This window comes from Streptomyces parvulus (assembly GCF_014648855.1).
Taxonomy (GTDB): Bacteria; Actinomycetota; Actinomycetes; order Streptomycetales; family Streptomycetaceae; genus Streptomyces; species Streptomyces parvulus.
This window is the reverse complement of the sequence record NZ_BMRX01000011.1, coordinates 1-57,671: the sequence shown is the minus strand read 5'-3', so window position 1 is coordinate 57,671 and position 57,671 is coordinate 1. Positions and strand designations below refer to the sequence as shown.

General features: G+C 73.3%; 50 protein-coding genes (1 of these 50 running past the window's edge). 28 read left to right on the top strand and 22 right to left on the bottom strand.

Going from position 1 to position 57,671, the window contains the following annotated elements; genetic code table 11:
* Positions 1-185 carry the 5' portion of a response regulator transcription factor gene (locus tag IE108_RS22505; RefSeq protein ID WP_064732013.1) on the bottom strand. It extends 505 nt beyond the left edge of the window, so only the first 185 of its 690 coding nucleotides appear in the window; it begins with the start codon at positions 183-185; its stop codon lies off the left edge, out of view.
* A 251-nt stretch (positions 186-436) separates the two neighbouring features.
* Positions 437-1,267: a class I SAM-dependent methyltransferase gene (locus IE108_RS22500; RefSeq protein ID WP_064730356.1), complete on the bottom strand. Its 831-nt coding sequence runs from the start codon at positions 1,265-1,267 to the stop codon at positions 437-439.
* Positions 1,268-1,445: 178 nt separating this feature from the next.
* On the opposite strand from IE108_RS22500, the gene IE108_RS22495 reads away from it, so the two are divergent.
* Together IE108_RS22495 and IE108_RS22490 are read left to right on the top strand one after the other, a co-directional pair.
* Positions 1,446-2,141 carry a type 1 glutamine amidotransferase domain-containing protein gene (locus IE108_RS22495; protein WP_189397739.1) on the top strand — a complete coding sequence of 232 codons (696 nt, stop codon included), beginning with the start codon at positions 1,446-1,448 and terminating at the stop codon, positions 2,139-2,141.
* Between the two features lie 30 nt (positions 2,142-2,171).
* Positions 2,172-2,465 (top strand): muconolactone Delta-isomerase family protein, encoded by a 294-nt coding sequence (locus IE108_RS22490; protein ID WP_064730358.1) that lies wholly within the window; start codon positions 2,172-2,174, stop codon positions 2,463-2,465.
* Positions 2,466-2,487: 22 nt separating this feature from the next.
* Here IE108_RS22490 and IE108_RS22485 read toward each other — a convergent pair whose 3' ends face one another.
* On the bottom strand, positions 2,488-3,225 hold the full coding sequence (locus tag IE108_RS22485; RefSeq protein ID WP_064730359.1) for an SDR family oxidoreductase: 738 nt from the start codon (positions 3,223-3,225) through the stop codon (positions 2,488-2,490).
* A gap of 179 nt (positions 3,226-3,404) precedes the next feature.
* On the opposite strand from IE108_RS22485, the gene IE108_RS22480 reads away from it, so the two are divergent.
* A complete protein-coding gene (locus IE108_RS22480; RefSeq protein WP_064732014.1) occupies positions 3,405-3,947 on the top strand; it encodes a GPP34 family phosphoprotein in 543 nt (180 codons plus the stop codon).
* 135 nt (positions 3,948-4,082) lie between these two features.
* Positions 4,083-5,390: a preprotein translocase subunit SecY gene (gene secY, locus IE108_RS22475; protein ID WP_064730360.1), complete on the top strand. Its 1,308-nt coding sequence runs from the start codon at positions 4,083-4,085 to the stop codon at positions 5,388-5,390.
* Positions 5,391-5,399: 9 nt separating this feature from the next.
* On the opposite strand, the gene IE108_RS22470 is transcribed toward secY, so the two are convergent.
* Entirely contained in the window at positions 5,400-7,121 is a 1,722-nt protein-coding gene (locus IE108_RS22470) for an MOSC and FAD-binding oxidoreductase domain-containing protein (protein WP_064732015.1), read from the bottom strand.
* A gap of 251 nt (positions 7,122-7,372) precedes the next feature.
* On the opposite strand from IE108_RS22470, the gene IE108_RS22465 reads away from it, so the two are divergent.
* The 4 genes from IE108_RS22465 to IE108_RS22450 all read left to right on the top strand — a co-directional run bounded on the left by IE108_RS22465 (position 7,373) and on the right by IE108_RS22450 (position 10,940).
* A complete protein-coding gene (locus tag IE108_RS22465) occupies positions 7,373-8,524 on the top strand; it encodes an ABC transporter ATP-binding protein (RefSeq protein ID WP_064730361.1) in 1,152 nt (383 codons plus the stop codon).
* Positions 8,521-9,231, top strand: a complete 711-nt coding sequence (locus IE108_RS22460) for an ABC transporter permease (RefSeq protein ID WP_064730362.1) — start codon at positions 8,521-8,523, stop codon at positions 9,229-9,231. Before IE108_RS22465 ends, IE108_RS22460 begins: the two co-directional genes overlap by 4 nt.
* Positions 9,228-9,893, top strand: a complete 666-nt coding sequence (locus tag IE108_RS22455) for an ABC transporter permease (protein WP_064730363.1) — start codon at positions 9,228-9,230, stop codon at positions 9,891-9,893. Before IE108_RS22460 ends, IE108_RS22455 begins: the two co-directional genes overlap by 4 nt.
* A gap of 84 nt (positions 9,894-9,977) precedes the next feature.
* Positions 9,978-10,940, top strand: coding sequence for an ABC transporter substrate-binding protein (locus IE108_RS22450; RefSeq protein ID WP_064730364.1), 963 nt, complete (start codon positions 9,978-9,980; stop codon positions 10,938-10,940).
* Positions 10,941-10,961: 21 nt separating this feature from the next.
* Here the strand turns inward: IE108_RS22450 and IE108_RS22445 are convergent, their stop codons facing one another.
* From IE108_RS22445 to IE108_RS22425, 5 genes are all read right to left on the bottom strand, one after another.
* Positions 10,962-11,573, bottom strand: coding sequence for a GTP-binding protein (locus IE108_RS22445; RefSeq protein WP_079163697.1), 612 nt, complete (start codon positions 11,571-11,573; stop codon positions 10,962-10,964).
* Positions 11,560-11,919, bottom strand: coding sequence for a DUF742 domain-containing protein (locus IE108_RS22440; RefSeq protein ID WP_064730365.1), 360 nt, complete (start codon positions 11,917-11,919; stop codon positions 11,560-11,562). Before IE108_RS22440 ends, IE108_RS22445 begins: the two co-directional genes overlap by 14 nt.
* Before the next feature lies 1 nt (position 11,920).
* Complete coding sequence (locus tag IE108_RS22435) at positions 11,921-12,340, bottom strand: roadblock/LC7 domain-containing protein (RefSeq protein WP_064730366.1); 420 nt, start codon at positions 12,338-12,340, stop codon at positions 11,921-11,923.
* The gene (locus IE108_RS22430) at positions 12,337-14,709 is read right to left on the bottom strand and encodes a sensor histidine kinase (protein WP_064730367.1); all 2,373 of its coding nucleotides are present in this window, start codon (positions 14,707-14,709) and stop codon (positions 12,337-12,339) included. Before IE108_RS22430 ends, IE108_RS22435 begins: the two co-directional genes overlap by 4 nt.
* 66 nt (positions 14,710-14,775) lie before the next feature.
* Entirely contained in the window at positions 14,776-15,789 is a 1,014-nt protein-coding gene (locus tag IE108_RS22425) for a substrate-binding domain-containing protein (RefSeq protein WP_064730368.1), read from the bottom strand.
* A 329-nt stretch (positions 15,790-16,118) separates the two neighbouring features.
* Between IE108_RS22425 and IE108_RS22420 the strand changes: the two genes are divergently transcribed.
* From IE108_RS22420 to IE108_RS22405, 4 genes are all read left to right on the top strand, one after another.
* The gene (locus tag IE108_RS22420) at positions 16,119-16,766 is read left to right on the top strand and encodes a ScbR family autoregulator-binding transcription factor (protein WP_064730369.1); all 648 of its coding nucleotides are present in this window, start codon (positions 16,119-16,121) and stop codon (positions 16,764-16,766) included.
* Between the two features lie 31 nt (positions 16,767-16,797).
* Complete coding sequence (locus IE108_RS22415) at positions 16,798-17,982, top strand: damage-control phosphatase ARMT1 family protein (RefSeq protein WP_064730370.1); 1,185 nt, start codon at positions 16,798-16,800, stop codon at positions 17,980-17,982.
* Positions 17,983-18,076: 94 nt separating this feature from the next.
* Entirely contained in the window at positions 18,077-20,275 is a 2,199-nt protein-coding gene (gene cyc2 / locus IE108_RS22410; protein ID WP_064730371.1) for a germacradienol/geosmin synthase Cyc2, read from the top strand.
* A gap of 75 nt (positions 20,276-20,350) precedes the next feature.
* Positions 20,351-20,941, top strand: coding sequence for a PDZ domain-containing protein (locus IE108_RS22405; RefSeq protein ID WP_064730372.1), 591 nt, complete (start codon positions 20,351-20,353; stop codon positions 20,939-20,941).
* Here IE108_RS22405 and IE108_RS22400 read toward each other — a convergent pair.
* On the bottom strand, positions 20,934-21,686 hold the full coding sequence (locus IE108_RS22400) for a phosphodiesterase (protein ID WP_079163698.1): 753 nt from the start codon (positions 21,684-21,686) through the stop codon (positions 20,934-20,936). The genes IE108_RS22405 and IE108_RS22400 overlap by 8 nt on opposite strands.
* 169 nt (positions 21,687-21,855) lie before the next feature.
* Between IE108_RS22400 and IE108_RS22395 the strand changes: the two genes are divergently transcribed.
* Together IE108_RS22395 and IE108_RS22390 are read left to right on the top strand one after the other, a co-directional pair.
* Positions 21,856-22,986, top strand: a complete 1,131-nt coding sequence (locus IE108_RS22395) for an aminopeptidase P family protein (protein WP_064730374.1) — start codon at positions 21,856-21,858, stop codon at positions 22,984-22,986.
* A 56-nt stretch (positions 22,987-23,042) separates the two neighbouring features.
* The gene (locus IE108_RS22390; protein ID WP_064730375.1) at positions 23,043-23,978 is read left to right on the top strand and encodes an aminoglycoside phosphotransferase family protein; all 936 of its coding nucleotides are present in this window, start codon (positions 23,043-23,045) and stop codon (positions 23,976-23,978) included.
* Between the two features lie 362 nt (positions 23,979-24,340).
* Here IE108_RS22390 and treZ read toward each other — a convergent pair whose 3' ends face one another.
* From treZ to IE108_RS22375, 3 genes are all read right to left on the bottom strand, one after another.
* Complete coding sequence (treZ, locus tag IE108_RS22385) at positions 24,341-26,086, bottom strand: malto-oligosyltrehalose trehalohydrolase (RefSeq protein ID WP_064730376.1); 1,746 nt, start codon at positions 26,084-26,086, stop codon at positions 24,341-24,343.
* A 133-nt stretch (positions 26,087-26,219) separates the two neighbouring features.
* Positions 26,220-27,305, bottom strand: coding sequence for a DUF1152 domain-containing protein (locus IE108_RS22380; RefSeq protein ID WP_064730377.1), 1,086 nt, complete (start codon positions 27,303-27,305; stop codon positions 26,220-26,222).
* On the bottom strand, positions 27,302-28,750 hold the full coding sequence (locus tag IE108_RS22375) for a coproporphyrinogen-III oxidase family protein (protein ID WP_064730378.1): 1,449 nt from the start codon (positions 28,748-28,750) through the stop codon (positions 27,302-27,304). The genes IE108_RS22380 and IE108_RS22375 overlap by 4 nt, the downstream gene beginning before the upstream one ends.
* A 253-nt stretch (positions 28,751-29,003) precedes the next feature.
* Here IE108_RS22375 and IE108_RS22370 point away from each other — a divergent pair, with 253 nt between their 5' ends.
* From IE108_RS22370 to IE108_RS22345, 6 genes are all read left to right on the top strand, one after another.
* On the top strand, positions 29,004-30,224 hold the full coding sequence (locus IE108_RS22370) for an ATP-grasp domain-containing protein (protein ID WP_159394633.1): 1,221 nt from the start codon (positions 29,004-29,006) through the stop codon (positions 30,222-30,224).
* A gap of 32 nt (positions 30,225-30,256) precedes the next feature.
* Positions 30,257-31,489 carry an ATP-grasp domain-containing protein gene (locus IE108_RS22365; protein WP_079163700.1) on the top strand — a complete coding sequence of 411 codons (1,233 nt, stop codon included), beginning with the start codon at positions 30,257-30,259 and terminating at the stop codon, positions 31,487-31,489.
* Positions 31,486-32,727 carry an MFS transporter gene (locus IE108_RS22360; protein WP_064730379.1) on the top strand — a complete coding sequence of 414 codons (1,242 nt, stop codon included), beginning with the start codon at positions 31,486-31,488 and terminating at the stop codon, positions 32,725-32,727. Before IE108_RS22365 ends, IE108_RS22360 begins: the two co-directional genes overlap by 4 nt.
* Positions 32,724-33,737: a peptidogalycan biosysnthesis protein gene (locus IE108_RS22355; protein WP_064730380.1), complete on the top strand. Its 1,014-nt coding sequence runs from the start codon at positions 32,724-32,726 to the stop codon at positions 33,735-33,737. The genes IE108_RS22360 and IE108_RS22355 overlap by 4 nt, the downstream gene beginning before the upstream one ends.
* A 53-nt stretch (positions 33,738-33,790) precedes the next feature.
* A complete protein-coding gene (locus IE108_RS22350) occupies positions 33,791-34,375 on the top strand; it encodes an FHA domain-containing protein (RefSeq protein WP_064730381.1) in 585 nt (194 codons plus the stop codon).
* A gap of 227 nt (positions 34,376-34,602) precedes the next feature.
* Entirely contained in the window at positions 34,603-35,928 is a 1,326-nt protein-coding gene (locus tag IE108_RS22345; RefSeq protein ID WP_064730382.1) for a M14 family zinc carboxypeptidase, read from the top strand.
* Positions 35,929-35,935: 7 nt separating this feature from the next.
* Here the strand turns inward: IE108_RS22345 and treY are convergent, their stop codons facing one another.
* Positions 35,936-38,371 carry a malto-oligosyltrehalose synthase gene (gene treY / locus IE108_RS22340; protein WP_064730383.1) on the bottom strand — a complete coding sequence of 812 codons (2,436 nt, stop codon included), beginning with the start codon at positions 38,369-38,371 and terminating at the stop codon, positions 35,936-35,938.
* Positions 38,372-38,465: 94 nt separating this feature from the next.
* Positions 38,466-40,583 (bottom strand): glycogen debranching protein GlgX, encoded by a 2,118-nt coding sequence (gene glgX, locus IE108_RS22335; RefSeq protein WP_064732019.1) that lies wholly within the window; start codon positions 40,581-40,583, stop codon positions 38,466-38,468.
* Between the two features lie 356 nt (positions 40,584-40,939).
* On the opposite strand from glgX, the gene IE108_RS22330 reads away from it, so the two are divergent.
* Positions 40,940-42,187 carry a DUF5919 domain-containing protein gene (locus IE108_RS22330; protein WP_064730384.1) on the top strand — a complete coding sequence of 416 codons (1,248 nt, stop codon included), beginning with the start codon at positions 40,940-40,942 and terminating at the stop codon, positions 42,185-42,187.
* Positions 42,188-42,302: 115 nt separating this feature from the next.
* Positions 42,303-43,025 carry an exonuclease domain-containing protein gene (locus IE108_RS22325; RefSeq protein WP_064730385.1) on the top strand — a complete coding sequence of 241 codons (723 nt, stop codon included), beginning with the start codon at positions 42,303-42,305 and terminating at the stop codon, positions 43,023-43,025.
* A gap of 24 nt (positions 43,026-43,049) precedes the next feature.
* Here the strand turns inward: IE108_RS22325 and IE108_RS22320 are convergent, their stop codons facing one another.
* Positions 43,050-43,913, bottom strand: a complete 864-nt coding sequence (locus tag IE108_RS22320; RefSeq protein ID WP_064730386.1) for a phosphotransferase enzyme family protein — start codon at positions 43,911-43,913, stop codon at positions 43,050-43,052.
* Positions 43,914-44,074: 161 nt separating this feature from the next.
* Here IE108_RS22320 and IE108_RS22315 point away from each other — a divergent pair, with 161 nt between their 5' ends.
* From IE108_RS22315 to IE108_RS22295, 5 genes are all read left to right on the top strand, one after another.
* Positions 44,075-45,022, top strand: coding sequence for a carbohydrate ABC transporter permease (locus IE108_RS22315; RefSeq protein ID WP_064730387.1), 948 nt, complete (start codon positions 44,075-44,077; stop codon positions 45,020-45,022).
* Positions 45,019-45,852, top strand: coding sequence for a carbohydrate ABC transporter permease (locus tag IE108_RS22310; protein ID WP_064730388.1), 834 nt, complete (start codon positions 45,019-45,021; stop codon positions 45,850-45,852). Before IE108_RS22315 ends, IE108_RS22310 begins: the two co-directional genes overlap by 4 nt.
* Positions 45,852-47,159, top strand: a complete 1,308-nt coding sequence (locus IE108_RS22305; RefSeq protein ID WP_064730389.1) for an ABC transporter substrate-binding protein — start codon at positions 45,852-45,854, stop codon at positions 47,157-47,159. Before IE108_RS22310 ends, IE108_RS22305 begins: the two co-directional genes overlap by 1 nt.
* 335 nt (positions 47,160-47,494) lie before the next feature.
* Positions 47,495-48,274 carry a 23S rRNA (adenine(2058)-N(6))-methyltransferase Erm(O) gene (gene erm(O), locus IE108_RS22300; protein ID WP_064730390.1) on the top strand — a complete coding sequence of 260 codons (780 nt, stop codon included), beginning with the start codon at positions 47,495-47,497 and terminating at the stop codon, positions 48,272-48,274.
* The gene (locus tag IE108_RS22295; RefSeq protein ID WP_064730391.1) at positions 48,271-49,524 is read left to right on the top strand and encodes a glycosyltransferase; all 1,254 of its coding nucleotides are present in this window, start codon (positions 48,271-48,273) and stop codon (positions 49,522-49,524) included. Before erm(O) ends, IE108_RS22295 begins: the two co-directional genes overlap by 4 nt.
* A 109-nt stretch (positions 49,525-49,633) precedes the next feature.
* On the opposite strand, the gene IE108_RS22290 is transcribed toward IE108_RS22295, so the two are convergent.
* Complete coding sequence (locus IE108_RS22290; protein WP_064732020.1) at positions 49,634-51,901, bottom strand: MMPL family transporter; 2,268 nt, start codon at positions 51,899-51,901, stop codon at positions 49,634-49,636.
* 378 nt (positions 51,902-52,279) lie between these two features.
* On the opposite strand from IE108_RS22290, the gene IE108_RS22285 reads away from it, so the two are divergent.
* Positions 52,280-52,828 (top strand): DUF1697 domain-containing protein, encoded by a 549-nt coding sequence (locus IE108_RS22285; protein ID WP_064730392.1) that lies wholly within the window; start codon positions 52,280-52,282, stop codon positions 52,826-52,828.
* A 13-nt stretch (positions 52,829-52,841) separates the two neighbouring features.
* Here IE108_RS22285 and IE108_RS22280 read toward each other — a convergent pair whose 3' ends face one another.
* The 5 genes from IE108_RS22280 to IE108_RS22255 form a co-directional block, all read right to left on the bottom strand.
* Complete coding sequence (locus IE108_RS22280) at positions 52,842-53,579, bottom strand: sirohydrochlorin chelatase (RefSeq protein WP_064730393.1); 738 nt, start codon at positions 53,577-53,579, stop codon at positions 52,842-52,844.
* 8 nt (positions 53,580-53,587) lie between these two features.
* On the bottom strand, positions 53,588-54,484 hold the full coding sequence (locus tag IE108_RS22275) for an ABC transporter permease (RefSeq protein ID WP_064730394.1): 897 nt from the start codon (positions 54,482-54,484) through the stop codon (positions 53,588-53,590).
* Positions 54,471-55,265 (bottom strand): ABC transporter ATP-binding protein, encoded by a 795-nt coding sequence (locus IE108_RS22270; protein ID WP_064730395.1) that lies wholly within the window; start codon positions 55,263-55,265, stop codon positions 54,471-54,473. The genes IE108_RS22275 and IE108_RS22270 overlap by 14 nt, the downstream gene beginning before the upstream one ends.
* Before the next feature lie 36 nt (positions 55,266-55,301).
* Entirely contained in the window at positions 55,302-56,405 is a 1,104-nt protein-coding gene (locus IE108_RS22265; protein ID WP_064730396.1) for an aliphatic sulfonate ABC transporter substrate-binding protein, read from the bottom strand.
* A gap of 237 nt (positions 56,406-56,642) precedes the next feature.
* Positions 56,643-57,671: sulfate adenylyltransferase subunit 1 (locus tag IE108_RS22255; RefSeq protein WP_189397736.1), on the bottom strand; the 1,029-nt coding region annotated here is incomplete at its 5' end.

The following is a 57,671-nucleotide window of genomic DNA, read 5'->3' as shown; positions in this document are numbered from 1 at the left end:
CCGTCGACGTCCGGCAGCATCAGGTCGAGCACCACGATGTCCGGACGGAACCCGGCGGCCAGCCGCAGCGCCTGCTCACCGGTGTTCGCGGTGACCGCCTCCCACCCCTCGTAGCGCGCGACCGTGGCCACGAGGTCGGCGATGGGCGGGTCGTCGTCCACGACGAGGAGTCGCACTTTGTCCACCCGCACATACTGCGCCACGGGGCGCCCGCGGCCCTAGGGTCTGTCGTTTGGATCAGGCCGGCTGACAGGGAGGGTCCTTGCCGACCCACCCGAGCGGGGCGTGGTGCGTGCGGCTGCAAGGCGGAGGAGGGCGACAACGTGGAGCGTTGGCAACCGACGACAACGCCGCAGACGCGCGTGCCACGCCCCGCGACGCCGGCATGATCCAAACGACAGACCCTAGGGGGAGACGGCACGGACTCTCGGCGGTCTCAGGTGGCGCGGCGGGCGGTGAGCAGCAGGTACTCCCAGTCGAGGGCACCGTCCTGGAGCGCACCGCGTGCCAGGTCCAGGAGGGCCGCGTCGAGGGCTGCGGTGCGCTCGGGGTCGTCGGCCAGGTTCCGGTAGACGCTGATCGTCGGCCCGTACGCGGACTTGAAGAACGCGCGGAATTCCTCCGGCCCGCCGAACGCGTCCACGCGGAGCGACCGCCGGTGCGCCTCGACGTCCGTGACACGGTCGCCGAGCAGGGTCCGCACGTGATCCTCCCGGCCCCACAACGGCGGGGGCTGGGCGCCGGGAGGGGGCGGCGGCGCGTACGGTTTCATGATCGCGAACATCTTCCCGACGAAGCCCTCGGGCGTCCAGCTCAGGAGCCCGATCGTGCCGCCGGGCCGGCAGACGCGCACCAACTCGTCCGCGGCGGCCTGGTGATGGGGAGCGAACATGACTCCGACGCAGGACATGACGGTGTCGAAGGACCCGTCCTCGAACGGCAGATCCTCGGCGTCCGCCTCCTGCCAGCTCACTGCCGCGCCCCGCGCCTCGGCCTCCCTCTGGCCCACGTCCAGCAGTTCGGGAGTGAGGTCGGAGGCCACCACGTCCCCGCCGGCCAGTGCGGCCGGGATCGAGGCGTTCCCCGATCCGGCGGCCACGTCCAGCACTCGGTCGCCGTCCTCGATCCCGCAGGCCGCGACGAGGGCGGGGCCGAGACCGGCCACGACGTTCCGCGCGACCGCCGGATAGTCTCCGAGGGCCCACATCGAGCGATGCTTCGCCTTGAGAGCGCGGTCCACCTCACGCGCCTCCGCCGTCCCGGTCATGTGACCCGCCTCCACGCGGTACCGATGGCTCCCCTTTCGAGGATAGGGATGCGCCGGGCGCCCCGCCCGGCGAGCGTCGCCGCGTGGGGCGGAGTGTGCCGGATGCAACCCGGCGGGCCCGCTTCTAGACTGAACTGGTGCCTGATCGCCTCGGAATCGCGAGTGGAGGCGCAGAGTGATGGCAACGGTTCTGTTCATGGTCAGTGGTGCGACCTACTGGGTGCTGAAGGACGGCACACGCTATGCGACGGGTTACTGGGCGGAGGAATTCGCCAAGCCCTACAAGGCGCTGACGGACGCCGGTCACGCCGTAGTGGTGGCGACTCCGGGCGGTACCACTCCGAACGTCGACATGATGAGCCTCCGTCCGTCGATGGCCGGTGGGGAGCAGGGCGCCCTGGATCTGGAGTCCATCATCCGGGACGCGGAGGTGATGCGTCGTCCGCTGAGGCTTTCCGACGTGCGTCTGGAGGACTACGACGCGGTGTACCTGCCGGGTGGGCACGGCCCGATGTCGGATCTCGCCTTCGACGCGGACGCCGGCCGGCTCCTGACGGCGCAACTCGGCTCCGGTGAGCCGTTGTTCATCGTGTGCCATGCGCCCGCCGCGATGCTGGCGACCCGGATCCACGGAGTGTCGCCGTTCGCGGGGTACAAAGTCACGGGCTTCAGCAACGAGGAGGAGGAGGGCGTCGGCCTGGCCCCCCGGGCGCCCTGGCTGCTGGAGACGGACCTGAAGGACAAGGTCGGTGTCCAGTACAGCCGGGGGCCCGTCTGGGAGCCGTACATGGTCGAGGACCGGAACCTCGTCACGGGGCAGAATCCGGCCTCCGCCGAGGTGCTGGCCGACCGGCTGCTGAAGGTTCTCGCCTGAACGCCGCCGGGCGCGTGGGAAGGCAGCAGCATGAACGAGTTCCTGGTCGAACTGACCACCGCGATCCCGGAGGGCACCGACCCGGCCGAGGTCGACCGGCGCCGTGCGGCGGAGGCCGTCCGTGCGGGGGAGCTGGCTGAGCAGGGGCGGCTCTTCCGGCTGTGGCGCCCGGTCGGGGAGACGCGCAGCGTCGGTGTCTGGCGGGCCGACGACGAGTCCGATCTGTGGTCGAACGTGCTGGGCAGCCTGCCGCTGTGGCCGTGGATGACCGCCGAGGTCACGCCTCTGCGGCCCCACCCGAACGATCCCGGCCCGACCGGATGAGCTGCCCGCGGAGCGTGGGGGATCAGAGCAACTGCTGACCGCCGTCGATGTCGTACGTCGCCCCGGTCAGCGCCTCGTTGCGCATGATGTGCAGGGCGAGATCGGCGACGTCCCCCGGGCCGACCACGCGGCGGATCGGCAGCGTTGCCCTCAGCTCCTCGCGCCTCGCCTCCAGGCGGTCCCCCAGCAGCGATGCCGAGAGGGGCGTGTCGACGAAGCCCGCCGCGATGAGGTTCACGCGCACGGGGGCCAGTTCGAGGGCCAGGTTGGCGGTGAGGGCGGGCAGCGCCGCGGTGAGGGCCGCGATCACCGTCCGCCCGACGCCGGGCCGCCTGCCGCCGGTGCCGCCGATGAAGAGCAGCGTCCCCCCGGCCCGGACCTTGTCCTGACCGTACTTCGCGATCGCCAGGGTCATGGCCAGGCGGTCGCCGAAGTGACGGCTGGTCTCACCGAGATCCATCTCGGCCAGCGGCAGGTACGACGGGCCGCCGGCGGTGGAGATGACGTGATCGACGGGGTGCGGCAGTTTTTGGAAGAACGCCAGGACCGCGTCGGGGTCCGCGGCGTCGAACGTGGCCGTGCCCAGCGGCCGGATCTCCGCCGCCGCCCGCTCCAGCCGCTCCGCGTTCCGTCCCGTCATGAACACCTGGCCGCCCTCGGCACGCACACGGCGGGCGGTCTCGAAGCCCATGCCCGAGCTGCCGCCGATCACCACGACCACTTGTCCGGCCAACCCGCCGCCGTTCTCCTCATGGCTCATCGCACGCCTCCGATCAGGCAGCTGAAACCGTCTACGAGAATACCGGGCAGCCGAAACGCACACCATTTGACGCGTATCGGCGGAAGAATTGCCGAGACCGTTTCCATGCCTATCCTGACCGTGGAAACGAGAGCCTGCGCGCCGCCGTGGCGTACCCGGTGCCCGACCTGGAGTCGTACATGGCAACAGCCCAGAGACTGTCGGCGCTCGCCGTAGTGCTCGGTGGTGAGCCGCGCGTGGAGCAGGGCGACCTGTCGCTCGCGCTGGCGGCCGCCGAACTCATCGATCTCACGGAGGCGCAGGCCGTCCTCCTCGACGGCGACCGCGTCCTGCCCGCCGCGCCCGTGAGGACCGGCTGCCCGATGCTGATCGAGGCCGCGTCCCAGGTCGTCCGGGACTTCCCCTACGAGACGGTCGTGGGCTGGCTGTGGCGCCGGGGCAGCGGCCTGGCCGGACGCTACCGGGCCGCCGCGGCGGACGCCCGGCACGTCCACCGCGACGCGGCCGATGCCATGGGGGACTGGAACGACCCCGTCCTCGCCCACCTCGCGGCGGCGGCCGGGATGCGTCCGACGCCGTCCGACGACACGGCCGCGGACCTCGACCCCGATCAGATCGCCATCCTGGGTGAGACGCACCAGGCCGTCACGCAACTGGCCGCCGAAAGGCAGCGCAGGTCGATCGAGCGAGGCCCCTCCGAGGGCATCCTGCGCGGCTTCTGACTCCGCCGCCGAACCCGGACGGCCTACCGGCGCCACCGGATGGGATCAGCAGGACGGGCCGGTCGCGCCCGGGGCGTGCAGCATGAGCCCAAGGAGCCGCGGACCGGCACCCTCGGGCTCACAAGAGGAACCATCGTGCTGAACGCGTTCGCAAGTGTTTTCAAGACCCCCGACCTGCGAAAAAAGCTGGCATTCACGCTGGGCATCATCATCCTGTTCCGTCTCGGCTCCCATGTGCCGATTCCGGGCGTGGACTACCAGAGGGTCCAGCGATGCGTGGATTCCGTTTCGCAGTCGAACGGAATCCTCGGGCTGGTCAACCTGTTCAGCGGCGGTGCGCTCCTTCAGATCACGGTGTTCGCGCTCGGGATCCTTCCCTACATCACGGCCAGCATCATCCTCCAGCTGCTCACGGCGGTGATTCCGAGGCTGGAGGCGCTGAAGAAGGAAGGCGCCTCCGGGCAGGCGAAGATCACTCAGTACACCCGCTACCTCACGGTGGCCCTCGCGGTCCTCCAGGGGACCGGTCTCGTGGCGACCGCCCGCAACGGCGCGCTGTTTCCCAACTGCCCGGACGCGTCTCAGATCGTTCCGGACGACTCCGTCTTCGTCACCGCCGTCATGGTGGTGACCATCACGGCCGGTACGGCATGCGTCATGTGGTTCGGTGAACTCATCACCGAACGGGGCGTCGGCAACGGCATGTCGATGCTGATCTTCCTCTCCATCGCCTCGACCCTCCCCGGCGCGCTCTGGGCGGTGAAGCAGGAGAGCACCCTCGCCGGCGGCTGGCTCGCCTTCGGCATCGTCCTGCTGGTGGGGTTCGTGATGGTGGGCCTGGTCGTCTTCGTGGAGCAGGCGCAACGCCGCATTCCGGTGCAGTACGCCAAGCGCATGATCGGCCGGAAATCGTACGGGGGCACCGCCACCTACATCCCGTTGAAGGTCAACCAGGCCGGCGTGGTCCCCGTCATCTTCGCCTCCTCGCTGCTCTACATTCCCGCGCTGATCGCGCAGTTCGCCGGCTCCGACTCCGGATGGTCGACCTGGATCACGAACAACCTGAGCAAGGGGAACCATCCCTATTACGTGGCGATCTACTTCCTTCTCATCGTCTTCTTCGCCTTCTTCTACGTGTCCATCACGTTCAATCCGGAAGAGATCGCGGGGAACATCAAGCAGGCCGGAGGGTTCATTCCGGGGATTCGGGCGGGGAAGGCCACCGCGCAGTACCTGGGGTACGTCCTCAACCGCCTCACCTGGCCGGGATCGCTCTACCTCGGTCTGATCGCCCTGGTGCCGACGGTGGCCCTCGGCAGTTTCGGCAGCGCGAACCAGCTCACGGGGACGAGCATCCTCATCATCGTGAGCGTCGGGCTGGAGACCGTGAAGCAGATCAGCAGCCAGATCGAGCAGCACCGCTACGAGGGATTCCTGCGCTGAGCCGTGGTCTCACATGTCCAGGACGACATCGGCGTCCGGCCGGGCGCAGCAGATCAGCACCTCGCCGCTCGCGGGGTCCTCCAGCGGGGCCGGGTCGTAGCCGACCGTCCCGGACAGGAGCGGGGTGACGCAGGTGTGGCACACCCCGGTGCGGCAGGACCAGCGGACGGGGACGTCGCAGGCCTCGGCCAGTTCGAGAAGGCTCCGCCCGTCCGCGGGATACCGGGTGGCGAGGCCACTGCGGGCGAAGGTCACCCGTGGGCCCGTCCCGGGCTCGCCGGGGGGCTGGTGCGGTGCCGCGACCGCCTGCGCGGCGACACCGGGGCGGAGGGAGGGCAGGGCCGCGAAGGCCTCGGTGTGCGTGCGGGCCGGATCGATGCCGGCCGCTTCGAGCGCCTGCCGCATGTCGTCCATGAAGCCCTCCGGCCCGCACAGGTAGGCGCTGGCGTCGGCGGGAAGGGAAAGGGCCAGGAGCGCCTCCCTCGTGAGCCGCCCCCGTACGGCGTGGCCGGGTCGGCGGTCCCCGGGGGCGGCGGAGTAATAGACGTGCTCGTGCCCGTTCGGCAGGTCGGTGAGCAGGTCGTGGGCCTCCGCGGCGAGCGGGTGCTCCTCGGGCCGGCGGGCGCCGTGGATCCACCAGACCTCACGCTCGCGGTCGTGGGCGGCGAGGTCGTGGAGCATGGCCAGCACCGGTGTCAGACCGATTCCGGCCGAGACGAGGACGACCGGCTCACCGCCGCGGTCGAGCACGAACTCGCCCCGGGGAGCCGCCACGTCCAGGCGGGCACCCCGGTGCGTGCGCGTCGTCAGGTATCCGCTCACCGAGCCGTGGGCCTCGTGTTTGACACTGATGCGGTACCGGCCGTCGGCGGAGGCCGAGGACAGGGAGTAGCTGCGCACCGGGGCCGGCTCGGCGAGCGAGGGAAGGCGCAGCGTGACGTACTGCCCGGCCCGTGCCACCGGCAGCGGCGACCCGTCGGGCGAGCCGAGATAGAGGGAGGTGACGGACGCGTTCTCGGGAACCACCTCGTCCACCAGCAGCTCCCGGAAGCCCGGCCAGCTCGGGCCCGGGGCGGCGTCGGGATGCTCGGCGGCGGCCAGCAGGTCGCGGAACGAGCCGCGCCAGCCGGGGCTGAGCGCGGGGACGGAGAGGGCGAGGCGCAGCGTGTCGGCGTCGTGGTCGGGCAGGTAGAGCAGGGCGTCGGCGTCGGTGACGCTCAGTGACCCCCATCCGCTGCGGGTCCTGACGATCGGGTCCCCGGCCCGGATGCGGCCCTCCCGGATCACCCGCATGTAGAAGCCGGGCCGGCGGTGGCCGACCAGCAGGGCCGGCATGCGCGGCTCGGCGAGCCGCATGCCGACGCGGTAGCAGGTGACCCTGGGCTGCGTGACCTCGAACTCGGCCTCTCCCACGGCATAGCGGTCACCGATGCAGACCCGGTCGTCGGGCAGGCCGTCCACGGTGAGGTTCTCGCCGAACTGGCCGTAGCCGAAGTCGTCGCGGTGGAGGACCTGCTCCCAGTACCGGTAGGACTGCACCTGGTACACGAGCACCGCGCGCTGCTCGCCCCCGTGTCCCGCCCGGTCGCCCTGGCCGTCGCCGTCGAGATTGAGGCGCCGGGCCGTGACCGGGCCGCAGCGCGGCAGCTTCCACACACCGGTGTGGACCGTGTCGCCGTGCCAGGCCACGTTCCGCGGCATTCCCGTGTTCACCGACAGCAGGGAGGACACCACATCGCTCCCCTCGGGGGCCGGGGACGTCTTCCCTCCAGTGTCGTACGCCGGCCGGCGTGCCGCCCGGCAGGCGTACGGGCCCGCGTGCGCCGCACCCGACGGCCCCGGTGTGAACGCCCGGCCAGGGGGAAGGAGTCGCCCGGACCGACGGGCCCCGCAGGTCCGCCGTCTACACTCGACCGGCGACGGCCCCACCGACCGCGGCCGGAGCGGGCAGCTTCTGCCAGACCCGAAGGGCATTCGGCGTTTTGATACGCATGGACTCAGTCACCAAGCGGTACCCGGACGGCACCGTGGCGGTCGACCACCTGTCGCTGGAGATACCCGACCGCGCGATAACCGTCCTCGTCGGCCCCTCGGGCTGCGGCAAGACGACGACCCTGCGGATGATCAACAGGATGGTCGAGCCCACCGAGGGCACCATCCTCCTCGACGGCGACGACCTCGGCCGGCAGCCGGTCACCACACTGCGCCGATCGATGGGGTACGTCATCCAGAACGCCGGGCTCTTCCAGCACCGGACGATCCTCGACAACATCGCCACCGTGCCCCGCATGATCGGCTGGGGCAAGCAGAAGTCCCGGGAGCGCGCCGCCGAACTGATGGAGCGGGTGGGACTGGACGCCTCCCTCGGCAAGCGCTACCCCTACCAGCTCTCCGGCGGCCAGCAGCAGCGCGTCGGCGTGGCCCGGGCGCTCGCCGCCGACCCGCCGGTGCTGCTCATGGACGAGCCGTTCTCCGCCGTCGACCCGGTGGTCCGCAAGGGACTCCAGGACGAACTCCTGCGCATCCAGGACGAACTGGGCAAGACCATCGTCTTCGTCACGCACGACATCGACGAGGCCATCAAGCTGGGCACCATGGTCGCGGTGATGCGCACCGGCGGCCGGCTCGCCCAGTTCGCGCCGCCCGCCGAGCTGCTGTCCGACCCCGCCGACGAGTTCGTCGAGGACTTCCTCGGCGCCGACCGCGGCATCCGGCGCCTCTCCTTCTTCCCGTCCGCCGGCCTGGAGCTGACCCGCGGCCCGGTCGTGCGCGCCGACGCCGCCGGGGCGCCGCCCGCCGCGGCCGGCGCCCCCTACCTGCTGGTGACCGACGCGGACGACAGGCCGCTCGGCTGGGCCCGGCCGGAGGACCTGACCGCCGGGAGCGTCGACGCCGCGCGGCTGCTCTCCCACGGCCGGCCCTTCGTGCCCGGCACCGACTCGCTGCGCGCCGCCCTCGATTGCGCCGTCCTCTCGCCCGCCGGCTGGGCCGTCGCCGTGAACGACGGCGGCCGGGTCACCGGTGTCGTCTCCCAGCAGACCATCGCCGAGGCCATCCGCGCCGCCCACGACCGCACGGCCGCCCAGGAGACGCCCGGCGCCGGGTCCGCCGACGTCACGAAGGTCGCGCCGTGAACGGCTTCTTCGACATACCGAGCGACCTCGACAACACCTACTTCGGCCTGATCGGCCTGCACCTGCGCGAGGCGCTGCTGCCGGTGCTGGCCGGACTGCTCGCCGCGCTGCCCGTGGCCCAGCTCTGCGTCCGCTTCCGCTGGCTGTACCCGCCGGTGCTCGGCGTGACCACCGTGTTCTACGCCGTCCCGTCGCTGGCCGTGTTCGTCGTCCTCATCGACTACACCGGCCAGACCGAGCTGACGGTCATGATCCCGCTCGCCGTCTACAGCCTCGTCGTGCTGGTGCCGGCCATCGTCGACGGCGTCCGGTCGGTGCCCGAGGAGACCCTGGCGGCGTCCACCGCCATGGGCTTCGGACCGGTACGGCGCTACCTCCAGGTGCAGTTGCCCATCGCGGTGCCCGCCATCCTCGCCGGCCTGCGGGTCGCCGTGTCCGCGAGCATCTCGCTGGTCAGCGTCGGCGCCCTGATCGGCAACCAGGGTGCCCTCGGCAACCTGCTCGCCGACGCCCAGAAGTACGGCCGTCCGGAGCTGGCGGTCAACTCCGTGCTGACCACCGCCGTACTGGCCGTCCTGTGCGACGCGCTGCTCGTCCTGATCCGCAACCTGCTGACGCCGTGGATGCCGCGCGGCAAGGGCGGCCGTCCCAAGCAGTTTGCCGCCCGGCGCGAACTGCCCGAGCCGGAGGAGGCGTCGGCCCGGTGAACGTCCTCAACTTCGTCAACGCCTTCTTCAGCGACAGCGCCCACTGGCACGGCTACGACGGCATCCCCCAGCGCCTGCTGGAACACGTCCAGTACACGCTGATGGCCCTCGGCCTCGCCACCGCGATCGGCCTGCCCATCGGGCTGCTGACCGGGCACACCGGCCGCGGCGGCAACGCCGTCGCCTTCGTCGCCACCGCCGCCCGCGCGCTGCCCAGCTTCGGCCTGCTGGTGCTGATCGCCGTCGTCGTCGGCATCGGCCTGCTGCCCGTGATGGTCCCGCTGGTCATCCTCGCGATCCCGCCGATCCTGGTCACCACCTACGAGGCCGTCCGCTCCGTCGACCCCTCACCCGTGGACGCCGCGCGGGGCATGGGCATGCACGAGGCCGGCATCCTGTTCCGGGTGGAACTGCCCGTCGCCCTGCCGCTCGTCCTCAGCGGCCTGCGCTCCGCCGCCATCCAGGTCGTCTCCACGGCGACCATCGCGGCCTACGTCTCCCTCGGCGGCATCGGCCGGTACATCATCGACGGGCTCTACCAGCGCGACTACGAGAAGGTGGTCGGCGGCGCCACGCTGGTGGCCGCGCTCGCGCTGGTCACCCTCGGGCTGTTCTGGGCGGCGGGACGGTTCGCGGTGTCGCCGGGCGTGCGGCGGCGCTGAGGAGCGGTGGGCGCGGCGGCCGGGGAAGAAACCGTAACCAGGCTGTTCTTGACTGACCGACGCATGGCTCGTTTGGATCGGTGGATGACTTCTACCAGGAAGAGCAGCTGGTCCAGGACGAGGCACTCCGGTGCGGCGGCCGTCGCGCTCACCGCCGCGGCGGCGCTGCTCGCGGGCTGTTCCTCCGACTCCGACGACACGTCCGACAACCCGCTGGCCGGCGAGAAGGCGAAGGCCGGCACCGTCGTCGTCGGCTCGAACAACTTCGCCGAGAGCACCCTGCTCGCCGACATCTACGGCGAGGCGCTCAAGGCCAAGGGCCTCAAGGTCACCTACAAGCACAACATAGGCAGCAGGGAGACGACCTACGGCCTGATGAAGAACGGCTCGGTCACGGTGCTGCCCGAGTACAACGGCTCGCTCCTCGCCTACCTCGACCCCGAGGCCGAGCAGCAGTCCGCCGACGCGGTCAACGAGGCCGTGAAGGCCAAGCTCGACAAGAAGCTGACCGTGCTGGATTCCTCGCCGGCCGAGAACAAGGACTCGGTGAGCGTCAACGCCGAGACGGCGAAGAAGCACGGCCTCACCGCCGAGTCGACCCTCGCCGACCTCAAGGACGTGGCCCCGGACCTGACCATCGGCGGCTCGCCCGAGTTCCAGACCCGGCAGCAGGGCCTGAAGGGCCTGGAGTCGGTGTACGGCGTCAAGTTCAAGTCCTTCAAGGCGCTCGACGCGGGCGGCCCGCTCACCCAGGCCGCGCTCACCAAGAACACGGTGCAGGCGGCGGACGTCTTCACCACCGACCCGACCATCGTCAAGGAGAAGTTCGTCGTCCTGAAGGACCCGGAGAACCTCTTCGGCTTCGCCAACGTGACCCCGCTGGTCACCAAGGAGGGCCTGTCCAAGGAGGGCGTGGACACGCTCAACGCGGTCTCCGCCAAGCTGGACACCAAGACCCTCCTGGACCTGGACGCCCAGGTCCAGCTGGACAAGAAGGACCCGCTGGACGTGGCCAAGGAGTGGCTGGAGTCCGCGGGCCTCGTCTGACGGACGCCCGGGCACGACCCGCTACGACGCCGCGGCCCCGGTCGCGGCGTCGATCAGCTGGTCGATCAGGGCGATGAGGACGTCCCGGCTGGAGGTCCGCTCCCGCGCGTCGCACAGCAGCACCTGCACGTGCTCCGGCAGCGCGAGGGCCTCGCGGATCTCCGCCGCCGGGTACGGGTGCCGCCCGTGGAAGCCGTTGACGCCGACCACGAACGGGATGCCCCGCCGCTCGAAGAAGTCGATGGCGGCGAAGCTCGACTCGGGCCTGCGGACGTCGACCAGCACCACCGCGCCGAGCGCGCCGATCGCCAGGTCGTTCCACATGAACCAGAACCGCTGCTGACCCGGCGTACCGAAGAGGTACAGCACCAGTTCCCGGCCGATGGTGATGCGCCCGAAGTCCAGGGCCACGGTGGTGGCCCGCTTCTCCTCGATGCCGGCCAGGTCGTCGACGTCGAGTCCCGCCGCGGTCAGCGGCTCCTCGGTGCGCAGCGGGGCTATCTCGCTGACCGAGCCCACCATGGTGGTCTTGCCGACGCCGAAACCGCCGGCGATCAGGATCTTGACGGCGTCGGGCGCGGACGGGCGCGCGGTCGCCGTGCGCGCCTCGGCGGCGCGGTCAGAGCCGGCCAAGGCCGTCCCTCACTTTCTGCAGCAGGTCCAGGTCCGGGTTGGCGCGGGTGACCAGGTGCGGCGGCCGGGCGGTGATCCGGCCGGCCTCCAGCAGGTCGGAGAGCAGGATGACCACCACGCTCACCGGCAGATCGAGGCGGGCCGCGACCTCCGCCACGGCCACCGGCCGGGCGCACAGCCGCAGGATCCGCAGGTGCTCGGGCTGCGGCCGGGCGGCCCGCACGGGCTGCGGGTCCACCGCGGTCACCGTCGTGATGAGGGTGAAGTCGGCGCGGCTGGGCCGGGTCCGGCCGCCGGTCAGGGTGAACGGCCGCACGAGCCGGCCCCCCGCGTCGCCTCCGGTCACGTCACTCGCCGGGTCCCGCGGTGGCCCGCGGTGCCGCGCTCAGGTGCTCGCCGATCTTCTTCACCAGCATGTTCATCTGGTACGCCACCACACCGACGTCCGCGTTCGGCCCGGTGAGCACGACCAGATGGGCGCCCGGACCCGCGGAGGTGAGGATCAGGTAGCTGTTCGCCATCTCGATGAGGGCCTGGCGCACCGGGCCGCCGCGGAAGTCCATGCTGACGCCCTTGCTGAGGCTCATCAGGCCCGACGCGGTCGCCGCCAGCCGCTCGGCGTCGTCCCGCAGGAAACCGGTGGACTTGCTGACGACCAGTCCGTCCTCGGAGAGCACCACCGCCTGGTTGACGTCGGCGACCCGCTCCACGAGTCCGGTGAGCAACTGGTCCAGCTCGCTGTGCGTGGCGGGGGAGGGTCGGGTCATCGGGTGTCCTTCGTCGGCGGTGTGCGGTCGGCGTGAGGAGTGGAGGGGGCGGCGGAGGAGAACACCTGCTCGTCGGCGCCGGCGGGGTGGTCGGGGCCGTCGTCGGTCTGCGCGAGGAGCGTGCCGCGCTGGAAGCCGGCGAGGGACGAGGCGGCGCGCTCGGCCGTGAAGTCGCCGTGGTCCTCGGCCCCGTCGTCCCGGCGGCCACCGGGGTCCTCGTCCCGCAGCTCGGCGGCGAGGCTGGTCTGCGGGACCCGGCGGGGCAGCGGCGCCAGGCCGTCCGGTCCGGCGTCGGACGCGGCGGCCGTGACGGGAGCGACGTTCTCGGCCCGGCTCGCGGGGGCCGGACGCGGCCGCGCCGTGGGCCCGGCGGGAACCTCGTCCGGTGCCGCAGGACCGGCGGACGCGGGGGCGTCGGCGCCGGGCGCGGGCGCGTCGTCGGCCGGCTCCCGCACCACGATGTCGTGCGGGATCAGCACGATCGCCGTGGTGCCGCCGTACGGCGAGGAGCGCAGCGTGACCGTGATGCCGTGCCGGTGCGCCAGGCGCGCGACGACGAACATGCCGAGCCGCAGGTCGTCCGCGAGCGCCACCACGTCGAACTGCGGGGCCACCGCCAGCTGTTCGTTGAACGCCGCGTAGTCCTCCTCGGACAGGCCGAGTCCGCGGTCCTCGATCTCCACGGCCAGGCCCTTGGCCACCAGCGCCGCGCGCACCCCGACCGGGTTCGGCGCCGGGGAGTAGGCGGTCGCGTTGTCGATCAGCTCGGCCAGCAGGTGGATCACGTCGGCCACCGCGGGCGGCGCGAGCGCCACCTCCTCGTCGGTGTGCAGCTCCACGCGCTGGTACTCGGCCACCTCGCCGACGGCGCTGCGCAGGATGTCGACCAGCGAGACCGGCTCGCGCCAGGTGCGCCGGGGCTGCTCACCGCTGATGATGACCAGGTTCTCCTCGTACCGGCGCAACTGGCTGGCCGTGGAGTCCAGTTCGTACAGGCCCTTCAGGATCTCCGGGTCGGTGTGCTCGCGCTCCAGGGCGTCCAGCTTGCCGAGCTGCATGTTGACCAGGTTCTGGCTCTGCCGGGCGATGCCCAGGATCACCTTCTGGAAGCCGCGCCGGGTGTCCGCCAGCTCGACCGCGGTGTGCACGGCGGTGCGCTGCGCCGTGTTGAACGCCTGGGCGACCTGGCCGAGTTCGTCGCGCCCGTAGTCGAGCGGCGGCGTCGCCGACTCCACGTCGACCTTCTCGCCCCGCTCCAGCCGCGCCACCACGTCCGGCAGCCGCTCCTCGGCGAGGCTCAGCGTGGCCAGCCGCAGCCCGCGCAGCCGCCTCGACAGCGAGCGCGTGATGCGCCAGGACATGCCGACGCACAGCAGCAGGGCGACCAGACCGCCCGCGCTGAGGGAGGCGGCCGTGACGAGCAGCTGGTTCGCCTCGTCGGCGCTGCGGTCCAGGAGACCGCCGGTCTGCTGCCGGATCAGCTTCCCGTACTCGTCGGAGACCTTCGCGAACGCCGCCGTCCACCTCTCCCGCAGGTCCGGCAGGTCGATCCGGTCCTCCCCGTCGGCCGCGCGGGCCGCGAGCACCGCGTCCTCCACTTCCTGGAGGGTCCGCCACTCGGGGGCGGCGAGGATCCGCTCGGTCTGCGTCTTCGCGCTGCCGCTCAGCGACGGGACGATCTGGTCCTGGACGAGCCAGCGCCGGGTGTGCACCAGTTGCGCGAACTCCCGCCACTGCCGCTCGTCCATCCGGCCGGACGACCAGGCCAGGGTGAGCCGGGCGTCCGTCTGGGAGGTCAGCTCGGCGGCCTGCTCCAGGGCCACCAGCGGACCGGCCTGCGAGGTCAGGTCGCCGTCGTCGACCTGGGACAGCTCCTTGAAGGCCTGGATCTGTTCGTCGACGATCGACGAGTACTGGTCGAGGGCCTGCTCCGGGGTGATGTCGCTCGGGTCGTCGACCTGGTCGCGGTAGTACTCCAGGCTGCCCACCGAGCCGAGCACCGAGTACAGCCGGTCCGACACCCGGGTGGGCGCCCGGTCGATCGCGTCGGACTGGCGGACCAGCCGGGCCACGGCGTCGTCCGTCGTACGGCGCTGGGCCTCCAGCTCCGCCCGGTCGCCGCCGGGCGCGGCCAGCCAGGCGGCCGAAAGGCTGCGCTCCTTCTGGAGGGCGAGCGTCGCCTCGGTGCCCATCGCGCCGGTGTCGCGGCTCAACTCCGTCTGCGCGCGCAGCCGCAGGCCCTCCGAGAACATCTGGATCGTCGTCACCCCCCACACGGCGGCCAGCGTGACGCCGGGAACCAGGGCCAGGAGGATCAGGGAGAGACGTATGGAGCCGAGGCGGCGCCGGGCTCCCTTCCGTGCGGGCATCGTCGTCCTAGGCGGTCATCGGGGCGGGAGGACGGGTGCGGGCGGGCCGGCCGCCGCGGGGCCCGGTCACCGGGTGCCGCCCGCGGCGAACCTGGCGACCGTGTCGGCGTTCGTCCGGGTCACGAACGCGGGGCCGGTCAGCACGGGCTCCGTACCGCCCCCGCTGACGTTGCCGTTGGTCCGGTACAGCCAGAGCGCGTCCACCGCCAGGTAGCCCTGGAGGTAGGGCTGCTGGTCCACGGCGAACTGCACGTCCCCGCGTTTCACGGCGGCGACCAGGTCGTTGTCGAGGTCGAAGGTGGCGACGTGCGCGCGGCTGCCCGCCTCGGCCACCGACTTGACCGCGGACAGGGCGAACGCCGCCCCGTTCGTGACGACTTCGTCGATGCTGGGGTCCTGGCGCAGCCGTGCGGTGACCGCCGCCCCGACGGCCTTCATGTCGGTGCCCTCCACGTAGAGCATCTCGGTCTCGCCCCCGAACGTCTTCTTGACGCCGGCGCACCGGGCCTCGACGGCAACGTTGCCACGCTCGTGGATGACGCACAGGGCGTGCTTGGCCCTGAGATCGTCGAGCTTGTCGCCGACCGCCCGGCCCGCGACGCTCTCGTCCTGCCCGAAGTACTCCAGCAGGCCTGCCGAACGCCAGGCGTCCATGCCGGAGTTGAGCCCCACCACCGGGATGCCCGCCGCCCTGGCCTCGGCGACCGGAGCCTTCATCGCCTGCGGCTTGGCCAGGGTCACGGCGATGCCGTCCACCTTGTCCCGGACGGCGTCCCGCACCAGGTCGGCCTGGTCCGCGCCGTCGGCGTCGCCCGCGTACGTCAGGTCGATGCCGTCCTTGGCGGCCGCCGCCTCGGCGCCCTTGCGCACCCGGTCCCAGAAGGCGTCGCCCTCTCCGCCGTGGGTGACCATGACGACCTTCATCCGGCCGCCGCCGGACCCGCCGGCGGCCCCGGAGGGAGAGCCGTTCTCGTCGCCGCCCAGGGCGGAGCAGCCGCCCGCCAGCAGGCAGACGGCCGCGGCGAGGGCCGCGGCACGGAGCGGACCGGGGGAGTGGGTGGACGGGGGAGGAGTTCTCATGGGGGCGGGGGCACCTCGCTGTGCGGCCGAGCAGGAGGAACGGAGCGAGGTGGCCCGGAGCCTCGGGTCGCTGCGCCGACCGGGTGAATCTCGCCTTGCCGGAGCCAATCGCGAGTGACCGCCGGTAGTCAAGTGACCCGCGACCACGTGTGAGTTGTCGGTGCCGCATCGTGATGAAAGGGCACAGGTGAACGGCCGGGCCCCCGCCGTGTCCGGGACGGGGCAGCAAGGAGGACTATCTGACGGTCAGTTATCGGTGAGTTATCGTGTACAGGGGGTTAATGCAGGCGGCACGGCCTGTTGAGTTCCAGCCCAGGAGAGTTCAGCCGATGGCGAGGCAGCTACGCGCCGAGCAGACCCGCGCGACGATCGTCGATGCCGCGGCCGATCTGTTCGACCGTCACGGCTACGAGTCGACCAGCCTCAGCGAGATCGTGGCCCACGCCGGAGTCACCAAGGGCGCCCTGTACTTCCACTTCGCGGCGAAGGAGGACCTCGCCCACGCCATCATGGAGATCCAGTCCAGGACCCTGCGCCGGCTCGCCGACGAACTGACCGGGCGCGGTTACACGTCGCTGGAGGCGCTGATGCGGATCACCTTCGGCATGGCCCGGCTGTGCGAGGAGGGCCCGGTGCTGCGCGCCGGCCTGCGGCTCGCGACCGCGGGCGTGCCGGTGCGGTCGCCGCTGCCGCACCCCTTCACCGAGTGGCGGGAGATCGCCACGTCCCGGCTGCTCGACGCCGTCCGCCAGGCCGACGTGCACCCCGACATCGACGTGGACTCGGTCGCCCACACCCTGGTCTGCTCCGTCGTCGGCACCCGCCTGGTCAGCGGCACCCTGGAGCCGGCCGGACGCCACCCCCGCCGCCTCGCCCAGATGTGGCACATCCTCATCCGCGGCATGGTCCCGGTGACCCGCCGCGCGCGCTACGTCACCCTCGCGGCGCGCCTGGAGCGCGAGACCGCGAGCGCCTGACCGGACCGGCCCGCGCGATACGGTGAGGCGCATGGCCGACACCGCGCCCGAGCCCGCCCCCGTCATCCTCGGCGACGAGCCCGGATCCTTTCCGCACGGCGTGCTCGCCGACCGCCACCCCGCCATCGTCCGGCAGGTGCGCGACGCGTTCCCCTTCGGCCCCGAGCGGCTCCGCGCCCTGGACGCGCTGCTCGCGAGCTGTGCCGACGGAGTCGTCGAACCGCTGCCCGCGCAGGCGGACGCCCGCGACCGGGAGCGCTGGGCGCGCTGGGGGCTGGACGCGTACGCCGGCCGCTCCTGGTACGAGGTGCCCTGGCTGTGGGCCGAGAGCCACTTCTACCGCCGGCTCCTCGACGCCGTCGGCTACTTCGCCCCGGGCACCTGGCAGGGCGTCGACCCGTTCCGGCCCGCGAAGCTCGCCGAACTCGACGACCCGGCCACCGACGAGGAACTCGCCGCGCTGGACGGCCTCGCCGGCCTGACCGCCGACGAGCGCGGCCGGGCCCTGCTGCACGGCTCGCTCTGGGGCAACCGGGCGGACCTCGGCTTCCGCCTCTCCGAGGGCGGCACCGGGCAGCAGGTCGACGCGCTGGTGTGCGACGACGGCGACGCCCTGTGGTCCCTGCTGGACACGCCGGGACCGCGCACCCTGTGCCTCGTCGCGGACAACGCCGGCCGCGAACTCGTCCCGGACCTGCTCCTCCTCTCCCACCTGCTCGCCGAGGGCCGCGTCGACCAGGCGGTCCTGCACCTCAAGCCGCATCCGTACTACGTCTCCGACGCCACGCCCGCCGACCTGCTCGACGCCCTGCGCCGGCTGACGGCGGCGGGCGGCACGGCCGGGACCTACGGGCGGCTGCTGTGGACCGCGCTGCGGGAGGGGCGCGTCACCGTCCGCGCCCACCCCTTCTCCTGCGCACCGCTGCCGTACGCGGACATGCCCGGCGACCTGCGCGCGGAGTTCGCCGCGGCCACCGTCACCGTCCTCAAGGGCGACCTCAACTACCGTCGCCTGGTGGGCGACCGGTGGTGGGACCCCACCACGCCCTTCGCCGACGCCACCGCGTACTTCCCGGGCCCGGTGGCGGCGCTGCGCACCCTGAAGTCCGACGTGATCACCGGCCTGACCGGGACGACCGTGGCGGCCTTGGAGAAGGGCGGGGACGAGCGCTGGCGGACCGGCGGGACGCACGCCCTGATCCAGGTCAGGACCTGACCGCGGAGTCCCGCGTTCCGCGTTGTTTCACGCGATGGTGTGATCATGTCCCACCGGGCGGATGTGCCCCGGGGGCCCTGGGTAGTGCCCGGCCATGACGCAACAGCCGTTCGAACTCCCGCACTTCTACCTGCCGCATCCCGCCCGGCTCAACCCGCACCTGGACGAGGCCCGCGCCCACTCGACGGTGTGGGCGCGCGAGATGGGCATGCTGGAGGGCTCCGGGGTCTGGGAGCAGTCCGACCTCGACGCACACGACTACGGACTGCTCTGCGCCTACACCCACCCCGACTGCGACGGGCCGGCGCTCTCCCTGATCACCGACTGGTACGTGTGGGTCTTCTTCTTCGACGACCACTTCCTGGAGCGCTTCAAGCGCACCCAGGACCGCGTCGCCGGCAAGGCCCACCTGGACCGGCTGCCCCTGTTCATGCCGCTCGACCCCGCCACGCCGATGCCCGAGCCGGAGAATCCGGTCGAGGCCGGGCTCGCCGACCTGTGGACCCGCACGGTGCCGGCGATGTCGGCCGACTGGCGCCGCCGCTTCGCCGTCGCGACCGAGCACCTGCTCAACGAGTCCCTGTGGGAGCTGTCCAACATCAACGAGGGGCGGATCGCCAACCCCGTCGAGTACATCGAGATGCGCCGCAAGGTCGGCGGCGCCCCCTGGTCGGCGGGGCTGGTGGAGTACGCGACCGCCGAGGTGCCCGCGGCCGTCGCCGGATCCCGGCCGCTCCGGGTGCTGATGGAGACCTTCTCCGACGCCGTGCACCTGCGCAACGACCTCTTCTCCTACCAGCGGGAGGTCGAGGACGAGGGCGAGCTGAGCAACGGGGTCCTGGTCCTGGAGACCTTCTTCGGCTGCACCACCCAGGAGGCCGCCGAACTGGTCAACGACGTCCTCACCTCCCGGCTGCACCAGTTCGAGCACACCGCGTTCACCGAGGTGCCCGCCGTGGCCCTGGAGAACGGCCTCACCCCGCCCGAGGCCGCCGCCGTCGGGGCGTACGCCAAGGGACTCCAGGACTGGCAGTCCGGCGGCCACGAATGGCACATGCGCTCCAGCCGGTACATGAACGGGGGCACCCGGCCGCTCGCCGGCTGGCAGGCGCTGACCGGGCCCGGCACCTCCGCGGCGGACGTCGGCGCGCTGCTCGCCGCCGCGGCCGCCCGGCGGGCCCGCCCCTACACCCACGTTCCCTTCCAGAAGGTCGGCCCCTCGGTCATCCCCGACATCCGCATGCCGTACCCGCTGGCGCTGAGCCCCGCCCTCGAGGACTCCCGGCGGCACCTGCTCGCGTGGTCGCACCGGATGGGCGTCCTCGGCGAGGGCGTGTGGGACGAGGACAAGCTCGCGAGCTGCGACCTCCCCCTGTGCGCCGCCGGTCTCGACCCGGACGCCACCCAGGACCAGCTCGACCTCGCGTCCGACTGGCTGGCCTTCGGAACCTACGGCGACGACTACTACCCGCTCGTCTACGGGCACCGCCGCGACCTGGCGGCCGCCCGGCTGACCACGGCCCGCCTGTCGGCCTGCATGCCGCTCGACGGCGAGCCCGTCCCGCCGCCCGGCAACGCCATGGAACGCTCGCTGATCGACCTGTGGACGCGCACGACGGCCGGCATGACGCCCGAGGAGCGGCGGCCCCTGAAGGCGGCCGTGGACAAGATGACCGAGGCCTGGGTCTGGGAGCTGTCCAACCAGATCCAGAACCGCGTCCCCGACCCGGTGGACTACCTGGAGATGCGGCGCGCCACCTTCGGCTCCGACCTCACCCTGGGCCTGTGCCGCGCCGGACACGGACCCGCCGTGCCGCCCGAGGTCTACCGCAGCGGCCCGGTCCGCTCCCTGGAGAACGCGGCGATCGACTACGCGTGCCTGCTCAACGACGTGTTCTCGTACCAGAAGGAGATCGAGTACGAGGGCGAGGTCCACAACGCGATCCTCGTCGTGCAGAACTTCTTCGGCGTCGACTACCCGGCCGCCCTGCGGGTCGTGCAGGACCTGATGAACCAGCGCATGCGCCAGTTCGAGCACGTCGTCGCCCATGAACTGCCGGTCGTGTACGACGACTTCCAGCTCTCGGACGAGGCGCGCGGCATCATGCGCGGCTATGTGACCGACCTCCAGAACTGGATGGCCGGCATCCTCAACTGGCACCAGCGGGTCCCGCGCTACAAGGCCGAGTACCTGGCGGGCCGCACCCACGGCTTCCTCCCGGACCGGATCCCGGCCCCGCCCCTGCCGCTCTCCCCGTCCCCGTCCGGGAGGGTTGCCGTGCCGGCGCCCTGACCGGCGTCCAGTCTCACTCGTTCGTGGCTCGTCACGCGCCGGTGCGCCGGGTAGAGCACCTGCCGGAGGCGATCCATGGAACAGACAGCGTTGCGTCCCAAGCCGATGCCGGGCCGGGAACCGGCCGCCCGTACCGGGCCCGACGGTCCCCGGCGCCCGCACACCGGGCGCCGGCGGCGGCGCCGGCTGACCACCGTGCTGCTCGGCACGTGCGCCGCCCTCCTCCTGCTGCTCGCGGGCGTGGGCCTCGGCACCGTGGGCGCCACGGTGATCGGCATGAGCGAACTCGCCGCGCTGCGGCAGCGGGCCCAGGCGGCGGGACCGCAGGCGGGGGACGGGACGGGCTCCCGCACCGCGCCGGACCGGCCCCCGGCGGACCGGAGCGCCTCCCCGGCCCGCGCCGCGGCGACCCTCGGGGTGGAGGCCGTGGACCACGAGAAGCCGGGAGCCCTCGTCGTCGGGGTCCACGTGCCCGGCCCCGGGTACGCGGCGGGGCTCGTGCGGGGCGACGTCCTGCTGGCGTTCGGAGACGACCGGGTCGACTCGGCCGCCGACCTGGCCCGGGCGGTGGCCCGTGCACGGCCCGGCACGGAGGTGACGGTGACCGTCCGCCACCGCAGCGGCGGTTACCAGCAGTTGACGGCCGTGCCGGGCGTCGTCACGTGAGGGTGCGGAAGTGGCTGGTGAGCCGCCCGGCGTCGTCCAGCACGTGGTAGGCGAGCCCGACCGGCGCGTCCCGGTCGGCGGCCCGCTCCCCCTCCCACGGCAGCCGCAGCGTCCACGTCACCCCCGGGCCCACCAGCACGGGCCGCCCGGCGAAGAGGGTGGCGGCCGCGGTGTGGGCGTGCCCCGTGATCAGCCCGGCGATCCGCGGCCGCCGCTCCAGCAGCGCGGCGAGGCGCTCGGGCCGGCGCAGGGGGTAGGAGTCGGGCAGGGGATGGTGCAGGGTCGTCGGCGGGTGGTGGAAGGCGAGCAGCGCGGGGCGGTCGCCGAGCCCGTCGAGCGTCGCCTCGATCCAGCCGTACGTCTCCTCGTCCAGTTCGCCTTCGTCACTGCCCGGGATGCTGGAGTCGCACATCAGCACCGCGCCGCCGTCGAAGACGCGCACCTCGTTGACCGGCCCCCCGGCGGGCGGGCGGCCCAGCAGGGCCTTCCGGTAGGCGGCGCGGGCGTCGTGGTTGCCGGGGCAGGTCAGGACGGGGAACGGCGCGGTGCCGTCGCGCAGTCCGAGCAGCCCCGCGGCCTCCTCGTACTCCGCCTCCGTGCCGTGGTCCGCGACGTCCCCCGTGACCAGCAGCGCGTCCACCCGGCCGGGCAGCGCCCACAGGTGGTCGCGGACCCGCTCGGCCCGCTCGGTCGAGCGCGGGCTCCCGTCGAGGTGAAGATCGCTGATGTGCGCGAGTACGAGCACGGTGCCCCCTCCGTCGGGCGACCGCACGGTCCGCCCCCTGGCTAATGCTTACGCCGCATCAAACCATTAGTCCTTGCGGTCGATCAACGCCAATCGGCTCGCGCCGCCCCCTCGCGGCGGGCAGGATGCTGCCCGTGGTCCCTTCACTCTTACGCCCAGGGAGGCCCGGATGACCGGCAGCAGGACCGCCGCCTCGTTCACCGCCGACGACTACCGGGCCCGCATGGAACGCGCCGCCGGGGCGGCCGCCGACGCCGGACTCGCCGGGCTGCTGGTGGCGCCGGGCCCGGACCTCGTGTGGCTCACCGGCTACGCGCCCACCGCGGACACCGAACGGCTCACGCTGCTCGTCCTCGCCCCCGGCCGCGACCCCGTACTGGTCGTCCCCGCCCTGGAGGCCCCCGACGCGGCGAAGGCGGCCGGCGCGCCCGCCCTGACCCTGCGCGACTGGACCGACGGCAAGGACCCGTACGCCGCCACGGCGGCCCTCCTGGACGGCGCCGGACGCTTCGGCATCAGCGACAACGCCTGGGCGCTGCACCTGCTGGCCCTGCAAAGCGCCCTGCCGGGCACCTCCTACGCCTCCCTCACCGACGCGCTGCCCATGCTCCGCGCCGTCAAGGACCCCGCGGAGCTGGAGTTGCTGGCGGCGGCGGGCGCGGCGGCCGACGCGGCCTTCGAGGAGATCCGCACCGTCCGCTTCGGCGGCCGGCGGGAGTCCGAGGTCGCCGCCGACCTCGCCGGGCTGCTGCTGGGCTTCGGACACTCCCGGGTCGACTTCACCATCGTCGCCTCCGGGCCGAACGGCGCCAACCCCCACCACGAGGTGGGCGACCGGGTCATCGAGGACGGCGACATGGTCGTCCTGGACTTCGGCGGCCTGAAGGACGGCTACGGATCCGACACCTCCCGCACCGTCCACGTAGGCGCACCCACCGACGAGGAGCGCCGGGTGCACGACCTGGTCCGCGAGGCGCAGGAGGCCGGCTTCCGGGCGGTGCGGCCCGGCGCGGCCTGCCAGGACGTCGACCGGGCCGCCCGCGCGGTCATCGCGGACGCCGGGTACGGGGAGTACTTCATCCACCGCACCGGGCACGGCATCGGCGTCACCACGCACGAACCGCCGTACATGATCGAGGGCGAGGAGCGGCCGCTCGTGCCCGGCATGTGCTTCTCCGTCGAGCCCGGGGTCTATCTGCCCGGGCGGTTCGGGGTGCGCATCGAGGACATCGTCACCGTCACGGAGGACGGCGGTCACCGGTTCAACGACACCACGCGGGAACTGGTCGTGGTGGACTGACCGGAGACGGACGGATCCCGAACGCCCCGGCGGAACCGGAGGACGACGGCGCGACCATGACCCAGGCACCGACACCCACCGCGGACAGCGTCCGCCGACTGGTCAGCTCCCTGCTGGGCGGGAGCGCGCAGCCGGACGTGCGCCCCGTCGCCGCCGGCCCGGAACCCGCCACCTGGTGGGTCGGCTCCCGGCACGTGCTGCGGCTCGCCCCCGACCGCGAGGCGGCACTGCGCCAGCGCCGCGAACTGCGCCTGCGCGAGCTGGTGCGGCCCCGCCTGCCCGTCGCGGTCCCGGCGAGCGTGGCACACGGCGAGTGGTCCCCGGGTCTCACCTACACGCTGGACGCCAGGCTGCCCGGCGGGTCGGGCGAGGACCACGACGTGTCCGCGCTCGGCGAGGCGGACCTCGCGGCGCTGCTCACCGCGGTGCGCGAGGTGCCGGTCCGCCAGGCAGATGCCCTCGGCGTGCCCCGGTCCGCCCCGCGCTCGCTCGAAGCGCTGCGCGGAGCCGCCGAGCGGGCCGCCGGACGCCTCGCCGAGGCCGACGAGTTCGACCCGGCGCGGCCCGAGCGGCTCACCCGGCAGGCGGCCGCCCAGCTCGGCGCCCAGCCGGGGAGCGCGGTCCTCGTCCACCACGGCCTCACCGGCGAGCACCTGGTGGTCGCCGCCGACGGCCGGGTGCGCGGGGTGCTCGGCTGGGCGGACGCCGTCCTCGGGGATCCGGCCGAGGACATCGCCGGGCTGGCGCTCTCGGTCGGCTCGCCCGCCGCCGTCCGCGCCGCCACCCTCGCCGGGTACGGCGCCCGGCCCTGTCTGCGCGGCCTCTGGCTGGCCCGCTGCGACACCCTCGTCGCGCTGGCCGACGCCCTCGCCGGCCGGTCCGGCACCGCCCTGGCCCCGCTCAGGACACGGCTGCGGCGCGCGTGGGAACCGATCCTGCTGGAGCGGGTGACGGAACTGCGCGAGGACGACACGGACGCCTCGACCGCCTGAGCGCGCAGGCCCCGCGGGCGACGGCTCGACCGCCGGCGCGGGCCGTCCTGGCGCGGGCGACTTCACCGCCGGCGCGGGCCGTCCTGGCGCGGGCGACTTCACCGCCGGCGGGGGCTGTCCTGGCGCGGGCGACTTCACCGCCAGCGCGCGCCGCACCGGCGGGGACGATGCCGCCGCATGCGTGCGCCCCCGGCGGGGTCATCCGGCCGCCCGCGTGTTCCGCCCGCGTGCGCCGCCCGGGTGCGTCGCCCGGCGCCAACGCCCCGAGCGTGCGGGCACGCCCCACGGGCACCGACGACGGGACGACCCCGGGCGCGCCGCCCCCGCGAGGACGCCGCGCCCGGGGCCACCGCACCGCCGCCTCACTCCTGTTCGAGCACCACGCTCGACTCGCCCGGCACCCGCAGTATTCCGTCCGTCCCCGGGCCCTCCACCGGCTCCCACGCGGCCAGCACGCGCGCGGGGCGGCTGCCCAGGGGGATGAGGGCCGGTTCGGGGCCCAGATTCACCGCGACCCGGATGTCGCCGCGGCGGAAGGCCAGCCAGCGCCCCGCCGGGTCGTGGGCCACCCGGGTGTCGGCGAGGTCGGGGTCGGTCAGGTCGGGCTGCCCGGCCCGCAGCGCGATCAGCCGCCGGTACCAGTCCAGTACCCGCGCGTGCGGCTCGCGCTCCGGCTCGGACCAGTCGAGGCAGGAGCGCTCGCGCGTCGCCGGGTCCTGCGGGTCGGGCACGTCCTCCTCCTTCCAGCCGTGCGCGGCGAACTCCCGCCGCCTGCCGCGCCGTACGGCCTCCGCCAGCTCCGGATCGGTGTGGTCGGTGAAGAACTGCCACGGCGTCCCCGCGGCCCACTCCTCACCCATGAACAGCATCGGCGTGAAGGGCGCCGTCAGGGTCAGGGTGGCCGCGCAGGCCGCGAGGCCGGGGGAGACCAGGGCGGCGAGCCGGTCGCCCTGCGCGCGGTTGCCGATCTGGTCGTGGGTCTGGCTGTAGCCGGTCAGCCGGTGCGCCGCCACCCGGCCCCGGTCCAGCGGCCGGCCGTGACCGCGGCCCCGGAAGCTGGAGTACGTGCCGTCGTGGAAGTAGCCCCGGGACAGCGTCTTGGCCAGCGCGGCCAGCGGGTCGCGCGCGAAGTCGGCGTAGTAGCCCTGCGCCTCGCCGGTCAGCGCGGTGTGCAGGGCGTGGTGGAAGTCGTCGTTCCACTGCGCGTGCACGCCCAGGCCGCCCTCCGCGCGCGGGGTGATGATCCGCGGGTCGTTGAGGTCGGACTCGGCGATCAGGAACAGCGGACGGCCCAGGTCGGCCGCGAGGTTGTCCACAGCGGTCGACAACTGCTCCAGGAAGTGGCACGCGCGCGTGTCCACCAGGGCGTGCACCGCGTCCAGGCGCAGCCCGTCGAGCCGGTAGTCCCGCAGCCACGCCAGCGCGCTGTCCACGAGGTAGGCCCGCACCTCGTCGGAGCCGGGCGCGTCCAGGTTCACGGCGACGCCCCAGGGCGTGTGGTGGGTGTCGGTGAAGTACGGCCCGAAGACGGGCAGGTAGTTGCCGGACGGCCCCAGGTGGTTGTGCACCACGTCCAGGACCACGCCGAGACCCAGCTCGTGCGCCCGGTCGACGAACCGTTTCAGCGCCTCGGGTCCGCCGTACGGTTCGTGCACCGCCCACAGGGAGACGCCCTCGTACCCCCAGCCGTGCCGGCCCGGGAAGGGGCACAGCGGCATCAGCTCGACGTGGGTGACGCCCAGCCTGGCCAGGTGCTCCAGGCGTCCGGCGGCGGCGTCCAGCGTGCCCTCGGGCGTGTACGTGCCGACGTGCAGCTCGTACAGGACGCCGCCGGGCAGCGGCCGTCCCGCCCACTCGGCGCGCCAGGCGTGCCGGCCGTGGTCGACGACGGCGCTGAGTCCGTCCGGTCCGTCCGGCTGCCGCCGCGAGCGCGGGTCCGGCAGCACCGGACCGTCGTCCACCGCGAAGCCGTACCGGGAGCCGTCGCGCGCCTCGCTCTCCCCGCACCACCACCCCGGGCGCTGCGGATCGCGCTCCAACGCGCGCGTGGCGCCGTCGCACTCCAGCGTCACTCGGCCGGCCTGTGGTGCCCACACCTCGAACTGCACGGACGGTTCCCCTTCGTCTGCTCACCGTGATGTAGCCCGTCCATGGTCCTTCATCGGGGAGCGGTCCGCTGGGGATTCGCCCCGCCCGCGGCGGTGTCGGGCCGGCGGGCGGGGCGGGCGGTCCTCTCGCCGGTCAGGCGAGGCGGAGCAGCGGGGTGCCGCTGCCCAGGAGGGTCCGCAGGGCGGGGATGTCCCGCCAGGTGAGGCCGAGGGTGCGGGCGGCGTACCGGAGGGTGACGTGGCCGGCGCCGGCCGCCGCCGCGCGCAGGGTCGACAGCGCCTCGTCCCGGCCGGGAAGCGCCGTACCGCCGGCGGGCCGGGACGGCCCCGGTGCCGGATCGGGTTCAGCCGCCAGTCCGTGGATGCCGGTGAGCCGGTGGGAGAGCGCCGCCGCGTCCCGCAGGGTCGCCGGGCGCTCCTCGACGAGGGCCCGTGCGACGGGGTTCTGGCCGACGGCCTCGTCGAGCGGCAGGGGGTAGAGCCGCGCGGAGGCGTCGGTGAGGCGGATGGCGCTGCCGCGGACGGTGCGGACGGCGCCGCGGGCACCCTGGACGGCGGCGGCCCAGAGCGCGGAGGCCTCGGAGGGGTGCCAGACCAGTGCGGCGGCGGCCGCCTCCACCGCGTCCCGGCCGGGGACGAGGGGGCGGCTCCCGGCGAGGCGTCCGAGGAGGATCCGCTCCTCGATCTCGCCGTCGAGGCCGGGTCCCGCGACGTGCACCGTGGTGGGCACGCCGGCGAGGTGGCAGGCGGCCAGGGTGAGCGCGTCGCCGAACGGGCTGCACAGGCCGGGCTCGTCGCCGTGGGTCAGGACGTCGCCGCCGACGTCGACGACGTGGACGCGGCCTCCCGCGGCCGCGGCCATCGCACCCACCTGCCGGGCCAGTGCGGCGAGCCCCGCCGCGGGGTCGAGGAGCAGCAGCCGGGCGGGCAGGTCCCGGGCCAGTCCGGGCAGGGTGGAGCCGGCCGGCGGGCGTACGCGCGTGGCCGGGGTGAAGGCCGCGAAGCCGGTCGGGCCGGTCCCGGCCGGGCGGGCGAGATCCTCGAAGTCGTCCACGCCGAGCAGGGCGGCGGTCGGATCGACCTCCCGGCGCTCCCACGCGTAGGTGGCGATCAGCGGCGGGCCGCTCCGGCCGGCGGGACCGCCGCCGAGGGCGCGGGCCGCGATGAGGGTTCCGACGGGGTCGCCCCCGCCGCCCGCGGCGACGTACAGGTCGCTCACGCGGCTCCCTCGCGCTCGCGCAGGTCGACGCCGGTGATCCGGACCGGCGTCGCCCCCATGTTCCTGCGGGCGCGGGCGTTCGCGGCGTGCAGGTTCTCGTAGTACTCGCGGTCGAGTTCCTTGACGGTCGAGGAGTAGAACATCCACGAGAGGATGTCGCGGTACTTGAACCCCTTGGGCGTCAGCTGGACCCGGCTGCCGAGGCGGTGGACGAGCCCGTGGGACCACGCCGCCTCCAGGACCGGCTCGAACTCGGCCGCGTGCCGCTGGTAGCCGAAGCGGTCGAGTTCCGAGAGGTCGAGGTCGAAGGTGTCCAGCACGAGCCGCTTGCGGACGAGTTCCTCGTCGGTCAGCTCGAAGCCGGTGACGGGGACCAGTTCGTGGTTCCTCGCCTTCCTGATGTACTCCGCGACCTCGGCCGTGGAGGGCTTCACGCTGCCGCACATGTAGTCGAGCACGCTGGTGTAGGAGCGGGCACCCACGCCCAGGCCGAGCAGCGGGACGCCGTGGAAGGTGAGCACCTTCTGCGCGTAACCGCCGCGGCCGGGCTTCTTGTAGCGCACCGAGCCCTCCTGGACGTACCCGTGGTCGAGGAAGACCCGGCGGGCGTAGTCGTAGCGCTCGTACAGCTCGGGCTGCCACATGTACTGGTAGGCGCCGGTCTTGGAGAACCAGGCGTCCGGCCGCACGGTGAGGAAGTAGGTGCTGATGGTGGTGGGCCGGAGGGCGGCGAGCTCGTCGACGCTCTGGCGCCAGGTCTCGGGGGTCTGGCCCGCGAAACCCATGATCAGGTCGGTGGAGAGGTCCGGCAGGCCGAGTTCGTGCGCGGTGCGGACGGCACGGCGGATGACGTCCTCGTCCTCCCCGCCCCGGCCGGCCTCGCGGATCTCACGCGGCACCAGGGACTGGATCCCCACGTTGGCGCGGGTCAGGCCCATGTCGATGAGGGCCTTGAACTCCTCCGGCGCGTCGGCGATGGACGACGGGGTCGCCTCCACGGCGACCTCCTCGGCCGTGGAGCGCCAGTTGGGGTAGACCTCGCCGATGGTGGCGAAGATCTGCTCGAAGTGGCGCGGTTTCAGCAGGGCGGGGGTGCCGCCGCCGATGTAGATGGTGCGTAACCGGCGCGCCCGGATGACCTCCGCGTGGTCGCGTATCTGGGTGCACAGGGCGTCGGTGTACGCGTCGTAGACGTCCTCGTCGGTGCTGATGACGGTGTAGAGGTTGCAGAACCCGCATTTGCGGTCGCAGAAGGGCACGTGCAGGTAGAGGTTGAGTTCCGGTACCTGGTGGTTGGCGAGGTCGGCCGCCCACACGTCGGAGACGGTCCACTTGCCCTCGGGCAGCGGACGGTAGGTGGAGCGGGGCGGGTAGGAGTACTGGTACGGCGGGATGACGCCCTGGTCGATGTGGTCGGCGAGCTGCTGGTGCGGACTGCTGGTCACGGTGTTGCCTTCCCGTGGGGCGGGGCGCGGTTCTTCCGGCCCGGTGATCCGACCACGGGGCGCTCGCGCGCCTCCATCAGAGGGGCGCACCAAATACCCCGGTTCTACTGCTCAGTTCGCTGGCAATTGCTCCAAAAGCGCATGTGAAAGCGGGAGTTGGTTTCGTCGGTCAGGCCGATAGTCGCCGTGGCCGCCCCGCGGGTTTGCTGGTGGAATGACAATCGGGGCGGCCCCGCGCGGGCCGGGAGTACTCGTGATCGAGCCGATGGGGAACGCGGGGCGGTTCCTCGTCGAGGCGGCCGGCCGGCTCGGGGTGCGCCTGTACGCGGCCACGCACAAGGACGTCCACGACGGCTATCCGCACCGGCTGCGGGACGCCCTGTCCGGGGTCTGCGCGACGGACCTCACGGACACCGCGAGGGCCCTGGTGGACATGGAGGCCTTCTGCCGGCGGCACGCGGTCGCCGGGATCGCCGCCTGCTTCGAACTGTTCACGCCGCTCGCCGCGCTGCTCGCCGAACGGACCGGCCTGCCCGGCAACGACCCGCGGCTCGCGCACGCGCCCAGGAACAAGATCCTCATGGGGGAGGCCTTCGCGCGGGCCGGGGTCCCCGCACCCCGCTGGGCCGTCACACACGACCCGGACGAGGCCCTGCGGGTGGCACGGGCGGGCCCCGGCGCGCTGGGATGGCCCCTGGTGGTGAAGCCGGCCGAGCAGGGCGGCTCCTGGGGCGTGTCCGTGGTCGACGGGCCCGACCGGCTCGCCGACGCCGTCCGCGCGGCCCAGCGGTACACGCGCGCCGAGCCGCACGGACTGCCCCTGGACACGCGGGCCCTGCTGCAGGAGTACGTCCCGGGCAGGGAGTACTCCTGCGACACGGTGGTCGCGGACGGCGTGGCCCACCCGCTGCCGGTGGTCGCCAAGGACACCACCGACGGCACCTACCGCATCGAGACCGGGCACACCTGCCCCTCCGGCCTGCCCGGCCCGCTGGAGGAGGAGGTGCGGCGGGTCGCCGCGCGGGCCGCGCTCGCCGTAGGGGTGCGCAACGGGATCGCGCACACCGAGGTCAAGATCCCGCCGGGCGCGCGGACGCCGTACGTCATCGAGACCGGCGCCCGGCTGCCGGGCGACAACCTGTGCGAGGTCGTCGAGGCCGCGACCGGCGTGGACGAGGCCGTGGCCCACCTCCGGGCCGTCCTCGGCACGGCCCCGGACACCGCCCCCACCCGCACGGACGCGGCGGCCATCCGGTTCCTGCTGCCCGAGCGCGGCGGGGTGCTGCGGCGGCTCGACGTCCCCGGCGAACCCGGCACGCACGCCGAGTTGTACCTGAAGCCCGGGGACGCGGTGCCGGAGCCCGCGGACTCGGCGTGCCGGGCGGGGCACGTGCTGGCTCGCGCCGCGACGGCCGGCGAGGCACGCCGGCTGGCCGACCGGGTGGCCGCCCGGTCCCGAGTGGAAGTGGGCTGACACGAGTGCGCAGGATCGCGTTCTTACGATCGGTGGGGATCCGGCGGGCCGACCCCTTCGTCCAGCGGGCGGTGCGCGAGCTGGCGGCCGACGGGATCGAGGCCGGGCTGTTCCACACCAGCGGCACACCCGGTGACGAGGACTTCCCCGGCCACCGGGAACGGCTGGACCGGGCGGTGACGCCGCGGGAACTGGCGGACGCCGTCGCCTCCTGGGGGGCCGACGCGGCCGTGTCGATCTCGCTGCCGTGCGAGAACGCGCTGCGCGACGCGGCGGCCAAGGCCTTCCTGGACTCCGTCGGCATCCCGACCGTCATGACACCGCTCCCCGCCACGATGCTGCTGGTGGACAAGTGGGAGACCAAACGCCTCTGCGCGCAGGCCGGACTGGCCGTGCCCGAGGGGTTCCGCGTCGACTCCGACCTCCTCGCCGGACGCGGCCTCCCGGTCCCCGGCTACCGCGACGCGCTGCGCGTGCGGGCCGAAGGCCTCGGCTACCCCCTGATGGCGAAGCCCGTGTGGGAGTCGACCAGCGTGGGCATCCGCACCCTGCGCTCGTCCGCCGACCTCGAAACCCACCTCGCCGGCGGCCCGGAGACGGTGTCGACGGTGGTGGAGCGGGTGGTCGAGGGCGACCTGTGCAGCGTGGACGTCGTCGGCCGCCCGGGGGCGTACCGGGTGCTGCCCCCGTGCTGGACCGGACGCGCCGGCCCGGAACCCGTGTTCACCTTCGCCGACCTGCGCTGGTGCGGCCCCCGCCCGGAGGCGGACGCCGCCTTCCGCGACGTGGCCCGCACCCTCACCGGCCTCTGCGGGGACCTCGGCGTCCACGGCTCGGTGAACGTCGACATGGTGTACACCGGCGGCCGGTTCGTCGTCCTGGAGATCAACCCGCGCATCGGCGGCGCCACCACCCTCTCGTGCGCAGCGTCCGGCACCAACACCTTCACCTCCCTCGCCCGTCTGGCCCGCGGCCTGCCCTTCACCGGCGGCACGGCCCCGCGCACCCGCTGGGCCGTCGAGTTCCTCGCCGCCGGGCGCGTCCCCCCGGAGGTCCTGGCCGAACTCCGGCGCCGCGTAGAGGTGGTCACCGCGCACGAGCTGGTCATCGACGGCGCCTCCCACGGCGACATCGTCGTGTTCACCCTCGCCGAGGGCGAGGAGGAGCGCACCGTCAAGACCCTGACGGGCCTGCACAAGGCGTACGGCTTCCCGGCGGCCGGGGTCATGGCCAAGATCGGCCGCCTGCTGGACCCGGCCCGGTGAGCGCGCCCGCGGACGCCCGCCGCCCCCGCGCCCTGGACCGCCTCGGCCTGCCCGCACTGCGCGGGCACGGCCTCTTCATCACCGGCAACCTAGTCGACTCCCTCGGCAACGGCATGCTCCTGCCGCTGGGGCTGCTCTACTTCACCGACGTCCAGGGCCTGTCGCTGACCCGGGTCGGGGCGGCCATGACGGCCGGTCAGGCCCTCGCCCTGCCGGTCACCTTCCTCGCCGGGCGCCTCATGGACCGGGTCGGGCCCAAGCGCGTCGTCGTGTGGGCGAACATCCTCTCCGCGGCCGGCTTCGCGCTGTTCCTGCCCGCCCGCGAGCAGTGGCACGTCACCGGCGTGTACCTGCTCGTCCAGAGCGGCATCAACATGTACTTCACGGCCCAGCGCACCCTGATCACGCACGTCACCCGGCCCGCGGAGCGACGCTCCTGGTTCGCGTTCACCGGCTCGCTGCGCAACATCGGGCTCGCCGCCGGATCGGCCGCGGCGGCCGGGTCCCTGGCCCTGTTCGGGAACGGCTCGCTGCGCTGGCTGATCGCCGTCGACGCCGCGACCTACCTCCTGGCGGCAGCCTGCTTCGCCACCCTCACCACCACCGCGCCGCGACCGGACGGCCCGCCGCCCGACCGCGCCACCCGCGCCGGGGACACACGCCGCTACCTCGTACTGGTGGCGGTCAACATCCCCTACGTCCTCGCCCAGGCCGCCCTCTCCGTCCTCGTCGCCGTCTACACCACCCGGGCCCTGGGCCTCCCGGCCGCCGCGGCGAGCGTGCTGTTCGTCGTCAACACCGTCATCGTCTCCGCCTGTTCGACGGCCGTCACCGCGCACCTGGCCCCCAAGGCACCCCACCGGGCCGTGTCCGCCGGATACCTCGTCATGGCCGTGGGCATGGCCGCGTTCGCGCTGCCCGCGCTCCCGGGCGGCGGTGCCGTCGCCTGGGCCGCCCTCGTCGCCGCGATCGTCCTGTTCAGCGTGGCGGAGATCCTCCTCGGCCCGGCGCTGAGCGAACTGTCGGTGACCCTCACCCCGCGGGCCGCCGGAGGCTTCACCCAGGGTCTCTACCAGTTCTCCTGGGCCGTCGGCATGGTCGCCGCGCCCGCCCTGTTCACCCTGCTCCTGGAGGCGGACCCGCTCCTGCCGTGGGGTGCCGAGGCCGCCGCCTGCCTGATCGCGCTGCTCGCCGTACCGGCCCTGCACGCCCCCCGCCGCCGAAGGAGCCCGCGTTGATCACGAGTGTCGTCGACTCCGTCCACGAGGTGCCGGCCGCCGAGTGGGAGCACCTCGCCCGCCCGGCCGGCCTCTACCTCTCCCACCGCTGGCTGGCCGGCGAGGAGGAGGACCCCACCGCCACCCGTGCCTACTGCCTCGTACGGGACCCGGACGGCACCCTGCTCGCCGCGGCGCCCCTCCACCTGGTGCGGGACGAACCGAACGACAGCTACGAACCCGGGACCGTCCTGCCGCCGCACCTGCGGCCCCGCGTGATCGCCGGTGCCCGCCGGGGTTACCACAACACCCCCCTCACCGCCCCGGGACTCGAACCCGGGCGGCGCCACGCCTGTCTCACCCTGCTCCGGGACGCCGCCCGCCGCTTCGCGGACCGGCACGGCACCACGCACTGGTGGCCCTACCTCACCGCCCGGGCCACGGCCGCGCTCGCCCCGCTCTACCCCGATCCGCCCCTGCGCCTGGAGGACGACGCCCTCATCCCCCTGCCCGGCACGTGCTTCGACGACTACGTCGCCTCCCTGCCGGCCCGGCGCCGCACCGGCGTCCGCCGCGAGCGCGCCGGCTTCGCCGCGGCCGCCCTGCGGGTACGCCACCACGTCCTCGCCGACTGCGTCGGGGAGGCGGCCGTCCTCCTGGCGGGACACCAGCGGGGGCACGGCCACGACCGCGACGGCGTCGACGCGATGACGGCGGTGCTGAACCGCCAGGCCGCCGCCATGGGGGACGAGGCCCGCGTGGTCGCCGCCCACGACGGCGGCCGGATGACCGGCTTCTGCCTCTACTACCACTACGGGGCGACCACCTGGATCCGCGCGGTCGCCCACGACCGCGGACACCCCGCGCCCCACCTCTACTTCAACCTCATGTACTACCTGCCCGCCGAGGCCGCCTACGCCCACGGCTCCACCGCCCTGCACGCCGGCATGACCGCGATCGAGGCCAAGCGGCGCCGCGGCGCCGCCGTGTCCGCCCTGTCCGCGCTGGCCGACCGGCGGCCGGGGAGGTGAGCGGCGGGACGTGTCCTGGACACCCCGCACCCGGCTGACCGACAATCGCGGGTGTGACGTCGTCCTTCGAATTCCCCACGCACCCCGCGCGGTTGTCCGACGCGGAGCGCGACAAGGCGCTGAAGGTGCTCCGGGACGGGGTCGCCGTGGGACGCCTCTCGCACGACACGTTCGTCCGCCGGATGGAGCTGGCGCTCGCCGCCCGCCGCCCCGAGGAACTGGTCCCGCTCACCGCCGACCTGCGGACCGAGGGCCGGCTGTCCCGGCTCGTGTTCGGCGGCGTCGAGGCGGTGTCCGGGTTCGGCGTACGGCTCGGCCGGGCCTGGCGCGCCGAGCGGCTGCCCAAGCTGCTGCTGCCCCACTCCGGCACCGGCCACCCGCTGCGCATAGGGCGCGACCCGTCCAGCGGTCTGCGGCTGAACCACGAGACGGTGTCCCGGGTGCACGCGGAACTCAGCCGCCAGGGCGGCATGTGGGTGCTGCGCGACCTCGGCTCCACCAACGGCACGACGGTCAACGGACGGCGGGTCATCGCGGCGGCCGTCGTCCGCGAGGGCGACCAGATCGGCTTCGGCCGGATGACCTTCCGGCTCGCGGCGAGCCGGCCCGCCGGACCCGCGCCGCTCACCCCCGGCTGACGCGCACCGGCCACCCCGGCGGACCGCGCCGAGCACATCTCTGGCCTGGGCTTCACGCGGTGTCATGCGTTCTCCCGTGCCGTTCCGGAGGCCATCTCCCATTGCGTTGCGCGGTGTTGACGTACCCCCCAAGTCGTGACTGACTGTGCGTACACCGCGCACGTCAGGTGAACCGTCGGCCCACTTCACGGAGGTGTGCCCTGCCGCCCCTCCTGCGCTATCCGACCGTGGACGAGCTGGGTGCCAGGGCCGCCGCCTTCGTCGCCCGCCATCCCCGACAGGCCCGGCTGCGCCGCGTCGGCACCTCCCGCGCCGGCACCCCGCTGCTGCTGCTCTCCGTCGGCCACGGCGCCCGCAACGCCCTCGTCGTCGGCGGGCCGCACGCCAACGAGCCCGTGGGCGGCGCCACCGTCCTCCGGCTGGCCGAGCGGGCCGCGGCCGACCCCCGGCTCACCGAGGGCGCCGACGCCACCTGGAACCTGCTGCTGTGCGCCGACCCCGACGGACTGCGCCGCAACGAGGGCTGGCTGTCCGGCCCCTACACCCTCGGCCGCTACGCCAGGAACTTCTTCCGGCCCGGCTTCCTGGAACAGCCCGAGTGGCTGCCCGACGGCCCGGACCGCGTCACCCTGCCCGAGACCCGCACCCTGCTCGACCTCCAGGAAGAACTGCGGCCCTTCCTCCACTGCTCCCTGCACGGCGTCGACGTCGGCGGCGGCTTCGTCGAGCTGACCCACGACCTGCCCGGCATCGCCCAGCGCATCGCCCAGACCGCGGCCCGCCTCGGCATCCCCCGCGAACTGGGCGCCTACGACACCCTGTACTGGCCCGACCTCGGCCCCGCCGTCTACCGCATACCGACGCCCCGCCGCGGCGACCTCACCGCGGCCATCACGGAGGCCGCCGTCGACTCGACCTGGTGCCACCCCCGCCGCTACGGCACCGTCACCGCGGTCGTCGAGGCGCCCATGTGGGGCGTTGCCGCGGTGGCCGACGGCAGGCCCCCCGCCGACCGGGACGGGGTGCTGCGGGCCGTGAGCGGAGCGCTGCGGCACGACACGCGGCGCCTGCACCGCGTCCTCGCCCGTGTCCGCCCCCACTTCGCCGGGGTGCCGGGCGCGGCCCACCTGCTCGCCCCGGTCGACGACTACCTCCTGGTCTGCCCGCGGCTCGCCGACGCCTGGGACCCCGACACCGAGGACGGGTCGGGCCGCTCCCTGCCGCCCATGAGCACCGCCCACCTGGTCGCCCTGCGCCTGGCCGGACGCCGCCTCGCGCTGCGCACCGCCGGGCTGCTGCACCAGCTGGTGACCCGCGCCGGGGCCGACCCGGCCGGGGTCCTGCCCGAGCTGGACCGGCTGGTCGACGAGGGCTGCGCCGACTACCGCGACGGCTGCTCCGCGCACTGGATACCGATCGCCCGCCAGGTGGAGTACCAGACCCGGGTCGTCCTGGCCGCCTTCGAACTCGCCGGGCGGCGCCCCACCGCGGGCTCCCGGTCCGGCGACCCCGGGTGGAACCCGGGGGCCGCCGTGCCCCTGCACCGGGACTGACCCCGCCTCAGCCGTCCTGGCCGGTGCCCTCCACCCGCTCCAGCAGCGCCACCGGAGCCCCCGCGAACAGGTCCGCCACGCGCGCGTGCCCCTTGAACTCCCGTTCCGGCTCCAGCGCGTCGGTCCACCGGCCCGGCGGCAGCGGGAGGACCGTCGCGCCCCAGCCGCCCGCCTCCGCCAGCCGCAGCGACAGGCGCGTGACGGCCGTGACGGTCTCCCCGGAACGCGCGAACGCCAGGCAGTGCGCCGCCGCCGCCCCCTCGGCGGCGAGCGGCTCGTACGTCGCCGCGCCGCCGAAGGCACCGGGCCGCCGGGCCCGCAGCGCGAGCGCGGCCCGGGTCAGGGCGGCCTTCTCGCGCGACGTCCGGGACGCCCCGGAAGCGCCGGCCGCCTCGGCGCCGTCCGGCCCGCCGTGCTCCGGGAAGTCCACCGGGCGCCGGTTGTCCGGGTCCACCAGCGCCCGGTACTCGTGCTCGGTGCCCTGGTAGAGGTCCGGCACGCCCGGCATCGTGAGGTGGACCAGGGCGGTGCCGAGGGCGTTGGCCCGGACGTGCGGCTCCAGGGACTCCCGCAGCGCCGCCACCCGCTCCCCCGGCGCGCCGCACGGCCCCGCCGCCACGAACGCGGCCACCGCCTCCTCGTACGCCGGCTCCTGCTCCGTCCAGCTGGTGTGCGTCCCGGCCTCGCGCACGTGCTTGAGCAGCGCCTCCCGCACCCGCCCGCCGTCCGCCGGGCCCAGTCCGAACACCGTCTGCCAGGCCGCCCACGCCGACTGCGGATCCGGACCGGTGCCGCTCGCACGGGTGGCCTCCGCGAGGACGTCCGCCCACCGCCCCGGACACTCGGTGAGCACCGCGAGCGCGGCGCGCACGTCGGCGCTGCGCTTGGTGTCGTGCGTCGAGACGACCGTGCCGGTGGCCGGCCAGTCGCGCTGCACGCGCGCGCAGTAGGCGTGGAACCGCTCCGGGGCGAGCGCCGGACTCCCCGGCTCCCCGCCCACCTCGGTCGCCGACAGCAGCGGCACGTAGCGGTAGAACGCCGTGTCCTCGACGGACTTCGCGCGCAGCGCCGACGAGGTCTGCGCGAACCGGTTCCGGAACTCCGCGTACTCCGGCCCGTCGCCGTACCGCCCCAGCAGCAGGTCCCGCACGACGTCGACGGCGCCCGCCTCCTCCGGCACCGCGAACGCCGCGCGCGCCCCGGCCGCCGCCTCCTCGGTGACCACCGACGCCGCGTCCGCCGTGCCGTACGGCCGGTACACCTCCAGGCGCACCAGCAGCTCGCACAGCGCCGCGCGCAGCGCCCAGGGCGCCCGGTCGCGCAGCGTGGGCTCCGGCGAGGCCACGCACAGGCGGTGCGCCACCCGGGTCAGCCGCTCCGTCTCGGTGGCCAGCTCGTGCCCGAGCACCCGGTACGCCGCCCGCCGCACCGTCGCCGCCCAGTTTCCGCCCAGGTCGTCCGGCGGCGCGGCGAACGCCCGGTAGTGCCCGAGCAGTTCCCCGTATCCGTCCGGGTCCGCGAACACCCCGTCGACGTGCCGCAGGGCGTCGTAGCCGGTGGTGCCCGCGACGGGCCAGTCCGCGGGCAGCGGCTCCCCGTCCGCGAGGATCTTCTCCACCACCGTCCACCGCCCGCCGCTCGCCTCGTGCAGCCGCCGGAGATAGGCGCCGGGGTCGGCGAGACCGTCCGGATGGTCCACGCGCAGCCCGTCGACGACGCCCTCGTGCAGCAGCCGCAGGATCGTGGCGTGCGTCGCCTCGAACACCTCCGGGTCCTCGACGCGTACGCCGATCAGCTCCGAGATGCTGAAGAAGCGCCGGTAGTTCAGCTCGGTCCGGGCGAGCCGCCACCACACCGGGCGGTACCACTGCGCGTCCAGGAGCTGCGGCAGCGGCAGGTCCGCGGTGCCGTCCCGCAGCGGGAAGGCGTGCTCGTGGTAGCGCAGCACGTCGCCGTCGACCCGCAGCTGGTCCAGCACCTCGCCGACGGGCCCGCCGAGCACGGGTACCAGGAGCTGCCCGCCCTGCGCCTCCCAGTCGACGTCGAACCAGCGCGCGTACGGCGACGCCGGTCCCTGGCGCAGTACGTCCCACAGGGCGGCGTTGTGCCGGGGGGACATCGCCATGTGGTTCGGCACGATGTCCACGACCAGGCCGAGGCCGTGCTCCCGCGCGGTGCGCGACAGGGCCCGCAGGCCCTCCTCGCCGCCCAGCTCCTCGCGCACGCGCGCGTGGTCGACGACGTCGTAGCCGTGACCCGACCCCGGCACCGCCTCCAGCACCGGGGACAGGTGCAGGTGGGACACGCCGAGCGAGGCCAGGTACGGCACGGCGGCCGCCGCGGCCGCGAAGGGGAAGTCGGGCTGGAGCTGGAGCCGGTAGGTGGCGCGGGGAGCGGAGGGGGAGGCCGTGGAGGGCACCGGGACGGATCGCTCAGGTGTCATGCAGAGCTACGTACCCGTCCTGCCGCCATTCCTGTCACCGGCCCCCTGCACGGGTGCACGGGGCGTCCGCGCCCGGCGGACGCCCCCGGCCGCGTCAGACGGGCCGCTGGAGCACCACCAGGCTGCGGTCGACCAGGGTCAGCCGGTCCCCGGCCTGCACCTTCGCCCCGGTCTCCGCGGGCACCCCCGCCGGCAGCGCGGTGTCCACGATCAGCTCCCACTGCCGGCCGTGGTCCACCGGCACCACGAAGTCCAGCGTCTTGGGCGAGGCGTTGAACATCAGCAGGAACGAGTCGTCGCCGATGCGCTCACCGCGCGGACCGGGCTCGGAGATCGCGTTGCCGTTCAGGAAGACGGTCAGCGCCGACGCCCGCGCGGAGTCCCAGTCCCGCTGCGTCATGTCCGCGCCCTCCGGGGTGAACCAGGCGATGTCCGACAGCTCGTCCCGGGTGCCCTCCACGGGACGTCCGTGGAAGAAGCGGCGCCTGCGGAAGACCGGGTGGTCCTTGCGCAGCCACACCATGGCCCGCGTGAACTCCAGCAGCCCGGGGGCGGGCTCCTCGCCGTCCGGCCAGTCCAGCCAGGCGAGTTCGTTGTCCTGGCAGTAGGCGTTGTTGTTGCCCCGCTGGGTGCGGGCGAACTCGTCGCCGTGGCTGATCATCGGGACGCCCTGGGAGAGCAGCAGGGTGGCGGTGAAGTTGCGCATCTGCCGCGCCCTCAGCTCCAGGACCGCCGGGTCGTCGGTGTCGCCCTCGACGCCGCAGTTCCAGGAGCGGTTGTGGCTCTCCCCGTCGCGGTTGTCCTCGCCGTTGGCGTGGTTGTGCTTGTCGTTGTACGCCACCATGTCGTGCAGGGTGAAGCCGTCGTGGCAGGTCACGAAGTTGATCGAGGCCAGCGGGCGGCGCCCGTCGTCCTGGTAGAGGTCGGAGGAGCCGGTCAGCCGGGAGGCGAACTCGGCGAGGGTGCGCTGCTCGCCGCGCCACAGGTCGCGCACCGTGTCGCGGTACTTGCCGTTCCACTCGGTCCACAGCGGCGGGAAGTTGCCCACCTGGTAGCCGCCCTCGCCCACGTCCCACGGCTCGGCGATGAGCTTCACCTGCGAGACCACGGGATCCTGCTGCACCAGGTCGAAGAAGGACGACAGCCGGTCGACCTCGTGGAACTGCCGGGCCAGGGTGGCCGCGAGGTCGAAGCGGAAGCCGTCGACGTGCATCTCGGTGACCCAGTACCGCAGCGAATCCATGATCATCTGGAGGACGTGCGGGGACCGCATCAGCAGCGAGTTCCCGGTGCCCGTGGTGTCCATGTAGTAGCGCGGGTCGTCGGTCAGCCGGTAGTACGAGGGGTTGTCGAGGCCCTTGAAGGACAGCGTCGGGCCCAGGTGGTTGCCCTCGGCGGTGTGGTTGTAGACCACGTCCAGGATCACCTCGATCCCGGCCTCGTGCAGCGCCTTGACCGCCGACTTGAACTCCAGCACCTGCTGGCCGCGGTCGCCCCAGGAGGCGTAGGCGTTGTGCGGGGCGAAGAAGCCGACGGTGTTGTAGCCCCAGTAGTTGTTCAGCCCCATGTCGACCAGCCGGTGGTCGTTGACGAACTGGTGCACCGGCATCAGCTCCAGCGCGGTCACCCCCAGCTCGGTCAGGTGCTCGATGACCGCCGGGTGCGCGAGGGCGGCGTAGGTGCCGCGCAGCTCCTCGGGCAGCCCCGGGTGACGCATGGTCAGGCCCTTCACATGGGCCTCGTAGATCACCGTGTGGTGGTACTCCGTCCGGGGGCGCCGGTCGTCGCCCCAGTCGAAGTACGGGTTGACCACGACGGACGTCATCGTGTGCGGCGCCGAGTCCAGGTCGTTGCGCCGGTCGGGTTCGCCGAAGTGGTAGCCGTACACCTCCTCGCCCCACTGCACGGCGCCGCTGATCGCCCGCGCGTACGGGTCGAGGAGCAGCTTGGCGCTGTTGCAGCGCAGCCCGCGCTCCGGCGCGTACGGGCCGTGCACGCGGTATCCGTAGCGCTGCCCCGGCATCACGCCGGGCAGGTACGCGTGCCGGACGAAGGCGTCGCTCTCGCGCAGCTCGATGGCGGTCTCGGAGCCGTCGTCGTGCAGCAGACACAGCTCTACTCGGTCGGCGGCCTCCGTGAAGACCGCGAAATTGGTGCCGGCGCCGTCGTACGTGGCACCCAGTGGATATGCCTCTCCAGGCCAGACCTGCATGAACACGACTCTTTCAGGTGTGGGGCGCCGGTGCGGACGCCTTGGCTCCGAAGTCTCCCCGAAAGTGAGGCGACCACCTAGCACGTACGTCTCCCTACCCACCCTTCGGCGTCTCGCTCCACTCGCGCCGCGGGGCGGGCGCGGGGAAGTCTTCCCCGTACCCGGCCACGTCACCGCTATGACTCCGCTCACTCGGCGGTGGAGGGCGACCCGGAACGGGCGCGCGGATCAAGGAGGTTGGGAAAACCGGCGCGTCCATCGGGCTGCACCGCGGACCGCTCCCGGAGTACCCTTCCTTGATCGTTGGGACGGGGTGTCCCCGGGCGGCGCCCGGGGGAGCGGAAGGCGGTGCACGGGTGGGCTCGGGAGGGCTGGAGCTGCCTCCTGGTGACGACGGTCACCAGGAGACCTCCACGGACGTCCCGCCCGGTGCGGTGTCCCTGGCGCGGCCGATGAGCGCGGGCGCGATCGGCCCGGAACTGGACTGGGACGGCGGTGCCTGGCACGAGGTGCGCACCCGCGCCCAGCGGGCGGGCCGGGCCTACATCTGGCTGAACCTCGTCGAGCAGCGGCTGCGCGCCGTGGTCGGCGCGGTGCTCAGGCCGATCTACGAGCCCGTCCACGGCGACGACTGGGTGGTCGCCGCCGCCGGACCGGCCGGCCAGGAGTGGGTCCAGCGCGCGGTCGCGGTCCGCGAGGTCAGCCGCCGCAAGGGCTACCTGCTCGACCCGGCCGACGACAACGTCCTCAGCTTCCTGACCCTGCCCCAGCTGCGCGAGCTGATGGTGCAGCACTGGCCCTGCTTCGAGCCCTACGTGGACGAGCGCCGGGACGTGGAACTCGCCCTGGACGAGCTGGAGGTCACCCGCAACGTCGTCTCCCGCAACCGGGCGCTGTCCGAGGCGGTGCTGAACCAGGCCGAGCGGGCCTCGGCCCGGCTCCTGGAGGTCCTGGGCGCCGGCGGCGACGTGCCGTCGTCGCGGCGGCTGCCGGTGGACGCGGTGGAGGACCTGGTCGGCGACCGCTACGCCGACGTCGTCGCCGTCCACTCGGACCGCGTCCGGCTGCTGCGCCAGTTCCCGGCCGAGGACCTGTTCGGCGGCGCCCGCCGCGTGGACGCCCTCGGCATCGGCCTCAACCTGCTCGTGCAGAACTTCTCGGGCCGTCGCCTGCTGCGGATGGCCGAGGCCGGCGGGCGGGTGCGGCTGCTCTTCCTGAACCCGGCCTCCAGCGCCATCAAGCGCCGCGAGCGCGAACTGGGCATCAAGCGGGGCGAGCTGAGCCGGGCCGTGGAGATGAACATCCTGCACATGCGCCGGGTGCGGGCCCGGCTGCGGGACCCGGGGGCGTTCGAGATCCAGGTCTTCGACGAGACGCCCCGCTTCACCGCCTACCTCGTCGACGGGGACGGCGCCGACGGCATCGCGGTCGTCCAGTCCTATCTGCGCCGGACGCGGGGGATGGAGGCGCCGGTGCTCGTCCTGCGCAACGGGCGGGGCGGCGGCAGGGTCGTGAAGGCGGACGAAGTCGACGAAGGCGGACTCTTCCCCACCTACCGGGAGGAGTTCGAGCTGATGTGGGCGGACTCGCGGCCGGTGTCGTGACGGCCCGCGGCCGGTCCGGAGCGGGGACAAGCGGAATGCGATCCTCTGATTGTCAGTGGCCCGTGGGAGGGTGGAGACCACTGGGGGAAAGCACCACCGAGAAGGGGGACCGCCCATGGGCTGGCACCGGGAGCTGCTGATCGGCTTCGACCTGGAGACGACGGGCACCGATCCGCGCGAGGCGCGCATCGTCACGGCGGCCGTGATCGAGGTCAGGGGCGGGGAGCCGCAGGGCCGCCGGGAGTGGCTGGCCGACCCGGGCGTGGAGATTCCCGCCGAGGCGGTCGCGGTGCACGGCATCAGCAATGAGCGGGCGGCCTCGGAGGGCCGGCCCGCCGACCAGGTCGCGGACGCCGTCGCCGCCGTGCTCGCGGACCACTGGCGCACCGGCGTCCCCGTCGTCGCCTACAACGCGGCCTTCGACCTCTCCCTGCTCGCCGCCGAGCTGCGGCGCCACGGACTGCCGTCCCTGCGCGACCGCCTGGACGGTGCCGACCCCGCCCCGGTCATCGACCCGTACACCATCGACCGCTCGGTCGACCGCTACCGCAGGGGCAAGCGCAACCTGGAAGCGGTCTGCCGGGAGTACGGCGTGCCGCTCGACGCCGCCCACGACGCCACCGCCGACGCGCTCGCCGCGGCGCGGCTGGCCCGCGCGATAGCCGGCCGCCACCCCAAGGTCGCGGCGCTCGGCCCGGCGGACCTGCACCGCCGCCAGATCGAGTGGTACGCGGAGTGGGCGGCGGACTTCCAGAACTTCCTGCGCCGCAAGGGCGACGCGGCGGCGGTCGTCGACGCGACCTGGCCCCTGCGCGAGCCGGCCGACGAGCGGGTCTGACCCCGCCCGTGCGGCCCCGCGGAGTCAGAAGGGGTACCAGCGGACCGTCGGATCCCCGTCCCGCAGCGAGGCCACCCTGCGCTCGAACTCGGCCAGCGCCTTCGGATTGCTCGGCGCGTGCTGCGCCACCCAGGCGCAACTGGCGGTCTCCCGCGCCCCCCGCAGCACCGCGCACCCGTCCCACTCGCGCACGTCCCAGCCGTACGTCCGCGTGAAGGCGTCGTACGCCTCGGCGGGCAGCCCGTAGCGGTCCCGGCTCAGGGCGAGCACCACCAGGTCGTGCTCGCGCAGGTCGGCGGAGAAGGTCTCCAGGTCGACCAGGACCGGCCCGTCGGGACCGACGTGCACGTTGCGGGGCAGCGCGTCGCCGTGGATCGGGCCCGGCGTCAGGTGCGGGCTCAGCGCGGCGGCGGCCGCCGCGAACCCGTCCCGGCGCTCCCGGAGGTAGGCGGCGTCCGCGGGATCGATCACGTCGCCCGCGAGCCGCAGCCAGCGCTCCACACCGCCCAGCAGCTCGCGGGGCGGCAGTGCGAAGGAGGAGGGGAGGGGCAGTTCGTGGACCAGTCGCAGCAGTACGGCGACGTCCCGCGGTTCGGTGGGCCGCACCGGCTCGGGCAACCGGCGCCACACCGTCACCGGGTGGCCGTCGACGAACAGCGCCGACTCCCGCGCCGCCCGCACCGCCGGCACACCGGCCTCCTCCAGCCAGCGGGCGACGGCCACTTCACGCCGCGCCCGGTCGAGCAGCTCCGCGTCCCGGCCCACCTTGACCGCGAGGTCGCCGGCGGCGAACACCGCGTTCTCGCCGAGGGCCAGCAGCCGCGCCTCGGCCGGGCGGGTCAGCACCTCCGCCCCGGCCAGCACCTCCCGGGCCCGTGCCTCGTCCATCGTCGTACGCCTCCGTGTCCGTCAGGTCCGCCGGCTTCCCGCCGTCCGTCGGCCAGTGTCGCATTCACACAGGTGGGGGCGCGTGCGCGGGCTCTTGACGGGCCGCGGTCACTTCACGACCATGACGGAGCCCGTCCGAGCAGCGCAAAGGGGCTGATTACGTGACATTGGTGACCGAGTCGAGGAAGCCGGCGCGTCCTGCGCCCGGCAGCGGGCCTGGCCGGCGCGCGCCGGACCACGGCGCCTGGTTCCTCGTGCTGCCCGCGCTGATCCCCATCCTGGTGCTCAGCGTCGGACCGCTGCTCTACGGCATCCTGCTGGCGTTCACCGACGCCCAGTCCGGCCGCACCGAGCCCACCCGCTGGATCGGCACGCTGAACTTCCAGGACCTGCTGCACGACACGCTGTTCTGGGAGTCCTTCCGGATCGGGCTCGTCTGGGCGGCCGGGGTGACGGTGCCGCAGTTCCTGCTCGCACTCGGTCTCGCCCTGCTGCTCAACCAGAACCTCCGCCTGCGCTGGCTGGCCCGCGCCCTCGCCATCATCCCCTGGGCGATGCCCGAGGTCGTCGTCGGCGTCATGTGGCGCCTGGTCTACAACACGGACGCGGGCATCCTGAACGAGACGCTGCGCGACCTCGGCCTCGGCGGCGGCCACGACTGGCTCAGCGGCCTCGGCACCGCCCTGCCCGCCGTCATCGTCGTCGGCGTCTGGGCCGGCATGCCGCAGACCACGGTCGCGCTGCTCGCCGGTCTCCAGAACACCCCCCGCGAGCTGCACGAGGCCGCCGCGGTCGACGGCGCCGGAGCGTGGCGCCGCTTCCGCACGGTCACCTGGCCCGCCCTCAGACCGATCGCGCTCTCCATCACCGCGCTCAACCTCATCTGGAACTTCAACTCCTTCGCCCTGGTCTACGTGCTCACCAACGGCGGGCCCGGCGGCCGCACCCGGCTACCCATGCTCTTCGCCTACGAGGAGGCCTTCCGCTACGGGCAGTTCGGCTACGCGGCGGCGATGGGCTGCGTCATGGTCGCCGTGATCTCGATCGTCCTGGCCGTCTTCCTCGCCGGCCGGCTCAGGAGCGGATCCACGGGAGGTGACGAGGCGTGAGGACCTCGACCACGGCCCGCGCGGGCCAGTACGCCGCGCTGCTCGCGTACCTCGTCTTCCTGGCGTTCCCGTTCCTCTGGCTGATCTCCACCGCGTTCAAGCCGGCGCGCGAACTGGGCAGCCTGCACCCCACCTGGATCCCGCGGGACCCCACCCTCGACAACTTCCGCCAGGCCTTCGACGAACAGCCCCTGCTCCAGGCCGCGCTCAACTCCCTGGCCGCCGCGCTCGGCGCCGCGGTGATCGCCGTCCTGGTCGCCACGCCCATGGCCTACGTCATGGCCCGCCGCCGTGGCCGGCTCGGCCGGGCCGTCACGGGGTGGGTCGTGGTCAGCCAGGCCTTCCCCTTCGTCCTGCTGATCATCCCGCTCTTCCTGGTCCTGAAGAACCTCGGACTCATCAACTCCGTGCCCGGCCTGGTGATGGTGTACGTGGTGTGGTCGCTGCCGTTCGCGCTGTGGATGCTCACCGGATACGTGCGCGCCGTACCGGCCGAGCTGGAGGAGGCGGCCGCCGTCGACGGCGCCGGACGGCTGCGGACCCTGGTCTCGGTGACCGCGCCGCTGCTCGCGCCGGGCATCGTGGCGACCGCCCTGTTCGCCTTCATCACCGCGTGGAACGAGTTCTTCTTCGCCCTGATCCTGCTGAAGACACCCGAGAGGCAGACCCTGCCGGTGATCCTCACCCACTTCATCGGCGCCGAGGGCGTCGCCGACCTCGGCCCGCTGGCCGCGGCGGCCTTCCTCGCGACCCTGCCCTCGCTGGTGATCTTCGCGCTGATCCAGCGCCGGATCACGGGCGGCATGCTCGCCGGGGCGGTGAAGAGCTGATGCGCACGCGCACCCGCACCCGTACCGGCACCCGCACCGCGACCCTGTTCGCCGCCCTCGCCCTGCTGCTCGCCGGCTGCTCCCCGGGCGGCGACGGCCGCGACGACGGCCGGATCACCCTGCGCTTCCAGTCCCTGGCCTGGCAGGAGGAGTCGGTCGAGGCCAACAAGGAACTGGTCCGGGAGTGGAACGCCACCCACCCGGACGTCCGGGTGGAGTACGTGCAGGGCAGCTGGGACAGCGTCCACGACCAGCTCCTCACCTCCTTCGAGGGCGGCGAGGCGCCCGACATCATCCACGACGCCTCCGACGACCTCGCCGACTTCGCCTACGGCGGCTACCTCGCCGACCTGTCCGGCCTGCTGCCCGAGCGGCTGAAGTCGGACATCCCCGGCCGGAGCTGGGAGACCGTCACCTTCGGCGACGGCGTCTACGGCGTGCCGTTCCTCCAGGAACCCCGGGTGCTGATCGCCAACGCCGATCTGCTCCGCACCTCCGGGGTCCGCGTCCCGACACCGGAACACCCCTGGACCTGGGCGGAGTTCCGGCAGGTGACGAAGCGGCTGAGCGGCGACGGCAGGTACGGAGTCGCCTGGCCCCTGAAGGAGCCGGTCTCCGCGACGCTCAACCTCTCCCTGTCCAGCGGCGGCCGGATGTTCCACCGCGACGCCGACGGCAAGGTCACCGTCCGCTTCGAGGAGGGCGACGAGGTGATGCCCCGCACCGTCCACGACCAGGTCGGGACGGACCGCAGCGCCTCGTCCGACACCCTGGGCAGCGGCGGCTCCGACACCCTGCCCGGCTTCTTCGCGGGCAAGTACGCGATGGTCCCCCTCGGCTTCTCCTACCGCCAGCAGATCGAGCAGCAGGCCCCCGAGGGATTCGACTGGCAGGTGCTGCCCGCCCCCGCCGGCACCGAGGGACTCGCGCAGGGCGTCAGCCCGCAGACCCTGTCGATCGCCGAGGACACCCCGTACAAGAAGGAGGCCGTCGCCTTCCTCGACTTCCTCCTCCAGCCGGACAACATGGTGCGCCTCGCCCTCGGCGACTGGATGCTGCCCACCGGCACGCGGGCGCTGAAGGACCCCGCCCTGCACACCGACGAGGACGGCTGGGCCACCGGCACCGCGCTCGCCGGCCACCTGCGCTCGGCGCCCGCGCAGTCCGTCCGGGGCTATGCCGAGTGGAAGGACAAGGTGGCCACCCCCGCGCTCCAGGAGTACTACAGCGGGGCGATCGGCATGGCCGAGCTGCGCGGGAGACTGGAGGAGGACGGCAACCTGGTGCTCGCCCGGTACCAGCGCTGACGGCGCGCGGCCAGGGCGGCCGCGCCGAAAACCCGTTGCCCGTCCGGCGGGCGGCCGCCTAGCGTCACCTCCGTGGCAGCTTTCAACGCGATCTTCAACTCCGGTCCCGGCCGGGGCTGCACGCACTCCATCAGGAGGCGTCGCGGCTCCGGAGCCCTGACCGGCCCGGGGTCCCCCCGCCGCTGAGGGACGGCACGCCCGCGCACGTCAGGTGCCGGCCCGCGTCCTCCATCCCGCGGCGGGGCTGAGCCCCCGCGTACTCCTTTCGCCTTCGTCTTCCGGTCAGGGCCTTCGGCTGCCCTTTTCCCCTTCACGGAAGACAAGGACCGCAGGCCATGGCCCGCCCCACCCAGCGTGCCCGCACGCTCTCGCAGAACTTCCTCGCCGACCGGGCCACCGCCGAGCGCGTGGCCCGGCTCGCCGCCCCCGACACCCGCCGGCCCCCGCTCCTGCTCGAAGTCGGCGCCGGCAAGGGCGCACTCACCGGGCCCCTGGCCCGCCGCAGCCGGGAACTGCACGCCTACGAGATCGACCCCCGGCTGCTGCCGGGCCTCCGCGCCCGCTTCGCGCACGCCCCCCACGTCCGCGTCGTCGGCGGCGACTTCCTCGCCGCCCGGCCGCCGCGGGCCCCGTTCTCCCTCGCGGGCAACGTGCCCTTCTCGCGCACCGCGGACATCGTCGACTGGTGCCTCGCGGCGCCCGCGCTCACCGACGCCACCCTCATCACCCAGCTGGAGTACGCGCGTAAACGCACCGGCGACTACGGCCGCTGGACCCTGCTCACCATCCGGAGCTGGCCGGACCACGAGTGGCGCCTGGCCGGCCGGGTGGGCCGGTACCGGTTCCGCCCGGCGCCCCGGGTCGACGCCGGGATCCTGCGCCTCGAACGCCGGTCCGCGCCGCTGCTCACCGGCGCCGCCCGCCGTAGCTGGGACGACCTGGTCGAGCTGGGCTTCTCGGGGGTCGGCGGCTCGCTGCACGCCTCCCTGCGGCGGGCCCGGCCCGCGCGCCGGGTGGACGCCGCGTTCCGGGCCGCCCGGCTCGATCCGCGCGCGCTCGTCGGCGAGGTGCCGCCCGGCGCGTGGCTGCGACTGCACCGGGAGCTGGCGGCATGACCCGACGAGAATTGCACGATACGTTTCGTCTCGCATACGGTCGTCGCATGACCAGTCCCGCCCACATCGCCATGTTCTCCATCGCCGCCCACGGCCACGTGAACCCCAGCCTGGAGGTGATCCGCGAACTCGTCGCGCGAGGACACCGGGTGACGTACGCGATCCCGCCGCTCCTCGCGGACAAGGTCGCCGAGGCCGGCGCCGAACCCAAGCTCTGGAACAGCACCCTGCCCGGCCCCGACGCCGACCCCGAGGCCTGGGGGAGCACCCTGCTGGACAACGTGGAGCCGTTCCTCGACGACGCGATCCAGGCGCTGCCGCAGCTCGCCGAGGCCTACGCGGGAGACGAGCCGGACCTCGTCCTGCACGACATCGCCTCCTACACCGCCCGCGTCCTCGGCCACCGCTGGGACGTGCCGGTCGTCTCGCTCTCGCCCTGCATGGTCGCCTGGGAGGGGTACGAGCAGGAGGTCGCCGAGCCGATGTGGGAGGAGCCGCGGAAGACCGAGCGCGGCCGGGCGTACTACGCCCGCTTCCGGGCCTGGCTGGAGGAGAACGGGATCACCACGCACCCCGACCCCTTCGTCGGCCGGCCCGAGCGCTCCCTGGTGCTCATCCCCAGGGCCCTCCAGCCCAACGCCGAGCGGGTCGACGAGAAGACGTACACCTTCGTCGGTGCCTGCCAGGGCGACCGCACCGCCGAGGGCGAGTGGACGCGTCCCGAGGGCGCCGAGAAGGTCGTGCTGGTCTCCCTGGGGTCGGCCTTCACCAAGCAGCCCGGCTTCTACCGGGAGTGCGTCAAGGCCTTCGGTGAGCTGCCCGGCTGGCACACGGTGCTCCAGATCGGCCGGCACGTCGACCCGGCCGAGCTGGGCGAGGTGCCGGACAACGTGGAAGTGCGCTCCTGGGTGCCGCAGTTGGCGATCCTCCAGCAGGCCGACCTGTTCGTCACCCACGCGGGCGCCGGCGGCAGCCAGGAGGGACTGGCGACCGCCACGCCGATGATCGCCGTACCGCAGGCCGTGGACCAGTTCGGCAACGCCGGCATGCTCCAGGGGCTCGGTGTCGCCCGGCAGCTGGCCACCGACGAGGCCACCGCCGAGGCGCTGCGGACCGCGGCCCTCGCCCTGGTCGACGACCCGGAGGTGGCCCGGCGGCTCGCGGAGATCCAGCGGCAGACGGTCCACGAGGGAGGCACCCGGCGGGCCGCCGACCTGATCGAGGAGCGGCTGGCCGCAGCACGGGCCTGACCCCACCCCGCGCACCGCCGCGGCGGGCCCGCCGGTTCCTCCCCGGGAACCGGCGGGCCCGCCGCCGCGAGGGCCGCTCACGCCCCCGACCGCTCACGCCCCCACTCGCTCACACCCCCACCCGCTCACCCCGCTGCCCGCGCTCGCCCTCGTCGTCCCGGACGGCCGGCGCGACCGCCTCGGGAGACTCGTCGTGCGTGAGGTCGGGCAGCCGGTGCAGCCACTTCGGCAGGTACCAGTTGCGCTCACCCAGCAGGGACATCACGGCCGGCAGCAGCACGCCCCGGATGACCGTCGCGTCGATCAGCACCGCCGCCGCCAGGCCCACGCCCATCTGCTTCATGGACTGCATGGACAGCGTCCCGAAGATGGCGAACACCGCGACCATGATGACGGCCGCACTGGTGACGACCCCAGCCGTTGTGACCACCCCGTGCCGGATCGCGTCCCCCGTGCTCCGCCCGCGCAGCCGCGCCTCGCGGATCCGCGAGACCACGAAGACGTGGTAGTCCATCGACAGGCCGAACAGGATCACGAAGAGGAACAGCGGCAGCCACGTGATGATGGCGCCCACACCCTCCGCGCCCACCAGCGACGCGCCCCAGCCGTGCTGGAAGACGGCGACCAGGATGCCGTAGGCCGCGCCCACCGACAGCAGGTTCAGCACGATCGAGGTGAGTGCCACCGTCAGCGAGCGGAAGGACAGCAGCATCAGCAGGAAGGCGAAGGCCACCACGAAGGCGAAGACCGGCAGCACCGAGCCGACCAGCTGGTCGTTGAAGTCCTTCGAGCCGGCGACCTGACCGGTGATCGGCGCCTCGACGCCGTCGACCTTGCCGAGGGTGGCGGGACGCACCTCGTCCCGCAGCGTCTCCAGGCTCTCGCCCGCCTTGTCCTGGTCGGACCCGCCGACCAGCGGGACGTACACCAGGGCGACGTTCTGCCCGTCGTGCACGGTGATGTCGACCGGCCCGCGCGAGGCCCCCGAACTCACCGCCCGCTCCCGGAAGTCGGCGATCGCGGCCCGCACCCGCGGCGCGTTGATGTCGTCGGCCTTCACCACCACCTCGGCCGGGTCGGAGCCGCCCGGGAAGGCCTCGTTGACCCGGTTGTACGTCTGCACGATCGGCAGCGAGTCGCCGAACTCCTGGTCCAGCGTGAGGTTCTCGGTCTTCATGCCGATCGCCGGCGCGGCCACGGCCAGCAGCGCGCCGGTCGCCACCACCGCGGCCAGTAGCGGCCTGGCCAGGACGCGGTTCAGCACCGCCGTCCAGAACCGGCTGCCCTCGGCGGCGCCGCCCTCGCGGCGCCGGCGCAGGAACGGGACCCTGCCCTTCTCGACCCGCTCGCCCAGCAGCGACAGCAGCGCCGGCAGCACCGTCACCGAGCCCACCATGGCGACCGCGACCACCATCAGCGAGGCCAGGCCCATCGCCTCGAACTCGGCGATCCCGGTGAACAGCATGCCCGCCATCGCCACGCACACCGTGACGCCGGAGACGACGATCGCGCGGCCACTGGTGGCGGCGGCGATCCTCAGCGCGGTCTGCGCGTCCCGGCCCGCGGCGCGCTCCTCGCGCTCCCGGCGCAGGTAGAACAGGCAGTAGTCGACGCCGACGGCGAGACCGACCAGCAGCATCACGGAGTTGGCGGTCTCGCTCATCGGCTGGACGTGCGAGACCAGGGCCATCAGACCCATCGTCGCGACGATCGCGGTGATCGCCAGCGCCACCGGGACCAGCGCCGCCACCAGCGCCCCGAACGCCACCAGGAGGATGCCCAGCGCCACCGGCACCGCCGAGTACTCGGCCTTCTTGAAGTCGTCGCCGAACGCGTCGTCGAACGTCTTCATCATGCTGGCGCCGCCGATCTCCTCGATCCGCAGCGCCTCGTGCTCCTTCTGGACGTCCGCGACCGCGTTCAGCACCGGCTCCACCCGGTCGCCCGCGGTGTCCGCCTCCCCCCGCATGTCGAACCGCACCAGCGCGCTGCGGCCGTCCTTCGAGATGGTCCCGGCCTCGTACGGCGTGGTCACCCCCGTGACCCGGCCGGTCCCCTCCACCGCCTCGACGACCGCGGTGACGGCGGCCCGGAAGCCGGGGTCCGTCGCCCTGAGGCCGCCGTCCCTCGACTGGACGAGGACGGACTCGCCGGCCGGCTCCTCGATCCCGGCGTCCTCCACGATCCGCGCGGCGGTGTGCGTCTCGCCGCCCATCTGGTCGCTGTCCTTGACGTCGACCCGGCCGGCCGCCGACCCGAGGCCCGTCGCGAGGACGACGAACAGGATCCAGATGCCGACGGCGGCCCATCGGTGCCTGGCGCTCCAGCCGCCGGCCCGTGCGGCTATGCCCCGCACCCGTGTGTCTCGCTTCCGCATGACCGGCCTGCCCCCCACTGAGCGGCGACGGCCCCCTGCCGTCACCTTGCGCTTCGAAGGTATGGGCCGGGTAAGAACGCCGCGTCGTGCTGTTCGGTGACGTGCCGCCGCGGCGGCTCATCCCTCCGTACCGCCGCCGCTCACCGCTGAGGATGATCCCGGCCCCTTACATCTACCGGGGTCGCCCGCGCGCGGGGTCAGGGTGCGCGGAAGCGCGCCAAAAGTCTTTCGTAAACTTGTTGTTTAAGTCACAGGTGCGCGTAGTGGTTGAACCGCGCGCACCCCATCGGCGAGAGTGGCGCGCACGTCCGCCGCCGCGCGGACCCGGCCGTCGTGCCCGCCCCCACGGGGCACGACGGCCGTTCTAGGGTGTGCCCCATGACCACGACGTACGCGGCGCTGCTGCGCGGGATCAATGTCGGCGGGGCGAAGAAGCTCCCGATGGCCGAACTGCGCGCCCTCCTGACGGACCTCGGCCACGACGCCGTACGCACCCATCTCCAGAGCGGGCAGGCGGTGTTCGCGGCCGCCCGCGGAGACGAGGAGTCCCTGGCCGCCGGGCTCGCGCGGGCGATCGAGAAGCGGTTCGGCTTCACGGTGGACGTCATCGTGCGCGACCACGCCTACCTGAAGGCCGTCGCCGAGGCGTGCCCGTTCCCGGCCGCCGAACTGGAGCCCAAGCAGCTGCACGTCACCTACTTCTCCGCCCCCGTCGACGCCGAGCGCTTCGCGGCCGTCGAGGCGGCGTCCTTCCTCCCGGAGGAGTTCCGCCTCGGCGACCGCGCCCTGTACCTGTACGCGCCGGACGGCCTCGGCCGCTCCAAGCTCGCCGAGACCCTGGCCCGGCCCCGCGTCACCAAGGGCCTGGTCGCCACCACCCGCAACTGGAACACCGTCGTCAAACTCGTCGAGCTGACCGGCTCCTAGCGGGCCCCGGACGTCATGCCCCGACCGCCGCCAGAGCCGGCGTCCGGGCCGCGTCGTACCGCTCCAGCAGCACCCGCGCCACCTCGGGGGAGGGGCCGAGGACGTCCGCCAGTACGTCGGCCGCGGCCGCGCCCCGCGCGATCCGGTCCGGCAGCCGGCCGGGCGCGAGCACGTACGGGGCGACCGCCACGCGCGCGCAGCCCAGCTCGCGCAGTTCCCGCACCGCGTCCTCGGTGCGGGGAAGGGATGCGGAGGCGAACGCAGGCCGCACGGCGCACCAACCGGAGCGCCGCCACTCCCGCGCGATTTCTGCGATCACTGCGATCGCCTCCGGGTCGGAGGACCCCGCCGAGGCCAGGACGACCCCGGTCGAGGACTTGTCGGCGGGCGTGAGACCCGCCTCGTACAGCCGCCGCTCCAGCGCGTCCAGCAGCAGCGGCGAGGGGCCGAGCACCTCCGCCTGCCGGACGTCGAGGCGCGCCGGGGCGTCCGCCAGGACCGCCGGGATGTCCGTCTTGGCGTGGAAGGCGCGGGTCAGCAGCAGCGGCAGCGCCACCACCTCCCGCACCCCCTCCGTCGCCAGGGACTCCAGCACACCCGGTACGGAGGGCACGTTGAACTCCAGGAAGCCCGTCTCGACCCGTACCCCGGGACGCAGCGCCCTGACCCGGCGGACCAGGGCGTGCACCGTCGCGGCGTGCCGCGGGTCGCGGCTGCCGTGGGCGATGACCAGCAGGACCGGCGTCGACATGTCGTACCTCAGCTCTTGACCAGCAGACCGCGGCTGCGCAGGACCCAGCGCTCCAGGGGGCTGAAGACGAGCAGGTCGATGGCGATGCCGACGATGAGGATGAGGAGGATGGCCTCGAACACCATGGCCATGTCGCTGGCGTTGCGGCCGTTCTCCAGGAGCTGGCCGAGGCCGACGCCGAGGTCGGGGAAGGAGGCGATGATCTCGGCGGCCATGAGGGAGCGCCAGGAGAAGGCCCAGCCCTGCTTGAGGCCGGCGACGTAGCCGGGCAGGGCGGCGGGGAGCACGATGTGCCAGGTGCCCTTGAGCCCGGTGGCGCCCAGCGTGCGGCCGGCGCGCAGGAAGAGCGGGGAGATCTGGTCGACGCCGGAGACGAGGCCGTTGGCGATGGAGGGGACGGCGCCCAGGAGGATGACGGCGTACATCATCGAGTTGTTCAGGCCCAGCCAGATCACGGCCGGCGGCACCCAGGCGACGGAGGGCAGGGACTGGAGTCCGGACAGGATCGGCCCGATCGCGGCGCGCACGACCTTCACGCGTGCCACCAGCAGCCCGAGCGGGGTGCCGATGAGCAGGGCGAGGAGGAACCCGGACAGGCCCCGCGAGACGCTCGTCCAGATGTAGCCGAGCAGGTCGCCCTGGAGCCAGGCGTCCCGCACCACGTTCCACACGTCCGAGGGAGAGGGCAGCTTGGTCGGGTCGTCGACGATCTTGAAGGAGACCAGCGCCTGCCACACCGCGAGGACGAGGAGTACGGCGACGGTGGGCGGGAGGATCTTCTCGGTGAAGGTCTGCCGGAAGGGCGTGCGCACCTTCTGCCGGGTCTCCAGGGCGTCGAGGCCCGCTTCGAGGCCGGCGAGGTCCCCCGTGTCCTTGGCCGGGGTGGCGGTGTCAGTGCTGGCCATGGCGGCGGATCTCCCCACGCAGTTCTTCGGTGATCTCGACGGAGAGTTCCGCCACGGCGGTGTCCTCGATGCGGCGCGGCTGCGGGATGCCCACGGTCCACTCGCGTGCCACCCGCCCGGGGCGCGAGGACAGCAGCACCACGCGCTCGGCGAGCCGTACCGCCTCGCGCACGTTGTGGGTGACGAACAGGACGGAGACCTGCGTCTCGCGCCAGATGCGGGTCAGTTCGTCGTGCAGGACGTCGCGGGTGATGGCGTCCAGGGCGGCGAACGGCTCGTCCATCAGGAGCAGTTTGCTCTCCTGGGCCAGGGCCCGGGCGAGGGCGACGCGCTGGCGCATGCCGCCGGACAGCTCGTGCACGCGCTTGCCGTGCGCACCCTTGAGCCGGACGAGCCCGAGCAGCTCCTCCGCCTTCTCACGGCGCTCGGCCTTGGGCACGCCCCGCAGTTTCAGGGCGAGTTCGATGTTCTTGCCGGCGGTGAGCCAGGGGAAGAGGGCGTGCTCCTGGAACATGAGGGCGGGGCGGCCGTCGGTGGTGATGTCGCCGCTGGTGGGCTCATCGAGTCCGGCGACGAGGTTGAGCAGGGTGGACTTGCCGCAGCCGGAGGCCCCCAGGAGGGTGACGAACTCGCCCGGTGCGACATCGAGGGTGATGTCGTCCAGGACGAGCTGCTGTCCGGCGGGGCCCGCGAAGGACTTCGAGACGTGCTCGATGCGGGCGGCGTGCGCGACCGGCTCGACGCCTTCGTCGGCCTTGGCGAGCGTCGTGGTCGTGGCCATGGTCGTCACCTCCTGGGGGATGGTCGGGTCCGGGCTCTACTTGGCGCCGAGTCCGGCGTCGTCGACGGCGGGCCTGCCCTTGGCGGCGAGGACCTTGTTCAGCAGCGTCAGGTCGTAGATGCCGGCGAGGTCGGGCTTGTCCAGGAGACCGGCCTTGACGGCGTGGTCGGCCTGGGCGTCGAGGGTCGCGGCCAGCGGGTCGTCGGTGAGCTGGATCGACTTCCAGGCCGGGTCGAGGACGTCGGCGGGCAGGGCCTTGCCGGTGTCCTTCTCCAGCTGCTTGTTGGCGGCGGCCTTCGCCTCGTCCGGGTTGGCCTTGATCCACTCGTTGGTCTCGACCGACGCCTTGAGCACGGCCTCGACGGCCTTGGGGTGCTCGGCGAGGAACTTCTGCGACACGATGATGTTCGTGATCACGAACTTCTTGTCGGGCCACAGCGTGGACTCGTCCAGCAGCACCTTGCCGCCCTCGGCGACGAGCTTCGAGGCGGTGGGCTCGGGCACCCAGGCGCCGTCCAGGGAACCGGACTTGTAGGCGTCGGGGGTGACCTTGTTGTCGCTGCGGACCACGGTCACGTCGCCCTTGCCGCTCTGCGCGTCGACCTTCCAGCCCTGCTCGGCGATCCAGTTGAGGAAGGCCACGTCCTGGGTGTTGCCGAGCTGCGGGGTGGCGATCCGCTTGCCCTTGACGTCCTTCAGCGACTTGATCTTGTCCGGGTTCACGACGAGCTTGACGCCACCGGAGGCCGATCCGCCGATGATGCGCAGGTTCTTGCCGCCGGACTTGGTGTAGCCGTTGATCGAGGGGGACGGGCCGATCCAGCCGATGTCGATGGAACCGGAGTTCAGCGCCTCGATCTCGGAGGGACCGGCGTTGAAGGTCGCGTACTTGGTCTCGGTCGCGCCCAGGGCCTTCTGGAAGAAGCCCTTCTGGTTGCCGACCAGCGCGGTGGCGTGGGTGACGTTGCCGAAGTACCCGATCCGGACGGAGTCCAGACCGTCGGTCTTCTCGGCCCCGGCGGCGACCTTGGCACCGTCGTCCTTCTCGGCCTCGGAGCCGTACCCGCAGGCGGCGAGGGCCAGGAGGGGCAGGGTGGCCAGGACCGCGACGGTGCGGCGCAGAGCGGTGGTGGCAGGCACGGGAGGTGTTCCTCTCGTTGGTCCGGCTCGCACGCCTGTCGGTGGGTCCGAGGTCAGGTCGTGGCCGGGAGGTCGGCTTGTCTTCGGCTGTGCGGGTGGGGGGTGTGGGCGCGCGAGCGGTGCGCGTACGTCAGCACGCACATCGCCCGACCCCGCCCTGCCCGCTGCCGAGGGTGCCGCTGCCGACTCGGCCGCCCTCCTTGGCGAACGTGGAGTAGAAATCGGGTGAGTTCATGCTCAGAAGTCCCACCCGTCGTCGTCCGCCTCGTCCTTGACCGGCTCCGGCGAGGCGAAGGACTCGCCGGCCATGCCGGCCGTGAGGGTGGTGCCGTCGTTGGGGTCGATGAGGATGAAGGACCCGGTGCGACGGGAGTCGGCGTAGGAGTCCGCGGGCAGCGGCTCGGCGGTGCGCAGGGTGACCCGGCCGATGTCGTTGGCGACGAGCCGGCCCGGGTGCGGGTGCAGGGACAGGTCGTCCAGGGTGAGCCGGGCCGGGATGTCCTTCACGATCGCCTTGACCGTGCGGGTGCCGTGCTTGAGCAGTACGCGGTGGCCGACGGTGAGGGGCGCGTCGGCCACGTGGCAGACGGTCGCCTCGACGTCCTGGCTGGTGGCCGGCGCGTCCTTGCGCGGCACGATCAGGTCGCCGCGGGAGACGTCGATGTCGTCGTCGAGGAGCAGGGTCACCGACTGCGGCGTCCACGCCTCCTGGACCGGCACGCCCAGCAGATCGATCCCCGACACCGTGGAGGTACGGCCGGAGGGCAGGACGGTGATCTCGTCGCCGACGCGGAAGGTGCCGGCGGCGATCTGCCCCGCGTAGCCGCGGTAGTCGGGGTGCTCGGCGCTCTGCGGCCGGATGACGTACTGCACGGGCAGCCGGGCGTGGCAGTGCGCGAGGTCGTGGCTGACCGGCACCGTCTCCAGGTGCTCCAGGACCGTCGGGCCGCCGTACCAGTCCATGACGGCCGAGGGTTCGACCACGTTGTCCCCGGCGAGTGCCGAGATTGGGATCGCGGTGACCTCCGGTACGCCCAGCTCCGTGGCGTACGCCGTGAACTCCTCGGCGATGGCGGCGAAGACGGGCTCGCGGTAGTCGACGAGGTCCATCTTGTTGACGGCGAGGACGACGTGCGGGACGCGCAGCAGGGCGGCGATGGCGGCGTGCCGGCGGGTCTGTTCGACGACGCCGTTGCGGGCGTCGACCAGGATGACGGTCAGCTCGGCGGTGGAGGCGCCGGTGACCATGTTCCGCGTGTACTGCAC

Coding starts and splice junctions, on each gene's coding strand:
- treY (WP_064730383.1), bottom strand. CDS start 38,371: ATGACACCTGAGCGATCCGTCCCGGTGCCCTCCACGGCCTCCCCCTCC.
- IE108_RS22285 (WP_064730392.1), top strand. CDS start 52,280: ATGACCACGACGTACGCGGCGCTGCTGCGCGGGATCAATGTCGGCGGG.
- IE108_RS22450 (WP_064730364.1), top strand. CDS start 9,978: ATGACTTCTACCAGGAAGAGCAGCTGGTCCAGGACGAGGCACTCCGGT.
- IE108_RS22290 (WP_064732020.1), bottom strand. CDS start 51,901: ATGCGGAAGCGAGACACACGGGTGCGGGGCATAGCCGCACGGGCCGGC.
- IE108_RS22405 (WP_064730372.1), top strand. CDS start 20,351: ATGGAACAGACAGCGTTGCGTCCCAAGCCGATGCCGGGCCGGGAACCG.
- IE108_RS22500 (WP_064730356.1), bottom strand. CDS start 1,267: ATGACCGGGACGGCGGAGGCGCGTGAGGTGGACCGCGCTCTCAAGGCG.
- IE108_RS22320 (WP_064730386.1), bottom strand. CDS start 43,913: ATGGACGAGGCACGGGCCCGGGAGGTGCTGGCCGGGGCGGAGGTGCTG.
- IE108_RS22490 (WP_064730358.1), top strand. CDS start 2,172: ATGAACGAGTTCCTGGTCGAACTGACCACCGCGATCCCGGAGGGCACC.
- IE108_RS22415 (WP_064730370.1), top strand. CDS start 16,798: ATGGCCGACACCGCGCCCGAGCCCGCCCCCGTCATCCTCGGCGACGAG.
- IE108_RS22430 (WP_064730367.1), bottom strand. CDS start 14,709: ATGCCCGCACGGAAGGGAGCCCGGCGCCGCCTCGGCTCCATACGTCTC.
- IE108_RS22395 (WP_064730374.1), top strand. CDS start 21,856: ATGACCGGCAGCAGGACCGCCGCCTCGTTCACCGCCGACGACTACCGG.
- IE108_RS22485 (WP_064730359.1), bottom strand. CDS start 3,225: ATGAGCCATGAGGAGAACGGCGGCGGGTTGGCCGGACAAGTGGTCGTG.
- IE108_RS22390 (WP_064730375.1), top strand. CDS start 23,043: ATGACCCAGGCACCGACACCCACCGCGGACAGCGTCCGCCGACTGGTC.
- cyc2 (WP_064730371.1), top strand. CDS start 18,077: ATGACGCAACAGCCGTTCGAACTCCCGCACTTCTACCTGCCGCATCCC.
- IE108_RS22305 (WP_064730389.1), top strand. CDS start 45,852: ATGCGCACGCGCACCCGCACCCGTACCGGCACCCGCACCGCGACCCTG.
- IE108_RS22495 (WP_189397739.1), top strand. CDS start 1,446: ATGGCAACGGTTCTGTTCATGGTCAGTGGTGCGACCTACTGGGTGCTG.
- IE108_RS22435 (WP_064730366.1), bottom strand. CDS start 12,340: ATGACCCGACCCTCCCCCGCCACGCACAGCGAGCTGGACCAGTTGCTC.
- IE108_RS22425 (WP_064730368.1), bottom strand. CDS start 15,789: ATGAGAACTCCTCCCCCGTCCACCCACTCCCCCGGTCCGCTCCGTGCC.
- IE108_RS22295 (WP_064730391.1), top strand. CDS start 48,271: ATGACCCGACGAGAATTGCACGATACGTTTCGTCTCGCATACGGTCGT.
- IE108_RS22275 (WP_064730394.1), bottom strand. CDS start 54,484: ATGGCCAGCACTGACACCGCCACCCCGGCCAAGGACACGGGGGACCTC.
- IE108_RS22280 (WP_064730393.1), bottom strand. CDS start 53,579: ATGTCGACGCCGGTCCTGCTGGTCATCGCCCACGGCAGCCGCGACCCG.
- glgX (WP_064732019.1), bottom strand. CDS start 40,583: ATGCAGGTCTGGCCTGGAGAGGCATATCCACTGGGTGCCACGTACGAC.
- IE108_RS22270 (WP_064730395.1), bottom strand. CDS start 55,265: ATGGCCACGACCACGACGCTCGCCAAGGCCGACGAAGGCGTCGAGCCG.
- IE108_RS22325 (WP_064730385.1), top strand. CDS start 42,303: ATGGGCTGGCACCGGGAGCTGCTGATCGGCTTCGACCTGGAGACGACG.
- IE108_RS22420 (WP_064730369.1), top strand. CDS start 16,119: ATGGCGAGGCAGCTACGCGCCGAGCAGACCCGCGCGACGATCGTCGAT.
- IE108_RS22480 (WP_064732014.1), top strand. CDS start 3,405: ATGGCAACAGCCCAGAGACTGTCGGCGCTCGCCGTAGTGCTCGGTGGT.